This is a genomic window from Anaerolentibacter hominis, assembly GCF_032380675.1.
GTDB classification, from domain to species: domain Bacteria; phylum Bacillota; class Clostridia; order Lachnospirales; family Lachnospiraceae; genus Anaerolentibacter; species Anaerolentibacter hominis.
Genome location: NZ_JAWDIX010000001.1, coordinates 1,903,160 through 1,960,830 on the forward strand (window position 1 = coordinate 1,903,160; position 57,671 = coordinate 1,960,830).

A 57,671-nucleotide genomic window follows, 5' to 3' on the forward strand; every position below is an offset into this window, starting at 1 on the left:
CACCAGCAGAAAACTAACCAGCACCTCCATCACAGTAATTCCTGTGTGATAAAAAATACTCCCGTCGCCGGCCATCTGAATAAAGCATTTCACCAGCCTGGACGGAGAACTAAAAATAAAGGGGTCTACCAACCCGATATAGGTTGTAAGCTCCCATAAAGCCAGAAATCCAATAAATATGGCCACCTGCCAGATTCTCACCCTTTTTTCTTTCAGCAGCCAGTTTTTCACATAGTTCCTCTGCCCCTGAGACAGGCTCATATCCAGGGTGGCCGCCTTTAACTCACTCTTTTTGTGACCCACCGTGATTCAGCTCCTCCCAAATTAGATTAAAGTAATGACTAAATTCAGGGGCGCTTCTCATGTGAAATGGTGTTCTCTCCCCTTCAACCGTCATATGAATCGGAACTTCCCGTATTACTGTGCCGGGCCTTGCGGACATAACAATTACCCTGTCGCTCATGCTGATTGCTTCTGCAATATCATGGGTAATCAGAATTGCCGTTTTCTGTTCCTTTTTGATAATCTGCCAGATATCGTCCGACACTTCCAGTCTTGTCTGATAATCCAGGGCGGAAAAAGGTTCATCCAAAAGCAGAATATCCGGTTCCAGGAGCAAAGTCCTGATCAGTGCCGCTCTCTGACGCATACCGCCGGAGAGTCCTGAGGGCTTGGTATCCCGAAAACCGAACAGGCCATACGTCTGCAGTTTTTCATCAATCATCAGGTAGCTGTCATCGGTCAGCTTATTCTGAACCTCCAGCCCCAGCGTGATATTTTTCAGTGTCGTCCTCCACTCCAGCAGATGATCTTTCTGCAGCATATAACCAATACTATTCTGATTTATTTCAATACTTCCGCTCTCCGGTTGCAGCAAACCCGCAATTAAAGAAAGCAAAGTAGACTTTCCGCAGCCGCTGGGTCCAACAATCCCCACGAATTCACCTTCATCTACCGTAAAATCCACATCTTCCAGAGCAATCGTCTCTCCGGACAGCTCGTGGTAAGAATAATTTACGTGATTCACATGAAGCAGCTTTGCCATATGATACCTCCTTAAAACATTTATACATCCAATATATGCACAAACCGAAAAAGTGCACCGCCTCCGGAGTACCGGCTTACAGGTTCAAACGGTGTTCAAGAACTAAGTCCCTGCCGTTCCGTGAGGTATCCCGGGCATAACAAAACCAGGCTGCAACAGAGGTTACCCGTCTATTGCAGCCTGGTATAATGTTTTCTCAGTTATATCTAATAGCAGACAATAATGCCGCCGTCGTTGGCATACAGGGAACTGATCCCCGCCGTATCCACAATTATAACATCTTTAAACTTTACTTCCGAGAGCAGCAGTTCTTTCATATATAAGGCCCTCTCGTAGTTATTGCAATGGGCGATGCCAACCGTCCGATTCTCCGGATCTACAGCATCTTCCTTCACCGCTTTGGCCATCAGCGCCAAGGCTTTCTTCATTCCCCGTCCCTGGGTTTTCTTATCAATCTCCCCCTCCGGCGTGGCCGTCATAACCGGCTTGATATTCAGTGCGCTGGCAATAATCGCAGTAATGTTGGAGAGACGTCCATTTTTCCGCAGGCTTTCTAATGTCTCCAGGACAAACTTTGTTCCCATCTCATCCCGGAACTTAATCGCCTCCACACAGACCTTCTCAAAGCCCTTCCCGGCCTCTTCCAGTTCCTGTATCTTAAGTGCGATCAACCCCTGTCCTACAGAAGCGGAGCGGGAATCAATCACATAAATATTCTTCTGGGGATTTTCCTCCAGATACAAATTCTTGGCAAGCTCCGCACTGTTATAAGAACCACTGAGTTTCGCGGAAAGCGTCACCACATAAATATTCTCTTCCCCTCCAAAATGCTTCATATAATCTTCCGGTGAGGGGCAGGAAGACTTGGGGCAATTGGGACTGGCTGCCATACGGCGCAGAAAATCCTTCTGGTCAAATGTATCATCATCCACAATTGTATAGTCATCAACATGAATGGATAAGGGCACAAATTCAAAGTGCTCATTTTTCTTATATTCTTTCGGTAAATCAGTACAGCTGTCACAAATAATCCGGTAGCCCATATGTTATCCTCCAAACAATACATACCACACAACGTAGTATTCATTACTATGTAATATACCATGTGGACTATTATAATGTCAATTCCATAACGGTACTATAACACACCAAAACTAACGATTTAATAGAAATTTTATAAAATGTCACCACGCAGAAATGGAATCCAAAGCAAATGGAAAATTCTTTTTCCAATTTGCTTTGGGTTTTATTTCTATGGGGCGATAGCCCTAAGCCCGGGGAACCGCAGGTTTCACGGGCTTACGTGGTGACAAATACTTAATCACCCGTATCGTTTATTTCTATGGGGCGATAGCCCTAAGCCCGGGGAACCGCAGGTTTCACGGGCTTACGTGGTGACAAATACTTAATCACCCGTATCGTTTATTTCTATGGGGCGGCAGCCCTAAGCCCAGGGAACCGCAGGTTTCATGGGCTTACGTGGTGACAGCCCAATTATTCAAATTGATTTTCAGAAACATTTACCTCAATTGTAGCATCCTTAATATCATTTCCATAATTTAGCCGATTAACCATTTTATTGTTCCTGCCCTTCCTCTTTTCTATGTATCACTCTGTCAATACAGCCGTCCCGCTGACAGCAATCACAGCCACGGTTCCAATTGTCGAATACTCAAAGCTTACTCCAATAAGCGCGTTAGCGTTAAAGTCCTTTACTTTTTCAATCAGCCGCTTCACCGCCTCATCCCGGCCTTCTTCCAGCTTCTCGCCGATTCCGCCTGCTTCAACACCGAATACATCGGAAAAACCCGCTGAGAACTGTTTCATAAAGCCAGTTCCCATTACCACTTCCGAGGCTACGACTCCTTTGTATTCTTTTATTGTATATCCCTCAAAATTATATCCGGTAGTCATCAGAAAAAAGTCCTTTTTTCTCTGTTCCTCAGCCTGCAGTTTACTTCTCTCTTCTGTCAATTTTCTTCTTTCTTCCTGTATTCTTCTCCTCTCATCATCATCCAGCCATTGTTCCTCAGCAGTATCAATCAACCCCTGAAGACAATCCAATACCTGCGGATCCATTTCCTTATCATTCATGCAAGAGATAAAATAGCCCTTTTCTTCTTCAAATTTATCCTTTTCCTTGCCGGCATACGATAATAGCTTTTTCTTATGATCACTGCATGTACCACAAATACGATAATCCGGCATTTCCGGTCTCAGCGCCTCATCCTGTATCCATCCGCTTTGTTTTTTACCACAAACACAACATACAATTGCCATCCTCTTATATCTCCTTCCCATCTATTTTGTCCGAAACAGCACCTTCTCCGCCAGTGACAAAATGCCGTTTGTCACGACGGCCAGCCCCGCCGACAGGATACTCCCCCAGATAATCTTGTTCACATGAAACGTGCGCAGCCCATCCAGCAAAATGCTTCCCAGTCCCCCCGCATTGATCGCGGCCGCAATGGTAGCAATGCCAATGGTAGAAACCACGGCAAGCCTTACTCCGGCAAACAGCGGCTTCAGCGAAAGCGGAAGCCTTACCTTCCACAGAATCTGCATCCTGCTCATACCCATTCCCGCAGCCGCCTCCACCACAGCCGGGTCCACCTGGTTTAAGCCGTCAATAAAGTTGCGCAGCAGCAGGTACTGGTTGTACAGGGTCAGCACCAGGATTGCTGTCTTTCTGCCCAGGCCTGTAAGCGGAATCAACAGTGCAAAAAGCGCCAGGCTGGGTATGGAATAGACTGCGGAAAACACCGAGATCAAGATTCCCGCAGCTGCGTCCTTCAGCATGGCGACTGCAGTAAGAAGCCCTGCCAGGACAAGGGAGATTCCCAGAGTGATCAGCACGATCTCCACATGTTCCCAGAGAGCCGCAAGCAGCTTGTTATGATACTTTACAAAATATTCCATCAACCCGGTCACAGCAAATCCTCCCAGAAAGCTTCCTGACGCCTGGATGAGGCGATCAGGGATGCCACAAAATCATCAGCAGGGTTCTTCACAATCTGTTCCGGGGTGCCGAACTGACAGATTGCCCCCCGGTTCATGATCATGACCCTGCTGCCCAGGTAAAATGCCTCATTGATATCGTGGGTCACAAACAAAAATGTTTTCTTCGATGCCTGATGAATCTTTAACAGTTCTTCCTGCAAGTTCACCCTGGTAATGGCGTCAATCGCCCCGAAGGGCTCATCCAGCAGCATGACATCCGGGTCCGCGCTCAGTGCTCTCGCAAGCCCCACTCTCTGCTGCTGCCCTCCTGAAAGCTGGGCAGGATAACGCTTCCTGAATTCCCCCGCATCCAAGCCCACCAACGTCAAAAGCTCCGTCACCCGCTCCGCGGTCTTCTCCCCCGGCCATTTCAAAAGCTTAGGCACAACCGCGATGTTTTCCTCTATTGTCATGTGCGGAAACAGCCCCACCTGCTGTATGACATAACCTATTTTCCTCCTGAGGGCAACCGGATCGGCCCCGGCGATATCCTCCCCAAACAGGCGGATGACCCCCTCATCCGGCTCATACAGCCGGTTAACCATTTTCAGAAGCGTGGTTTTCCCGCAGCCCGAAGACCCAAGTATCGTAACCAGCTCCCCATGCTCAATCCGGCAGCTAACATGGTCTACCGCCAAATAGGTGCTTCCCCCGAACTTCTTGCTAACCTGTTCAAATTCAATCGCTGTGCTCATCTTCCGGTCACCCTTATCCTTCTCCGCTATTCAGCAAAAATCTGGTCCTTGATCGTCCCGTAAAACTCTTCTGCCACTTCATCCGCTTCCTGCTTCTCCACATCAACCTTGGCATTCAGGGCGGTCACATTTTCCGTTGTGAGAAGGGCGCTGACTTTATTCAGCAGATCCTCGATTTCCGGATATTCGTCCAACACATTCTGGCGGACCACCGGTGCCAGATTATAGGGCGGCCACAGCTGCTTATCATCTACCAGCAGCGTAAATTCCGGCTGCACCAGCTGCCCCTCCGTCGTATAGGCAGGCGCCACATCCGCCTCATCATTTAACAGCAGGGAATATTTTAAGCCATTGCTGTATACTTTAGAAGACTTCCATTCAAAAGGGCCGTACAGCTTTTCCAGCCCTTTCATGCCGTCCTCTCTCTCGTCAAATTCCCCCTGGGATGCAAACCGAAGGGCGGAGGCATTTTTCTGCACATCGGAAATGGTAGTGATTCCCAGCCGTTCGGCGGTCTCTGTCCGGATGACCAGGCCCTGGCCGTCATTGGCGGCGGAATAGTCAAGCCACACCAGGTCAAACTGCTTCTTATATTCATCCTTTACCGTGTCATACACTTTCTGTGCGTCTGTCATGACATCCATTTTCAGGATGGAAAGCAGACCAGTCCCCGTGTACTCTGGATACAAGTCGATCTCATCATTTACAAGGGAAGTGTGGATGATGGAGCCGGCAATGTTTTCAATGACTTCCACCTCATAGCCCGCATCCTCCAGCGCGCTGGCATAAACCCGGCCGATAATGACATTTTCGGTAAAATCTTTAGTACCCAGCCGAATTACATGTTTGTCTTCTTTCTTTCCGCAGCCTGAAAGCCCCAGCCCCAGCAGCATAACCAGCACAAGCGCAAGACAGGCCGCACGTTTTCTCTTCCACATTTTTTTCATTACAATTACTCTCTTTCCGACGGCGTATCCCGTCTCTCTATTTCTGAACCCGGTACCTGACAATTTTCTTCTGGACCGCTCCCAGCATCACGCCCGCCAAAATGGACAATACCGCCACAGAGCCGCCGCCGATCAGCAGCAGATCGGTCCTGTTTAAGCCAAGGCCCGTAAATATAATGGTGCCCAGTCCCCCGCCTCCGATGTAGGCAGCCAGAGTAGCGCTGGCGATAATCTCCACAAATGCCGACTTCGCGCCTGTAAAAATGGAAGGAAATGACATCGGCACCCGCACCTTCCAGAAGACCTGCCGCCTGGTCATCCCCAGGCTTTTTGCCGTCTCCAGCATAAAGTCCGGCACTTCCTCATAGCCCACAGCCGTATTCATGAGAACCGGCGGGACAGCCAGCAGGATCAGGGCTGTCATGGCAGGTATCTGTCCTGTCCCCATAATAGGAATCAGAAGGATCAGAACCGCCAGGCTCGGCACAATTTTAAGTACCTGGAAAAAACCGCTGACCCAGGTACCTGCCCGTTTTCTCGCCGCACAAAAAAATCCCAGAGGTATCCCGATGAGCAGAGCGGCTGCAAGGGTCAGCAGGCTGATCCGGATATGCGCGCCCAGAGCGGCGAGATAGGCCCCCATATTCGAAGTAAAATAGGCAACAATCTGATCCCACATAATAGAATCTCCTTTTCTTTAACCGGCAGCAGCTACTGCCTTAACAGGACAAACCTCAGCACACAGGCCGCAGTGCAGACAGTGACCCTGGAGTATCCGATACGGTTCTCCCTCTCTAATACATTTCTGAGGACAGACATTCAGGCATGTTCCGCAGCCGGTACAGGCTCCGGTGATCTGAAAGCCTTTCACCGTCAGGGTATGTCCACCGAAGGAAAATGGTTCCCTCTCGATCGGGCTTTTTCCCAGGTCAAACAACTCGCCTTCCCCTTCATAAAGGGAAAACACATCCAGTATATAACGGCTGTCCCCCGGATACACCTCATTCATCACAGGGTTTTCCGCAAAGACACGCTCCAACAGGCTCTGATCTTCCCTTCGGACTTTGCCCCACAGACGCACGGTACAGCAGGCTTCATTCATGCCAGTCACCGCCGCCTCTTTCGTCTCCGTCAGTTCTTTATAGAAATCTTTCCCTCTTGCGGTAACAAAATACAGCTTTTCTGGTTCAATAAACATAACATCTATCACTCTCACCCGGGGATGTCCCTCCTGGTCCACCGTGGCAAATGCAACACTTTTTACATCCCGCAGCAGCCCAAAACAGCTTTCTATCTTTGTTTTATCCATAGCGACGCCTCCCTTTTCTTTATACCCATTATACCTATAATATCTCTTTTGTTAAGTACGCACTTTGGGGAAACTAAGCTGCCCGCCGGAAAGAAAGAGGACATCTGCCGGAAAAAGACGTAACCGCTAGGTTGTAGAAATAACCATGAAAAGCCGGCTTTTCTTCGTGACAAAGCCGGCTTCTTCTATATTTTTTACTGGTACGCTCCGTCAGGAAAGTCTGAAAAAGCGTCCTCTGCTTCTAATTTCTGCTGTCTGCACACAGCGTCTAGCATCATTATGTAACGGCTTTCGGGCCGCGAAGGATACCACTCCGGCACTGTGCTGCCGCCCGGAGCTCCCGTGGCAATAAACTGAATGTACAAATCCTCCATAACAGCCTGCAGCGCCCTCGCTTCTTTTTCCTCCTCTCCAAAAAGGCCGGGATTGTCCCTAAAATACCGTCCCGTAAGAAATCTCAGATCCAGAGAATGTTTCGCCGGCGGATACTCAAAACTGTATTCCCACACCGTTTCTCCCCGTTCCGCCAGAATCCCTGCCAGCCGCTGCGCATGTGTCCGGTACATATAGTCAGAGAGAATCCGTATCCACAGCAGGCTCCGCTCTTCCCCGGACAGGTCTTTTCCCTCCGACTCCCTCTCATAAGTCCGACGGGCATACACTGCGTTTTCTCCGAAGAGTGCCTCCGCAATTGAATCCGCCTTCTGAAGAAATGCCGGGTTCTGCTTCATCTTAATGCACTCCCACCGGTTGGCGCCGATTACCGCGCGTCCCTTCCATCCCTGCTCCGACCGGATCTGCTTCTGCCAGTCCAGAGGGATATTGTGCCCGTCCGCGACCGGTCCGAAAAAACAGGTGGAGCCGGCTCTGGCGCAAAAACTGTTCTGTGCCAGCAGCAGAGTCCTTGCAGGCAGTTTCAGCAGTTCACCGGCTTCTTTAATGCCCAGCACCCTGAGATACTCTTTTGCCACTTTAGATGCGGTCTTTGCAGAACGCACTGTCTGGATGCCCCCGCTGGATAAAACCGCCTGATGAAACAGCTCTCTGGAATGTGGGGAGAGCATCATGGACGCAACCGACTTCGCGCCGGCCGAATTGCCAATGAGCGTCAAACGCTCCGGGTCCCCGCCAAAAGCCGCAATATTCTTCTTCACCCATTTTAAGGCCGCAATCTGGTCCAGAAGCCCCAGATTTCCAGTATCCCCGTATTCCTCGCCCAGCCTGCCGCCCAGATATAAATAGCCCAGTATTCCTGTCCGGTAGCCGATGGAGACATAGACAATATTCTTCTGTTTCTCCGCCAGGATGCGGCTCATATCCTCATAATTATTCCCATTCTGGAAGGAGCCGCCGTGTACCTCCACCGCCACCGGCAGCTTCCCGTCCAAATCCGGGGTAATGATATTCAGGTTCTGGCAGTCCTCCGAACCGATGACCTCGTCTCCCTTTCCCTGCATGGCGCAGGGGCCGAAGTGTTCTGCCCGGCAGATGCCCTGCCAGGAGCTCTCCGCCGGCCGTTTAAACCGCTCCGCCTTCCCATAGGGTATTCCTCTGAATTCCCACAGTCCCTGCCGCCTGAGGCCGGTCAGACTGCCGGAGCTGGTCTCTATCACCCTCTCCATGATATGTTCTCCTTCCGCCGTTCTTTTTATCTGGCAATATGATATCCGCGCGGGGCGATGTGCACTCCGCGCAGTTGTACAAGCCCTTCGGACTTGCACGCTTCTGATGACATTATATCATATTAGCGCCGGACAAAGGAATACATACCTCGAGTCATGCAACGTCAAGTTTAACCGGCTCTGCTCCTATGGGGCAGCCCCTCCGGTCTTGTATTATTCCCTCAGCCGGTCCACTATGCTCTCCCGGTTCATGCGGGAATAGAGGAACACTGGAACCAGCACCGCGATAACCGCGAACACGGGCAGGCAAACCAGAATCGGCAGCAGGGTAAAACGATAGACAAACCAGCGCATGATCTCCTGGAAGGACCGGAATATAACAAGGCTCAGCAGCGTTCCCAGGCTCAGGCTTAACAGCGCGGTAAAGCCGATATAGTAAAATCCTTCCAGACAGAGCATTTTCTTTTGCTGCCGGTCTGTCATGCCGATACTCTTTAACATGGCAAGCTCCCGCTTTCTGGATAGTATGCCGGTAAATACTGCGTTAACGTAGTTTAATATTCCCACCAGTCCGACCACGGCACACAGAGCGCCTCCCACGATCCAGAACATTCCCACTATCCCGGCGAATTCCTTTCTCAGGCTGTCCCTGGACCTGAATTCCATACCAGGATTTACGGAAGTTGTATAGTTTTCCAGTGCCGCGGCAACAGAAGCTTCCCTGGAATCTTCTACCTCAAAACACCCCAGATAGGTCTGATACCCGCTCACCTTGCTCATCTGCACCAGGTCCTCCTTCGGAACGACGACGGTGATTCCCGGGGTTCCTCCCATGTAGGAGACCAGACCCTCTTCCAATTCCACCACTGCCATAACCTCATATTCTTTGGCGGGCAGCTCCGACGGGGCAGGTTCCTTCTTATTGATACCCAGATCTATCTCCTTTCCTGTACTCCCGTCATAAACTGCCTCCTTCTCGTACTGATCTTCCTTATCATAATAATTTAACGTAATTTTATCTCCCGGCCGGTGATAGGCACTTTTCCCTTCCTTTGTTTTCAGTTTTGCCGCTTCCAGCACATAGCCGCCTTCTTTGAATTTTTCCAGATCCAGCTCTCCCTCCAGGACAGTAATCTGTTCCAGAAGATAATCATCGAAGGCCAGCCGTGTTTCATAGAGTTTGTGGTCATCGCCCAGCACTGCTTCATATGCCTGCTTCAGCCCCTGGGGAGAGCTGGATAAAAATCCGTTTTCTAATGCGTTTTTCAGGCTGCTTTGTCCCCTCTCATCCAGATAATGGGTGAAGAATCCTACATATCCTTTTCCTTCTCTCTCCACTCCCTCCAAGCCAGCCGCATACTGATAGTAGTCCTCCGGCACCTCGATCTCTCCCATCCCATAATTATGGAAGAAATCCGTCGTTCCTATATTGATATCCCCTTTCATCATCTCATCCAGATAACGCTCCATGGAGAAACCGGTTGCCAGCGTATAGACCACCAGCAGCAGGATCATAGACAGCGTCATGGAGGCAATCACCGCGGCCGTTTTTTTCTTGTTTCTGGAAAGGTTCTCCAGAGCCAGCCTTCCGATTTTCGCTCCATGTACTCTTTTTCCGGCCCGGCCCGGTTTGCCTCCGGCGGCTTCCACATATTTTACCGCCTCCACCGGTGAAACCGACGCCGCAATCCGGCCTGGCCTGCGGCAGCTGATCCAGACCGTCAGCATGGAAAATACTGTGGCTCCCAGAAAAATCCAGGGATTTGCGCTGAATCCATTTCCGTACGTACCGGAAACGGCGCGCATCAGCACAGGGGTCAGTTTTAAACCCAGCAGCCAGCCGGCCAACAGTCCGATGGGGATTCCCACCATAGAAAGAAAAAATGCCTGTCTGCGGATCAGGGAGCGGATCTGCCGTCCCGTTGTCCCAATGGTTTTTAAGAGTCCGTAAAAGCGGATGTCATTCACAATGGAGATGCGGAAAATATTATAGATCACCAGATACCCGGTAAATCCGATCAGCAGAAAGACAATGCCCACCCCCAGAAAGAAGATAGGGTCCGCCCCTTCTGTCTTGGTGGAAAGATACGCCCAGTTCACACCGATCTGAATTTCATTATCCTGGAATCCACATTCTCTTAAGACTTCCTTCGCATTTTCTTCGATCCCGCTGCTTTCTGAGAAAAAGACATTGGCCTGGATCAGCCCTTCCCCGTTGCTTTTGCCGTTATCCGCCAGCTGTTTTCTCTCCTGTTCCGGAACCCTTGAACAGATTTCTTCCACATATTCCTTCGAGAGATACACCTGAGAAGCCCCCAGAATCGGGTCTCCCTCATAGATCCCGCATACGGTAAATTCATCACTGATCTGATTTCCCAGAAATGTATAGGCAAGTGTAAGCTTTGTCCCTATTTCATGGGGAAGTCCCAGCATATCCAGGACAATAGTATCCACCAGAATATCCATCTTCCCCTCAGGCAGGGTTCCTGTTTCCGGTGTGCGAAAGCCCCACTGGATATCATCCGGTTCGCCGTAGCGTATCTCCGTACTGCGCTTTGCCAGCTCCGGATTGTCCGCCTCACCCAGAAGGACCTCATAACTGATCTTTTTAATACGGCCATTTTCCCGGATACGGTCATACTGCTCGCCTGTCAGATCCTTAAATCCCGCGTGGGCACTGGTCCCTATCTGACGCATAGTTTCCTGCTCCATGGAAGACATCATGCCAAATCCCATGGTAAGCACAGAGGTGAAAAGAACCGTCGTCAGCACAATCGCCAGGATAATAAAGAGATTGCGGGCTTTATTCTCTCTCCTGCTCCTGGCCGACAGCCGGCGGACGGCCTTTTTATTATTATTCTTCATGGCCGTCACCGCCTCTTCCCGCCGTCTCTTCCCGGCCCGCAGCCAGACGCCCGTCCTCCATATGCAGAATCCGGTCACAGAGCTGGGCCAGGGATTCATTGTGGGTAATCATTACAATCGTCTGGTTAAATGTTCTGCCGGTGGTTTTTAACAGTCCCATCACCTCGGCCGAGGTCCTGGAATCCAGATTTCCCGTTGGCTCGTCTGCCAGGATAATAGCAGGTTTAGCCGCCAGAGCCCGTGCAATCGCCACCCGCTGCTGCTGGCCGCCGGACAGCTGGCCCGGAAGGGCGTATTTTTTCTCTTTCAGTCCCAGAACAGACAGAATATCATCTATAAAATCCATATCAATCCTGCCGCCGTCCAGTTCAACAGGCAGAAGAATATTTTCTATCACATTCAGAATCGGCACCAGATTATACTGCTGGAACACAAAGCCGATATTTCTTCTCCGAAAGATCGTCAGTTCCTCGTCCTTCAATCCGGAGAGCCTGATTCCCCGGACCGTTACTTCTCCCTCCGTGGGACAGTCCAGACCTCCCAGCATATTCAGCAGAGTGGATTTCCCGCTGCCGGAAGTTCCCACAATCGCGGCAAATTCCCCCTCTTCAATCTGGAGGTCAACGCCGTCCAGCGCCTTTACCTGGTTTTCTCCCGTGCCGTAATATTTTTTCAGGTTTTGTACCGTTACAATTGTCATGTCAGCCACCTCGTTTTTCCCCGGGCTCCAGTGCCGGGATGTTTATTCCTGACCGTCAGCCCATCTGGACCGGGCCGGCTGTTTCAGGTTAATTTAGATCCTAACATCCATTTCTGACACCCGCCTGACCGTACATCCCGGATTTCTTACAGCTCTGTCAGAATCTTGTGTAAAAGAACTGCGCGGATAAGTCAGGAAACTCAGAAAAATTCCTGGGTAATAAAAGATAAGCATCCCGGCTTACCGGGATGCTTACCGCGGACGAACACAGGGCACGCAGCACGTACCTTCTTACTCTTTCTCTGACCGCACGCTATTTTCCCGCTCTGGGCAGCATAACAAAGAAAGTGCTTCCGGCCCCTCCGGATTCTACCGCCGCATATCCGCCCTCCCTGGACAGGATCAGCTGGGTTAAATACAGTCCCAGCCCGGACCCGGGCACAGTTTTGCCATTTTCTCCCCGGTAAAACCGTTTGAAAATCTTCGTGTAGTCCTCTTTTTCAATTCCCGGCCCCCAATCCCTGATTTCAATCCGCACAAACAGTTCCAGCGGCTGTACCCGAATGTTTACCGGCTTTCCCGCCGGCGAATATTTCAGGGCATTTTCCAGGATATTCATAATCGCTTCTGCCGTCCACCGCCGATTGTGAACTACGGTAATATCCTGAAATTCTTCCGTCTGTATCTCTATTTCTCTGCGCTGTCCTATGTCATAGACTCCCGCCACCGCGTCGGCCAGTGTCTGCTTCAGCCCCAGGGGCTCCGCCTGAAACGTAATCGCTCCGGTTTCCAGCCTGGATATTTTCACCAGCTGGGATAACAGCCACTGCATTTTCTCCGCCTGGTCGTGAATCCGGTCCGCGAATTCCAGCTGCTCTTCCCTTGTGAGCGTTTCCTCCCTCAAAAGCTCCGTCTCCAGACAGATACCGGCCAGCGGCGTTTTCAGCTGATGGGATATATCCCCGATCAGCCCCTTGACTGCTTCCCGCTCCGCTTCCCCGGCCCGGTTTGCACTCTGCAGGCTGTTAAAAGCCCTCTCTGTCATCGAGCTCAGCTTATCCTCTCTGGTATCCTCAAGCATTTTGTCCCGGTCCGGCACACCGCCGCTTAATATTACATTCAGCCGTTCTTCCAGCCTGTCGTAGGAATTCTCTATCTTTCTTCTGTAACGGACACAGACGGCAGCACTGCACAGAGCTGCCAAAAGCCCCGCGCCACCAATCAGATATTCTATCATCTCAGTCTCACACCTCAGTTTTTCTCGTAAAACAGATAGCCCATCCCGTGTATAGTTTTAATATAGTCCGGGTTGGAAGGGTCGTTCTCCAGCTTTCTGCGCAGCCTGGAAATCGTGACCATCAGGGTGTTTTCTTCCACAAAGTTTCCCTTTTCATCCCAAAGCCGGGAGAGCAGCTGTTCCTTCAAAAGGACCTGTCCCTTATTTTCCATCAGGTATTTTAAAAGCCGGTACTCCGTTGTGCTTAGGGTAATCTCACAGCCATCTTTCTCAGCCCGCATCTGCTCCGGATACAGAGTAATCCCTCCCGCCCGGAGAGTAAACTCCCTCTTCTCCTCCTTTTCCCGGAAGATCCTCTCTATCCTGGCTTTTAACACCGCCAGAGAAAACGGTTTTTTCACATAGTCGTTCGCCCCGGATTCCAGTCCCAGGATCTCATCGGTCTCCATATCTCTTGCCGTAAGCATAAGAATCGGCAGGGTGGATTCTTCTCTCACCCTCCTGCAGAAATCCAGGCCATCCCCATCGGGAAAGTTCAAATCCAGCAGGATCATGTCCGGGGCTTCTTCCCGGTACAGCCGCCAGCCCCTCGCAACGGTATCACAGGATATGACATGGCAGCCGTCCCGTTCCAGAAAAAAACAGATACCCCGGTTTAACCCGGCGTCATCTTCCATAACAAGAATCTTTCTTTCCTTCATCGCGGCCGTCCTCCTTACGCATCTTTCTGCTTTTTTCAGTGTACCAGCTTTTTCTGGATTTCACAACGCTTTGCCGCGCGGGCTTTCTGTCAGATTCTGTCATCCTGCCGCGGTTTTTCAAAGCGTCGCAGGCTTAGGAATACCCCTTGATTCTTTTTAACACACCGGTAAAGATAAAATTTTACTATTGACAAATTCTTTCCTTTCTGGTTATACTCTTTTCAACATCAAAATCGAAATGCGGTGACAAGGAGGAGTACATACTTGCCGATATCCCAGAGAGAAGATGGCCGGTGCGAATCTTTATGGAGGAAGTATGGAAGTAGCCTTTGAGCAGTGAACTGAACGAGAGTAATCTTTAGTAGACTTCAACGTGATTTTCCGACGTTACACGGAAAGCAGTATCGGTCTGTCTGTAAGCAGATAGGCTCTGTATTGACGGAGAGCAGAGAATACATTCTCTGAATTTAGGTGGTAACACGGATTCTATTCGCCCTAAGCGTTTTGGCTTAGGGCGTTTTTTTCGGAGAAACGCGCCGCAGTAAAACAGGAGGGAAAGCAAATGAAACAAATTACAGGTGCAGAATTATTTGTCAAAGCATTGAAAGAAGAAAATGTCGATATCCTCTTCGGCTATCCGGGAGGCCAGGCCATCGACTTGTTCGACGCCCTTTACGGACAGGATGATATCCAGGTAGTCCTTCCCAGACACGAGCAGGCTTTGGTGCACGCTGCGGACGGCTATGCCCGTTCCACGGGAAAAGTGGGCGTCTGTCTCGTGACCAGCGGTCCCGGCGCTACAAACATCGTAACCGGTATTGCCACGGCCAACTATGACAGCGTTCCCCTCGTCTGCTTTACCGGCCAGGTTCCCACCAGTCTGATCGGCAACGACGCCTTTCAGGAGGTGGATATCGTGGGTATCACCCGGAGTATCTGCAAGCACTCCATCACCGTGCGGGACAGAAAAGATCTGGGACGTATTATAAAGGAAGCGTTTTTTATTGCCAGGACCGGCAAGCCGGGCCCTGTTGTAGTAGACCTTCCCAAGGATATTCAGCAGGCCATGGGCAGCGACGAATATCCCGCTGAAGTTAATATCCGCAGCTATAAGCCCAGCACCAGCGTTCACGAAGGGCAGCTGAAAAAAGCCCTTAAGATGCTGGAGCGGGCCAAACGTCCGGTCTTCCTCATTGGCGGCGGCGTTAATATCTCCCATGCCAATGCCGCGATGACCCGGCTGGCGGAGCTGACCCATATCCCGGTTGTCACAACTATCATGGGAAAGGGAGCGATCCCTTCCGATCATCCGCTCTATGTGGGTAATCTGGGTATTCACGGCAATTATGCCTCCAACACGGCCATCAGCGAATGTGATGTCCTGTTCTCCATCGGCACCCGCTTCAACGACCGGATTACCGGTAAAATCAGCGAGTTCGCCAGAGGGGCCAAGATCATACACATCGACATTGATACTGCTTCCATTTCCCGCAATATCGTGGTAGACATCCCCATCGTTGCGGACGCCAAGGTAGCCATCGACAAGATGCTGGAACTTGGCACTGCGCTGGATACGGACAGCTGGCTGGAAAAAATAAATGGCTGGAAGAAGGAGCATCCCCTCACCATGGAACGGTATGAGGGCCTTACCCCGGAGAAAATCATCCGGAAAATCAATGAGCTGTTTCCCCAGTGCATCGTCGCTACCGACGTGGGACAGAACCAGCTCTGGACTACCCAGTATCTGGAATTGACCAAGGGGAAACGTCTTCTCACCTCCGGCGGTCTGGGCACCATGGGGTACGGTTTCCCCGCGGCCATCGGCGCCAAATTCGGCAATCCGGACACACCGGTAATCTGTATTTCCGGTGACGGCGGAATGCAGATGAACGTTCAGGAAATGGCCACCGCGGTTGTGAACGAGCTGCCGGTTATCATCTGTGTGCTGAACAATTCCTACCTGGGAAATGTGCGCCAGTGGCAGGAAATGTTTTTCGGCGGGCGCTATTCCAGCACCTGTTTAAAATACCGCAAAAACTGTTCCCATGACTGCAGCAATCCGGATAAATGCTGTCCAAAATATGTGCCTGACTTTATCAAGCTTACAGAGAGCTATGAGGCTCTCGGCATCCGTGTGGAGTCGGAAGAAGAATTGGAGCCGGCATTCCGGCGGGCAATGGAAAATAAGTGCGGCCCCACTCTGATCGAATTTATCATCGACCCGGCTGAAAACGTATCCCCGATGGTACCAGGCGGCCATGCACTGAATGATATGATAATGGATTGCTAAGGAGGACAGATATGAAAAAGAGATGGATTTCACTATATGTTGAAAATGAGATAGGTGTACTTGCTAAAATTGCCGGGCTGTTTTCCAGCAAATCCTATAACCTGGACAGTCTGACCGTGGGTGAGACGGAAGATCCCACCGTTTCCCGGATAACCATCGGCCTCACCAGCGATGATATTACCTTTGAGCAGATCAAAAAACAGTTAAACCGCAGTGTTTCCATTATTAAAGTAATCGATATCACTGATCTTCCGGTTCACCGGAAAGAAATTATGTTCATCAAGGTAAAGGGCTGTACCTCCCATGAAAAAACCGAATTATTCCGGATTGCCCAGGTATTCAGCGTCCGGATCGCCGATTATGGCAAAACCAACGTTTTATTGGAGTGTGTACAGACCGAGTGGAAAAACAATGATTTAATTGCCCTGTTAAAGCAGAGTTTCTCCGGCCGTATGGAAGTCGTCCGAGGCGGCAGCGTAGCCGTGGAGGCTATCAGTACCCAGGACGATTAATGGAAGGATATACGTAAAGAAATGCCTTAGGCCGCGGCCTAAGGCATTTCCTCTTTATCCTGTTCCATTATTTCTTTGCTCTGTAAGTGATACTGTTCTCTCACTCTGCTCTCCACTTCCGCCATCACAGCCGGATGTTCGTTCAGATACACTTTCGCGCCCTCCCTTCCCTGCGCCATCCTTTCGTTTCCGTAGGCATACCAGGAGCCGCTCTTATTTATAATGCCGGTTTCCGCAGCCAGATCCAGGATATCTCCCTCTCTGGAGATCCCTTCCCCGTACAGTATATCGAACTCAGCCAATTTAAAGGGCGGCGCTATCTTATTCTTCACCACCTTCACCCGTGTCCGGCTTCCGATACGTTCCCCGGCATTTTTAATCACGTCGATTCTTCTCACATCCAGCCGCACGGATGCATAGAACTTTAAGGCATTTCCCCCTGTCGTCACCTCCGGATTGCCAAACATGATACCAATCTTCTCCCTCAGCTGATTGATAAATATGACAATACAGCCGGACTTGCTCACCACCGGCGTCAGCTTGCGCATAGCCTGTGACATTAATCTGGCCTGGAGGCCGATATGGCTGTCCCCCATATCCCCGTCGATCTCCGCTCTTGGAACCAGAGCCGCCACGGAATCAATTACCACGATATCCACCGCCCCGGACCGTACCAGCAATTCTGCGATGTCCAGTGCCTGCTCCCCGGAATCCGGCTGGGAAATATATAATTCGTCTGTATTCACACCAATCTGTTTGGCATAAGCAGGGTCCAGAGCATGTTCCGCGTCAATAAATGCGGCAATACCGCCTGCTTTCTGGGTCTGTGCAATCATGTGCAGGGACACTGTGGTTTTTCCACTGGACTCCGGTCCATAGATTTCCACTACCCTGCCTCTGGGTATGCCGCCCAGCCCCAAGGCAATATCCAGGCTCAGAGAACCGGTAGGAACAACCTCCATCTCTTTCCAGACGGCAGCAGTATCCCCCATCCGCATCAACGCCCCTCTGCCAAACTCTTTCTCAATTTTCTGCACTGCCGCGTCAAGTGCTGCTTTCTTCTTCTTATCCATTCCGTTCTATCTCCATTCCCGCCAAGCCGTCCGCGGCACTTCGTCCGGATCACCCCGCGAAAATTTCGTTCCCATCCGTTTCTTGTGCCAGCTGCTCAATACGTTTCCTGATTTCCTTCTGCTTCTCTTTCTCCCGCCGTTCCCTCTCCGCCTTTTCTCTGGCCGTCTTTCGCCGCCGCTTTAACTGTTCCAGATGCTCATTCTTCCGCTCCTGGTCCAGGCGTTCGTACTCCAGCCGCCTCTGCTGATCCTCTCTTCTTTTATTCTCCCGCACCGCTTCTAAATCAGCATTGACTTTGCTCTGAAGCTTGTCATCCTCAAATGTAATGTATTGTTCAAAGGCCCCTGGATATTGAAAAACTTTCTCGCATGGCTCCGTCCCGAACCGGACCTTGATATAACAGCCGCGGGATTCTACTATTGTACCGGTTCCATATTTTCTGTGTATTACCATCTGGCCAACCATCATTACACTCCCCTTTCATCAAATTCTATTTTAATCGTAGAAATACAGCCGGTAATGCTGGCCTTTTTCTCCTCCAGGAATTCCGGTACCTCAATACAGGAAGCCGGAGTTATGGCCACCTCAAATACCTCGCTTTTTTTCCCGGCGGCCGCTTTTAACGGTGCCTTTTCGTCCGACAGATATAAAACGCTCCGGTTTGCCCATGCTCCGTATATCTTCTTGTTCTTTCTGCGCAGATTATATTCTCTCGGAAGCTGCAGTCTGAGAAAACGTACTTCCGATTGAGTTTCTCCAATTACAAACATCATTTTCTCCTTCTCTGCCTCATTTTGTTCCAAACTTTAGTTTTATTTTAACATTTCTATCTCTTTGATGTAAGTCGTTTTTGTATCTTTGTCACAATTCACAATCTATAGCGCAAATAAATTTGTGCATAATGCATAATTTTCCCTGCATTCTTATTCCAACAGAAAGTGTGCTTGACATTACATCCGACCTGCTGTAAAATCATAGATGTAAAGTAAGCTTGACATCAAAGGGGTGATACGATTTGAAAAACAGACTGGAATACATTCGGAAAGAGCACGGAATCAGACAGGAAGAACTGGCAGCGGCCCTGGAAGTTTCCCGCCAGACGATCAGTTCTCTGGAAAACGGGAGATATAACCCTTCCATTCTGCTGGCTTTCAAGATTGCCCGCTATTTTCATATGACGGTAGAAGATATCTTTATCTATGAGGAGGACGCGAAATGAAAAAATCAATGTTATATACCGGAATCGGCTACACGCTGGCCGGCCTGTTATTTATCATCCTGGCCGTGGCCACAGAAACCAGGCTGGATGCTCTGCTGTGGGGATTCGGCGGAGCGGGAATCGGTCCGGGTCTGATGATGATCTGGAAGTATCTGTACTGGACCAGGCCTGGAAAGCGGGAAGAGTACGAGAGCCGCTTGAAGACAGAACGGATCGACCTGAGAGACGAAAGAAAGATCATGCTCCGGGACAAAAGCGGACGCATTACCTACGTCATTATGACAGGGGTCTACTGCCTTCTCATTTTGGCCGCTTCCATTGTAAATGTTCTGGGCTATCTCAGACCCTTCTCTACCTATCTGGTCTACATTCTGACCTTTCTTCTGCTGTTTCAGTTTCTCTGCGGTCTGTTCGTCTTCCATAAACTGGACAGCAAACTGTAAGCTATCCCAGCTGCCGCCGTCTCTTTATCCCCTTGATCAGAAAGACGGCGGCAAGCGCCGAAAGGATTCCAAGCGCTGCTCCCGCCAGCACATCCGTGGGGAAATGAACAAATAAATACATTCGGGAAAAGCCAATCAGGGAGGCCAGCACCAGAGCCGGAATACCCAGCTTTTTGTCGTAGAGAAAGAGCGCCATAGCCGCTGCAAAAGAGGCCGATGTGTGCCCCGAGGGGAAAGAATAGTCCCCAGGGTTAGCGATCAGCAGCTGGATACCCGTATCAATCCAGCATGGACGGCTCCTGGCCACCAGATTTTTTAAGATTATATTGCCCGCAAGAAAGGAAAAAAACAGGGAGGTCCCCATAGCCGCACCGTATTCTCTGTATTTCTTTGTATATAAAAACACCAGTGCCAGGCAGATCCACAGGATTCCGCTGTCGGCCAGACGGGACAGATTTACCATAATCACGTCCAGCACCGGATGATGCAGGTTCTGAATTACGTAAAGCAGATCCATTTCCATTTTTTTCTCTTCTCTCCCCTAAATCATATTTCATATTCTTACAGCGCCGCCGATTTTAAAGACGCAGTCCCTTAATATCTTTAATACGTGATAATATCATGTTACAGCTGCTGTTTAAGACCCCAGGAAGAGGGTCAATCACATCCTCGATCAGACGTTCCATTTCCTCCCCGGAGGCGGCGACCGCGTGGACATGCAGCTTGCTCCTGCCGGTAACACGGTAAATCTGGGTAATAATCTCATTCTTCAGCAGTATTTCCGTCACCTGGGCAAATGCGGCGGGTGTTGTTTCGATCTCGAAATAGCAGGATACGGCTCCGCTTATCTTCTGCGGATTTACAATAGCCGTATACTCTTCTATAATGCCTCTCTTTTCCAGCGACTGAATCCGCATCTTAACCGCCACCCGTGATATACCTACCTGCTGTCCAATTTCCGAGTATGACATGCGCGCGTTCTCAATTAAAAGCTGTACAATCTTCTGATCCAGTTCATCCAGTCCTTCCAGAAACATCTCAGCACCTCTTTCATCCATTCTGTCCGGTTTCCCATTTTTCTTATATCCATTATAAAGCTCTTTTCATAAAATGCAATCCAATACTTGACATATGAATGCAGCGCCGATATAATTGTTTCGAATCGTAATATCAAACTTACATATAGAAAGTGAGAGCCGTAATGAGGGGAGATTTGACTCGGGGTCCGGTCATGAAGACCATGCTGCTGTTTGCAGCGCCCATGATATTGGGAAATCTATTACAACAGTGCTACAACGTAGCCGATACTTTAATTGTAGGTCGTTTTCTGGGGGCGGACGCTCTGGCTGCCGTCGGTTCGGCATTTGCTCTGATGACCTTTCTCACCTCGATACTGCTGGGCCTGTGCATGGGAAGCGGCGCAGTATTTTCCATCCGGTTCGGGAAGCGGGATTGGGACGGGCTAAAGGAAAGTATTTATACTTCTTTTCTGCTGATCGCAGTGTTCAATATTCTTCTGAACGTCTTGGCTTTCTCCGGTATAAACTGGATTTTAAATCTGCTTCGGATACCCGAAGAGATTCATGGGATGATGAAGGACTATCTTGTGGTTATTTTCTGCGGGATTACCGCCGTTTTTCTCTATAACTTTTTTGCCAGCCTGCTGCGGGCCATCGGTAATTCCCTGGTTCCTCTTCTTTTTCTGGCAATCTCCGCCGTCCTTAATATTATTCTGGACCTCTGGTTTGTGGTGGGTCTTGACCGGGGTGTCACCGGCGCAGCCGAGGCGACTGTCATTGCCCAGTTTGTTTCCGGCATCGGAATCGCGTTTTATACATGGATGAAATTCCCAGAGCTGCGGATTCAGAAGCGCCATTGTCATATCAGTTCCGCCTGCCTGAAGGAAATCTCCGGTTTTTCCGTCCTGACCTGCGTCCAGCAGTCGACTATGAATCTGGGTATTCTCATGGTTCAGGGCCTGGTCAACAGCTTTGGCACAACCGTGATGGCTGCTTTTGCCGTGGCTGTCAAGATTGATTCCTTTGCCTACATGCCGGTGCAGGACTTCGGCAACGCCTTCTCCTCCTTTATCGCCCAGAATTACGGGGCAGGCAGGGAAGACCGTATCCGCGAGGGCTTAAAGGGGGCGATCCGTACCTCTCTCCTCTTCTGTCTGGCTGTCTCCGCGGCTATATGGATCTTTGCCCGTCCTCTGATGCTCCTGTTTGTCAAGGAAGGAGAAACACAAATCATCGCGGAGGGAATCCGTTATCTGCATATTGAAGGCGCCTTCTACTGCGGGATCGGCTGTCTCTTCCTGCTGTACGGCCTATACCGTGCACTGGGCAAACCTGGAATGTCCGTTGTACTGACGATTCTGTCTCTGGGAACGAGAGTACTTCTGGCCTATCTTCTCTCCTCCATCCCGTCCGTGGGTGTTGCGGGGATCTGGTGGTCCGTCCCCATTGGTTGGTTCCTGGCGGACGCCGTCGGCCTGTCCTATTTAAAGCTTCATTTCCGGCGTACGTTCGGGAAGAAAACGGCTGTTCCGGAAGAAACCCCTGCAGCCTCAGGCTGACCCCGCCGCTTATACCGGCAGAATTTTGTACCGCTTTATAAAAAGCTTGTCTTTGGCAGTTGATCCGGCAGCAGCCGGCATCTGTCGAAGGCAGGCTTTATTTTTTTAAAAGCCTTGACAATCCAAACTGCAACTAATATAATAACAGTATAAACTGTTACTAATTTTATAACAGAATGTATTTTTCAAACCAGAGCAGGACTCAATTCATATCGAATTCTGCTTCATTCCAATTTATATATCACAGGAGGTAATGATTATGGCAGTACAGACGATAAACAATAATTTTAACGAGCTTATTTCCCAGTCATCCACACCGGTCCTCGTCGACTTCTGGGCTCCCTGGTGCGGCTATTGCCGCCGCCTGTCCCCCGCCGTTGACCGTCTGGAACAGGAATATGAGGGTAAACTTACCGTAGCCAAACTAAATATAGATGAAGCGCCGGATATCGCAGAGCAATATGGTGTGGATACCATTCCTACCCTGATCCTCTTTAAACAGGGGACGGCAGTAAGCTTTACCATCAATCCGGAATCCCAGGACGCCATCGAGAGCTGGCTGACCGATAATAACATTTAACCGCAATATACACAGACGGCGGTCAGGCAAGGAGGTACTCTTTATGAAACAGAATTCTTATGATGTGGCAATTATCGGAGGCGGTCCCGGCGGTTACACCGCCGCTCTTTACTGTGCCAGAAGCGGACTCTCCGTCATCGTACTGGAGAAGCTGTCTCCCGGCGGGCAGATGGCAACCACCGGGCAGGTGGATAATTACCCTGGATTTGACCAGGGGATTGATGGTTTTGAGCTGGGTGAACGGATGCAGAAAAGTGCGGAACGTTTCGGCGCAGAAACCGCGTTTGTCAACGTCACGGCGGTAAATCTTACCGGAGAAATGAAAGAAATCACAACATCCAGGGGAATCGTATCAGCCCGGGCGGTAGTGCTGGCTACCGGAGCTTCTCCCAGGGAACTTGGTCTGCCGGAAGAAAAAAGCCTGCGCGGACGGGGAGTTGCCTACTGCGCTACCTGTGACGGCATGATGTATAGAGGAAAGACGGTGGTTATTGTGGGAGGCGGCAACAGCGCGGCTGCCGATGCACTCACCCTGTCCAAAATCTGTAAGAAGGTTTATCTGGTCCACCGCCGTGATACCCTGAGAGCCTCCAACGTTTATCTGGATCCCTTGCTAAAAAGCGGTGTGGAGCTTATCCTGGACAGCCAGGTGTCAGAAATTCTCCATGATAAGAAAGTAACCGGCGTGGTAATAAAGCATAAAGATGGATCTTCCTCCGAGCTAGCCTGCGATGGTGTCTTCGTGGCCGTTGGCCGTATTCCGGACACCGGTTTGTTTCAGGGCCAGGTCGGGATGGATGAACAGGGCTATCTGATCGCCGACGAGACTACCAGAACCAATCTTCCCGGCGTCTTTGCCGTGGGGGATGTACGCACAAAGCCGCTGCGCCAGATAGTAACTGCCGCCGCAGACGGAGCGGTATCTTCCAGATACGCGGAAGAATATTTGGCCGGAACATGAAAACGGACATAGAAAAAGTGCCGCAGGGCGCTTTTTCTATGTCCGTTTCTTTAATCCTCATTCAGCCGTTTATACTCTGTAATATCAAAGCACGTCAGCAGGTAGGCATCACTTCCGTCCCACTTGATCGGTGCCCCCTTTGTCCTGGTCCAAACATCATACCGGCTGTTGTATAATTCTCCTGCGCCCCCGTTAAGAGGACAATTCTCACATGGACATTCTCTGTCAAAAAAAGCTTTATAACAGGTCATCCCTGGTTTCGCGCCGGGGTCCAGCATCCGTGTTTTATAATTCAGATAAAGTAATTCATAGCTGCCTTTTTCCACAGCATAAATATAGGCATCCTGGGTGTCTAAAATCGTGTTGAGCCGGACTGCCAGTTCCTGATCATGTCTGCCCGCCCGCCTCTTGAGCAGAAAAGTGGACAGCAGCTGAGATATGAGGGTCAAAACACCGATTTCCTCCTTAGTCCACATTCTCGTCCCCGTACACTCGTCAAACCCCACAAAACCATGAAAGATACCGTCCTCCTGAATGGCACACTGAAGGGTAGAGCGGATGCCCTGCTTTTCAAACAGTTTTGCCTGCACCGGTGTCAGCGAGCGGATATCCCGGCAATAAAACACTGCATTATGCTTGAATAAATCCCGGTAACCGTCTACTTCTTCATAGGGAAAATGCTGCAGAAAATCTTTCTGGGGTTCGATTCCCTCATTACACCACTCATAGGTGTTGTCGCAATATTTGTTATCCTCCGTATTTTCAAATACATATGCCCGGCTTACGTCAAACCGCTTCCCCACAATTTCCATGATCAAAGCAATGACACGTTCGATATCACTGGTATCATAGAGGACCTGAAACACATAGCTGATCAGATCTCCCGCCGTTCCCATATTCCGCTGGTCGGAATCAATGGCGGCGCCCAGGGCAGAATAACCGATCTGATCTACGGATACCGCTTGCTCTCTGTCAAAGACAACAAATCTGTTTTTGCCCAGACTCTTTGCCTTATACAAAGCCAGATCAGCACAGTGGTATAAACTTTGAAAGTCTGCCCCATCCTCCGGATAGACCGCCACCCCCGCGCTGCAGGTTACTTCCACAGGCCTCTTTCCCTGCTTAAACAGACTTTCAAACAGCTCCAGCAGCTGGGCCGCCTTTTTCACCGCCGTCTCTCTGGAAGGGATATTCCTCAGAAGAATGGCAAATTCGTCCCCGCCGATCCGCCCGACCACATCGCTCTGGCGTGTACACCTTTTCATTCCTGCGGCAAGCTCCGATAACACGGCATCTCCAAACAAATGTCCCTGCTTGTCGTTTACTCCCTTAAAATTATCCGTATCAATCATGAGCAGGGCGCACATCTGCTCCGGCCGCTCTTCCAGCTGCCTGCAGATCAGACGCTCCGTCTCATCCCGGTTATACAGGCCTGTCAGCGCGTCTCTCTCCGCCCTCTTTTGCAGTTCCTCTCTGGCATTCTGGGAATCGGTTATATCCAGTATAACCCCCATAAACCAGGTTCCTCTGTCTTCGTCCCGGAATATCTGCCCATTTTCCATCACCCATTTGCAGGTTCCATCCTTGCATATAACCCGGTATTGAAGTTCTGTCTTATCCCCTCTGCTCAACTGGCTGGCTATCGTTTCCCGTACCGCATCCCGGTCGTCAGGGTGGATCATTTCCATATAATGATTATGAAACCGCTCCCTGATCTCCTCTTCCTGAAAACCAAACAGTTCTGCAAATCCCTGATTTACTTCCAGTATGGTAAATTCTTCATCATAGAAGGACTGCCGCACCCCGCCTGGTATGCTGTTAAGCAGTGTCAGATATTCACGGCTGTGTTCATTTTGCATGTTCATCCTTCTTCCTTTCCCCTATCATTACCTTTTGGCACTGTCACCCCGCAATGTCTTCCTTGTTCATATTCATATTATTTAACAGTATAGCAGAGCAGCTCCAATATCGCAACCAAACAGGAAGAATCTGGCCTCCGAACATAGCAATAACGATACAAAAATGTTATAATAAATTGTATTTATCCCTATTTATTGCTCTGCAGGAGGTGTGGAATTGGAAAATCAAATAGAAGTTCAGCAGGTTATATATACCGTCCTGAAAACACAGATACAATTCGGAACCTATCGTTTTGGTGAACGGCTGCCGACCATTGAGCACGCCTCCTCCTTATTTTATGTCTCCTGTGATACTATCCGGCATGCCTACTGGCGCTTGAGGAAGGAAGGCTATGTTACCATATCCAAAAAAGCCGGTGTAAAAATAAAAGTTCATTACTCCGAACAGGACAGAGAACAGCACATACAGGCATTTTTTGCCCCGCGAAGAGAAGCTCTCCTTGATTTAAGCCGCTCGATGAAGCCTTTGTTTGGTCAGGCGCAGTGGCTGGCATTTCGCAGTGCTTCTCCGGAATTGTTGGATAAGATTGAGTGTCTGGCACAGGAAAAGGCTCTCCCTCCATCGGGTGCCATGATCAGGCAGCTTCAGCTTATCTACGGCAACCTGGGCAATGATCTGCTCATGCGTCTTGTCTGGCAGATATTTATGTACTATCAGGCACCGTTTTTAAGTCTCCCGGATTCTGTTTGCTATTTTGCCGGCAGCGAAGGCAATCCGCTTCTCTCCATGATCGCACAGTGCCGCCTGGGCGACTGGACAGGGCTCCGGTGTGCCATAGACGAATTCCAGGGGCAGTTTGCCTCTGCGGTCAGCCTTCTTTTTGACAGGAGGATCACCACCGTATCTTCTGACAAGCAGGAAGTATTTGCATGGAGCGCATACAAAAAGGCCTCCCAGATGTGTTATTCCCTTGCGATGAATATAATGATCGGCATCAGCCGGGGGACTTATCCGGCTGAAACTTACCTTCCCCCTTTGGCAAAACTGGCACAGGAGAACCAGGTTTCCGTCAGCACGATCCGACGGACACTCTCCATATTAAATCAAATCGGAGCAGTGGAGTCCATCAATGGGGTAGGCACAAAGGTTCTTTCCCTTCAGGAGATTGCCGGCCGCTGCGACTATTCCAGTCCCGCTGTGAAAAGGCGGATATCCAACCAGATACAAAGTCATCACATCCTGACGTTATCCTGCAAAGAAGCGGCAGAGCTAACATTAGTATCTATGTCCACGGCTGAGTTCGACCGGCTGAAAGAACGATTGCTGCTCCACCAGGAGCACCACAGATATGAACTGGCCGTTTACGGTGTCCTGGAGGTCATCACTCATTATGCGCCCTGTCGGACGCTTCGAATCGTGTACAAGGAGCTGTTTCAGCAGTTGTTGTGGGGATACCCTCTGAGAGCCAGCCAGTCTCCCGAAAGCCTGGAATCATATTATAAGTCCAGACTTTCCAGTCTTCTTGACTGTCTGAACCGCCGTGATATTACAGGCTTTGCTTCTGAGCTGGAAGAGGTCTTGCTTTATGACTATAAATTTGTGACGGAGCAGTCCCTGAAACAGGGGCTTGCACAGATTCCCAAAATCTTACCGGTCCGCAGTGCCGCAGAAAACGTATAAAGACAAGCACCGTCTCCGCACATGCGGAGACGGTGCTTATTTACTGTCCAACCGGCTGACAGTTACTTCATCCATTTAAGTAATGTTTCCATCAAAAGCTTTACATCAATCGGCTTTGCAATATGATCATTCATACCCGCGCTTCGGGCCTTCCCCACATCGCTGGTAAAGGCATTGGCTGTCAGAGCGAGAATGGGAACTGACCGGGAATCATCCCTTTTTAGTGACCGGATGGCAGCCGTGGCGTCGTAACCGTTCATAACCGGCATCTGAATATCCATCAACACAGCATCATACTCCCCCGGTGCAGATGCCGCAAATTGTTCCACCGCTTCTTTGCCGTTTACCGCTGTATCCACATGAATTCCCTGCATGCTGAGCAATTCCGCCGCAATCTCCCGGTTCAGGTCATTATCCTCCACCAGAAGCACGTGCCGGCCCTGCAGCCTGGAATGCTGATTCATTTCCGGGATCGGGGCATATTTCATACTGCTGCCGGTTGTAAATGTCTGCAGAATATGCAGTAATTTGGATTTAAACAAAGGCTTTGTTATAAATGCATCTGCTCCGGCGCGGAGAAAATCAGCTTTGATCGCAGAATAATCATACGCCGATATAATAATTATCGGAACATGGATGTCAGCCTGTCTGCGAATGGCTTTTACCGTTTCAAGGCCGTCTTTGTCCGGCATTTTCCAGTCCAGTATGACAGCATAAAAGTCATTTTCTTCCTCATGTGCTTTCGCTATCCGTTCAACCGCCTCTGTGCCCGACAGCACCCAGAAGCTCTGAATACCCATTTCGTTTAACGCTATGGCAGCGCTTTCGCATACGATCTGGTCGTCATCCACAATCAGCACTGGTTTCCCCGTCAGGAGCCGGTTATCCAGGCTCTCCTCCTCCTGCAGCGCAAGAGGAACCGAAACGGTAAAACGGCTTCCCTGGCCCTCATAGCTTTTTACCTCAATCGTACCGTTCATCATACGGACCACATTTTCCGTGATCGCCATACCCAGACCGGTACCCTGAATTTTACTGATGCGGGTATCTTCCGCCCTGGAAAACGGCTCAAATATATGGGGCAGAAATTCGGCAGCCATTCCCACTCCATTATCTTCCATAATAAATTCATACTGCCCTTTTTGAGGGTTCGCAGAAAGAAGCTCGTTAATCTGCAGACTTATCCTGCCCTTTTCCGGCGTATATTTAATGGCATTGGACATAAGATTCATCAAAACTTGGCGCAGCCTGTCTCCATCCGCGACCACCTTTTCATGCCGTACCGTCCCTGCACTGATATCAAATTGCTGCTGTTTCTCTTCTATCAGGGGCCTGCACATGTCTACCACACTCTGAATAAGCTGGGAAAGATCGATATTTTCCGGGACAAGATCTATCTTACCGCTCTCTATTTTCGACATATCCAGTACTTCATTGATCAGGCTGAGCAGATGCCGGCTGGATACATTAATCTTATTCAGGCAGTCTTCCACCTTCTCCTCCGAATGAAGATTCGCCTGAGCGATAGCTGTCATCCCCATTATCGCGTTCATCGGCGTACGGATATCATGGGACATGGAGGAGAGAAAATTCGTCTTCGCAGAGCTTGCAACCCTGGCCGCCCGGTATGCTTCCTCCAGCGCCTGCCGCTGCCGCTCCTGCTCCTTACGGTCCTGCGTCACATCAATCCCCACACTGTAGAACGAAGAGAGGCCGTCCCAGCTGTCCTCCCCTCTTACATAGCTGAAGGTCATCGTCAGTATCTTGATATCGCCTCTTCTGGTTACAATCCTGGCCTCCGCAATCGTGTCTCTGCCGGCTTCTTTTGAACCTTCCATAACGCTGATCACACGGTCGACATCATCCGGATGTATATAGCCGCACTTGCAGTCCAGCTCCTTCTCAAACTCCTCCTTCGTATAGCCGATCAGGTCCAGAAATCCGCCTCCATACCAGAGAATCGTCCGCATATCGCGGGCATCAACCCGGGCAAATCCACCTGGAATGGTACGGATAATCGCCTCTCTCTCCCGGTCCTTCTTCGCCAGTTTATATTCCGCGCTGTACATATCATGGGACAGTTCTATCCTGGCTCTGTGTCCGTACCAGTTAATAACACGGTTTTTTATCATAAAGGTCCGTTCCAGATTAGGATTGTAAAATTCCCATTCATAAAACTCTTCTTCTGTTATCCTGTCATTGGTGCAAAAAGGACATGGAGTCGTCCGGCCCTGTATTACTTCATAACACTTACGCCCCAGAATATCTGAACGCCTGAGTCGTGTAATTTCATAAAGAGCATCCGCCGCCGTGTGATTTAAATAGAGAAGTTCATAGCTGTTCATATCACAAATATAAATGTTACCTGCGTACTCTTCCATCATCCATTCAAAATACCTGGACTTTTCGCTCTGTAAATTGTGCTGTTCTTCTCTCAGCTTTATCTCATTGCTGATATCGGTATGTACCGCATAGCATACGGGCAAACCGTTTATTCTTTCTTCTGTAACATTGCCGGAGACACGCATCCACAAATCGTGTCCTTCTTCCACAGGGAAAGGGACCGTCACGGCAAATCCCTCCTGTCCCGGCTTCATTGAATCCATCACGCCTGTTTTGATCACAGCAAACGCATCCGGCCTGTCCGCATAATAATCCTTCCAGGCAGGAAAGCGCTCCGCAAATTCTTCCCTGGTATAGCCCGTTTTCCGGTAAAAAGATTCATTGGCCCACAGGAGAGTAAGCTCCTTATCCGGCAGATAGCAAAGTATTCCCATATTCGACTTCCCAAACATCCGGTTATACTCATGTGCAATCCGGGAATTCAAACAATGATTTAAATGCCCTGCATCGTACTGCTGTTCCATATATTTTCTCTCCTTTGCCAACAGGATCTTTATATCGCAACCTTGTTCACATACAATTTATTATAGACTGGATACGGTATAAAAGCAAGCGAAAGCCCTGTGAATTTTTTGTTAACGAAAGAAATATCATTTTCTGCAAATTCATACCGCAGCGACATATTTTATCAAAAAACCGCCGGCCGGAAACCGGCTGACGGTTAAGAACCAGACATATGTATACTTTTTATCTATGCACCCCGTTCTTCCCCCGTTTCAGGATGCATTTACTCAGTACAGCAAGCATTTGTTCCACCTGAATCGGCTTGGACAGATGTCCGTCCATTCCGCTGGCAATCGATTTCTTCGTATCTTCATCGAAAGCATTTGCAGTCAGCGCTATAATGGGAATAAAGCGCGCGTCCGGCCTTCCGGATGTACGAATCCGGCGGGCGGCCTCAAGCCCGTCCATCACCGGCATCCGGATATCCATCAGAACCGTATCAAAATAATCCGGATCATGCGTACAGAACAAATCCACAGCCTCTCTCCCGTCTGCGGCACAGGTTACAGCAAATCCATTCATCTTCAAAATGGTTTCCGCAATTTCACGGTTAATCTCATTGTCCTCTGCCAACAGTACATGATAGCCATGAAAATCCGGGAGCAAGATCTTCTGCTCCGGTTCACCGGCAGAAGGCTGCTGCTCGTCCATATATTCAAAGGAAAGCGTAAAGCAGAATTCCGAGCCCTGTCCCATCTCACTGCGAACCTCCAGGATACCGCCCATCATCTGTACCAGACGGCTGGAGATAGACAGTCCCAGTCCGGTGCCCCCTCGGCGGGCCGCCGTACTTGCCTCCGCCTGTTCAAACGGATTAAAAATACGGGACATCGCAGCCTGATCAATACCAATACCGGTATCTGTCACAGAAAAACGAAGCACCTGTCTGGGTTCTGATTCCAGTTCTTCCACCCTGACCGTAATACCGCCGTGATCAGTAAACTTTATGGCATTGCCGATGATATTGACCAATACCTGATTGAGCCGCAGCCCATCCGCACAGACCCGGCGCTTGATGTGCCGTTGATCCTCCAGCTGTAAAGCCAGCATTTTCTCCAGCGCCTGCGCGTGAAACAGGGATTGGAGACTTGCCAGCAGCTGAGTAAGGTCCAGCCGTCCATAATTCAACTCCAGCTTTCCGCTCTCGATCCGCGACATGTCAAGGATATCATTGACAAGACCCAGCAGATAGGTATTAGCCGACTCGATTTTGTTCAGGCAGTCCAGCGCTTTGTCCCGATCGTCCAGAACAGTTTTTGCAATCGTTGTCATACCGCTGATGGCATTCATCGGTGTTCTGATCTCATGGGACATACGGGAAAGAAAATCGGTCTTTGCCTGGCTCACCGCATCCGCCTTTGATTTCATAATAAAGGAGGGCACAATCTTAACCAGCTCTTTCAGCAGCCTGCGCTCTTCTTTGCTCCACTCATAATTCTCCTGGTAAGTCTCAAAGCTCATGGAACCGGCGTACTCTCCATATTCCCAGATACCCGCATGGAGACAGGATGGAATATGTGAAATACCATCCCTCACATTGTGATCCGCAAGACCATCGTCATCATACATATTGGCGCAGATGTCGAAATCTTCCTCCGAGGCATAAAAATCCTGCCCCAGCTGCAGATCTGACCGGCTGCGCGCCCACTGGTACGTAAACCGGTAACTGAGATAGGACCGGTCCGCCTCAATGATAGAGACCCGGTCAAAATGATAGGTTTTTCCAATGCGCGAGAGCAGCAGAAAAACTGCATCATCCAGGTTTTTCGCCTTACCCAGCAGGTCCAGCGCAAAAGACACCAGATCTCCCCTGTTCTGGGGCACCTCCGTCTTTATCCGGTTAACCGGATGTTCCTCGGTATAGAGCTGGGTCAAGAATACGCCTGCCTCATGAGAAGTATCCAGATAACAGGCCGCCTGACCTTTTCCATGCTCTTTCACATACTTCAGTGTACTTTCCGCACACCGGTACAGCGCGTTGTATTCATCTGCCACCTCTGTACTGCACATCCCAATACTCACAGAAACATGTATATTCTTCTCCGTATTTGTCATAATGCCCTGCACCAAATCAGCAATATGAGGGCCGATATCAGTTGCCCGCCTCTTATCACAGTGCTTGACAAAGAGCAAAAATTCATCGCCGCCCAGACGGATCTGTATATTATCCGGACCAGTCTCAGCCAGCAGTATATCCGCCACTTCCTGAAGAATGGCATCGGCAAACATATTGCCTTCCTTTTGATTGATATCATCAAAATCATCCATATCAAGCAGCATTAAAACGCCATGATCAGCCAAATCCCGCTGTTTAAGGAATTCCCTGATCAGTCTGACCCCGCTTTCCTTATTATGCAGCCCCGTCAGGCTGTCCCTGGACCGTGCCTCTATAAGAGCCTGCTCTATCTCTTTCTGATGAGTAATATCCTCCACAATACCGATGGCAAACTGAGGTGTCCCATCCTCCTCACAGCGTATCACAGACAGGGTCTCCCGGCACCAGAAGGAACCGTCCCCGCCCCGAAATACACAGGTAGCCGTCCGTTCTTCCCCCAGAATACGCTCATACATTTTATAAAATTCCGGGCGGTATTCCTCGTCCACCATCTCCAAGGCAAAACTCTCCGGCATATTTTCATAGCGGGATTTGCAATGGAATATGCTGCTGGTCCGCTCCGGGACGATACAAACTCCGTTCTTCGGGTAGTAGAAAAATTCACAGGTTGTGGTATGTTCCAGCGCCAGATGCAATATTTCATTGCTGGCCTCCACCTGCTCTTCCAGCCGCCTGCTGCGCTGCTCTGCCATTTTGCGCTCATTGATATCCAGAAATACACTCTGGATCACCTGCTCTCCATCCGTGTCCAATATAACCTCGGCACTCCCGATAATCCAGCAGGAACCTCCATCTCTCTGAACCATCCGGTACTCAAACGGACTCCGGTCGCCAGGCTTTTTCAGATTCTCACTGATCTCCGCCAGAACCCGTTCCCTGTCTTCCTCCACGATCAGACCAGGCAGATCCCAGTCCCTCTTCGCCCAAAACTCTTGGGGCGTATACCCGAAGAGCCGCATGGCCTCCTGGTTGGCATTTTTAAAGATGACTTCATGTCCATCCGTCTGGTATTGAACAATTCCGCACAACACAGAATCAAACAGATTATTATAGCGCACCGCCTGGCGCTTCTGCTCTTCCGCCTGCTGCTCCAGTCGTTCTCTGGCTTCAATTTCAGTAGAAATATCCCGGATTACACTGATACATACTTCTCGTCCGTCCTCAGATATTCCCTTTTTTCCCACATCGTTAACCCAGATGTAACTGCCATCCTTCTTAAGAATCCGGTACTGCACCTCATAGGAAGCACCAGCTGCAAATGCCTCTTCTACGAGGCGGTCTACCCTCATCCGATCATCCGGATGCATACAATTTATAACTTTACCGTCAATTGCCTCCACAAATTCATCATAGGTAAAGCCCAGATAGGCAAGCATGTAGTCATTCACATAATAAAGAGGAAAATCTGGTTCCAAATAGCCGCCCATCATCCCGCCTGGAATATTTCTGCCCAGAATATCCAGGGCTTTCGTCCCCAGCTGCCGCTCCAATTCATTGCGTTCAAGACCAGACGATGGAAAAAACTCCCCCTCTTCCTGTTGTCTGTCCGGTGTAGAGGCATGAATAGCGGCAATTTGTAATCTTCCATCCTCCTCAACACAGGCAGCCGATACTCTCATCCATATTTCATCCCGGTGGTCTGCAATCGGGCAGACAGTTGCCGTAAGCAAAACCACAGCATAGTGGTCTGTTATGACAACTTCTTCTTCACTCTCATAATCGATCCGATATGGTTCCGGCGACTGTGCTATTTCTGTGTGCAAGGCTAACTCCACCTGAGCTCTTGTACAAAACAGTTCAGACTTACCGGTCCCAATCCACTGTATATTTTCCGTCAGGCAGGAAAGGGCTCCTTCGGCATCTCGTTTAACCAGATACGCATCATAAAAAGTATGAACCGCTTTGACGGCATCATTTGGACGTAACATGCTGCACCTCTTTCTGCAGGAAACTCCTGCCGGACGCATAAAAAAACGTTCTTATTTATAATTTATTCTATCAAAGCAGGGGACTTATTGCAAGACCGCGGAATTTGCCCCTGAACAATCCTATTCTTTCTATCAGATAAACTAAAAAAAGCCAGCGTCATATGACGCTGGCTTATTACAGGCAAACCGCCTGCGGATCATTATCATTTCACAGTAGAAATTCTATTGATCTTATAACTGAGGTCCTGCGGAAACTAAAGCTTTTCCTGCTTCATTGCCCTCATATTTTGCAAAGTTCTTGATGAAACGCTGTGCCAGATCTTTCGCTTTCTCTTCCCACTCAGCAGCGTTCGCATAGGTATCGCGAGGATCAAGAATTGCAGGATCTACGCCCGGAAGCTCGGTCGGAATTTCAAAGTTGAAGTATGGCAGCTGTTTGGTCGGAGCATTTGCAATCGCACCATCCAGAATAGCATCAATGATACCACGGGTATCACGGATGGAGATACGTTTTCCAGAACCATTCCAGCCGGTGTTAACAAGATATGCTTTTGCACCGCTCTGCTGCATTCTCTTAACAAGCTCCTCTGCATATTTGGTCGGATGCAGCTCCAGGAATGCCTGTCCGAAACAAGCGGAGAAGGTAGGAGTCGGCTCTGTGATGCCGCGCTCTGTACCTGCAAGCTTAGCTGTAAAGCCGGACAGGAAGTAATACTGTGTCTGTTCCGGAGTCAGAATAGATACCGGAGGAAGAACGCCGAATGCATCTGCTGACAGGAAAATAACATCCTTTGCTGCCGGAGCTGCGGATACGGGACGTACAATCTTCTCAATATGGTCAATCGGATAAGATACACGGGTATTCTCCGTTACGCTCTTATCGTCGAAATCAATCTTGCCTTCTGCGTCCAGAGTAACATTTTCCAGAAGCGCATTGCGTTTGATCGCATTGTAGATGTCCGGCTCAGATTCTTTGTCAAGGTTGATAACTTTCGCATAGCATCCGCCTTCAAAGTTAAATACGCCGTTGTCATCCCAGCCGTGCTCGTCATCACCAATGAGAAGACGTTTCGGATCTGTGGACAATGTGGTCTTGCCGGTTCCGGAAAGGCCGAAGAAAATAGCGGTATTCTCGCCGTTCATATCCGTGTTGGCAGAACAGTGCATGGAAGCAATGCCCTTTAACGGCAGATAGTAGTTCATCATGGAGAACATACCCTTCTTCATCTCGCCGCCGTACCATGTGTTAACAATAACCTGCTCGCGGCTGGTAATATTGAACATAGAAGTAGTCTCAGAATTCAGACCCAGCTCTTTGTAGTTCTCAACTTTTGCCTTGGAAGCATTGTATACAACGAAATCCGGTTTGAAGTTTTCCAGCTCTTCGTCGGTAGGCTGGATGAACATATTCTTAACGAAATGAGCCTGCCAAGCAACCTCAACGATAAAACGGATTGCCATACGGGTGTCTTTATTTGCTCCGCAGAATGCGTCTACAACAAAAAGTCTCTTGTTGGAAAGCTCTTTCACAGCGATATCTCTTACTGTGTCCCACGCCTTCTGGCTGGCCGGATGGTTATCATTCTTATATTCATCAGAAGTCCACCATACAGTATCTTTAGAGTTCTCATCCATGACAATAAATTTGTCTTTCGGGGAACGTCCTGTATAAATACCGGTCATAACATTGACAGCGCCAAGTTCGCTGACCTGTCCTCTTTCAAAACCTTCCAGTTCCGGTTTGGTTTCTTCTGCAAACAACACCTCAAATGAAGGATTGTGAACGATTTCTTTTACTCCGATAATGCCGTACTGACTTAAATCAACATTTGCCATCTTCTATATACCTCACTTTCATTTTTTTAAAACTACGATCTATTATCTCATTTCACGAAACAAAAGTCAATATGAACAAGGTCGAAAAAGATGCAAAACAGGCCCCTTTTGCTGCACCATCTATGAAAAAAACAGAATCGTTTCCTTTCAGCCGGCTTTCCGGGAAAGTGCCGCGGCCTTTCCCGGAGAAAAACCCAAAAAACCCCTGCAAACGGCGTATTCACACCATCTGCAGGGGTCTGTCCTTTACAGGATACGGTTCAATTACTGGCCCATCTGTTTTGCAACTTCTTCTGCAAAGTTTTCTTCTTTTTTCTCCAGGCCTTCACCGGTCTCATAGCGCACGAAACCTTTGATCTTGATGTCTGCATTATTCGCCTTTGCAACATCTTTCACATAAGCGCCTACGCTCTGCTTGCCGTCTTCAGCTTTTACATAAATCTGATCCAACAGACAGATTTCTTTTAATTCTTTATTGATACGGCCCATTACCATGCCGCTGATGATCTTATCATTGGCATCCGGCTTCTCATTCTTTGCCTGAGCGGTAAGGATTTCTTTCTCTTTCTCAATGTAGTCGGCTTCCACTTCATCTCTGCTTGTATAAACAGGCTTGATCGCTGCAACCTGCATTGCAACATTCTTAGCCATCTCTTTTACTTCGTCATTGACAACGTTGGTTTCAACGTCAACCAAAACACCGATCTTGCCGCCCATATGTGTATAGGAAGCAACAAAACCATTCAGTTCCTCCACCTGGGTGAATCTTCTGATGTGCATGTTCTCGCCGATTACCGCGATCTGTCCGGCCAGCGCTTCATTTACACTCTTTGCTGTATCAAACTTCCAGGGCTCAGCCAGAAATGCATCAATATCAGCCGCACCGGTCTCGAGAGCCTGCTCTGCAACCTGTGCTACATAATCCTGAAATTTCTCATTCTTGGCAACAAAGTCTGTCTCAGCGTTAACTTCCACAACAACAGCCTTCTTGCCGTCCTCTGTGCACAGGATCTTGCACAGACCTTCTGCTGCAATACGGCCTGCTTTCTTCTGTGCGGTAGCCAGTCCTTTTTCTCTCAGGAACTCAACTGCCTTGTCCATATCTCCCTCGGTTTCGGTTAGTGCTTTCTTACAATCCATCATACCGGCACCGGTTAATTCTCTTAATTCTTTTACCATGGATGCTGTAATTGCCATTGTATCTTCCTCCAATAATCCAAACTCTATATTATTCTGCTGCTTCCTCAGCTGCTGCGATTTCCTCTTCTCCGGTTACTTCCTCAGCGTCAGCGTACTGCTCACCCTGATTCGCCTCGATCACGGCATCAGCCATCTTCGCAACAATCAATTTTACGGCTCTGATTGCATCATCATTGCCCGGGATCACATAATCCAGCTCTTCCGGATCACAGTTCGTATCAGCGATTCCGATCAGCGGAATGCCCAGTACGTGTGCTTCCTGAACACAGATTCTCTCTTTTTTCGGGTCAACAACAAAAATTGCATCCGGGATGCGTTTCATTTCCTTGATACCGCCAAGGTTCTTCTCCAGTTTTGCCCACTCTTTTTTCAGAGCGATAACTTCTTTCTTGGGAAGAACTTCAAATGTTCCGTCTTCGGACATTTTCTCGATTTTTTTCAGTCTGTTGATTCTGCTCTGGATTGTCTTAAAGTTGGTCAGCATACCGCCCAGCCATCTCTCATTTACATAGAACATCCCGCAGCGCTCTGACTCGGATTTGATAGAATCCTGAGCCTGTTTCTTCGTACCAACGAAAAGAATCGTGCCGCCGTCTGCCACAATATCCTTGATCGCATTGTAAGCTTCGTCAACTTTACCTACAGATTTCTGAAGATCGATGATATAGATACCATTTCTCTCTGTGTAGATGTACGGAGCCATTTTAGGGTTCCATCTTCTTGTCTGGTGTCCGAAATGTACACCTGCTTCCAATAACTGTTTCATTGAAATAACGCTCATTTTCATATACCTCCAAATGGTTTTTTCTTCCGCATGCGTCGTCTCGCCGTCAGGCTTGTACAAAGACTCATTCGTTCGCCAAATGCTCCCGCTTTATCCAAGCACCCTGCCGGAAATCAACATACGTGCAGTCTTACCGATATATAATAGCACAATAGAAATATGAAAGCAAGCAGATTTTTTATAACCGGCAGTTCAAGAGTATGCCCTTTTTCTAACAAACGTCGGCAGGCTTCGCGAGCCGTCTTATTGTAATCAAATAATCCGGGCAGATGCTTTCCATCGCCCGGATTTGTCTTATTTTCATTTATCGTCTTGCAAATAAAGAACGCTTCCAGTCTTTTACCTTCCGATAGGAAGTTTCCGGCAATGCCCCGATCAGTTCAAAGCAGAGCGCCAGGCCAAGCAGGAGACCCATAACCGCCTCCGGCATCTGAAAAAACTGTTTTAATACGAGCGTGAGTCCAAATAACAAAAGCCCGATTCTTAATTCCATCCGCAATTCTCTTTTCATGAGCTCTTCCTTCTATTATAATATAGCAGACTATTTTTCTTTCATCTTTTTCAGTTCTTCGAATACTACATCATTTAAAACCTTGATGTAAGTTCCCTTCATACCGGATGATTTGGATTCAATAACTCCGGCGCTTTCAAATTTACGCAGAGCATTGACAATAACCGAACGGGTGATTCCCACACGGTCTGCAATCTTGCTGGCAACCAGAATCCCTTCATTGCCGTCCAGCTCCTCAAAAATATGTGTGATCGCTTCCAGTTCGGAGAAGGATAACGTACCGATCGCAGATTTCACAATCTGAACCTTACGAACTTCCTCCGCGTTTTCTTCGTTGACAGAACGAAGCATCTCCAGACCGACTACAGTCGTACCGTATTCACTCAGAATAATATCGTCGATCAGATACTGGGCATCCATCTTATACAAAAACAGCGTTCCCAGACGTTCCCCCGCAATATCAATCGGGGTAATAATCGCCTGATATCTCTCCACATTTTCAAACTCAAATCCCAGAGTAAGAAGGTTAACATTCTCCTTTGTGGATAATACATTCAGGAAACGCTCATTGAGCATAGTGTCAATATGCCCTCCTACATTGTCCTTGATCAGTTCCTTGATATCCGCAATATCTTCCCGATTCTTAATTCCCAGTACCTTGCCTTTTTTACTGATAACCAGAATATTGGACTCCAATATTTCACTCAGCACCTCGCAGATGTCATTAAACACAACCTTGTGAGAACTGTTGTTATGCAGCAGTTTGTTAATCTTTCTGGTTTTATCCAATAACTGTACACTCATTCGCTTTCACCCTCCATGCCAGCCGGAATCATTCTAATGTATTCCGACAATTCAAATGTTTCTCTCTGTAAAGCCAAAGGTCTGTCCGTGTGATAATCCGCACAGAACCTTGGTTTATCAATATATTGCAGCATATTGACACAATTGCAAAACTGCTCATTGCGTTTATCATAGCATGAATAATTAGAAAATACAATAGCTCATGGCGAATTAACAAACTTTTCAGACATATTGCATATATTTACCAAATGCCGGTCGGTTTTCCCTCTGCTTTTTGAGCTTTCTGCCAGTATTCCGGCATATTTTATGCTGCTTTATACACAAAAGAGACAAGTCATTGCAAAGCCGTCTTATTGCAGCAAACGGCGGCATGATTTCGCACGGCCGTCTTATTGCAAAAGAAAAAGACAGGCCTCAGCCTATCTTCCTCTTATCTTGTCTATAACCGCAGTTTTCATTATTGCACACCAGATTGGAGCCTTTTTCCACTAAAATGTCACCGCACTCCGGACATCTTTCGGTGGACGGCTTCTGCCATGACATAAAGCTGCATTCCGGATTATCCTCACATCCATAATACTTTCTGCCTTTTTTCGTCTTGCGGATGACTACCTCTTTTCCGCATACCGGACAGGGAACTCCGATCTTTTCCAGGTAAGGTTTCGTATTCCTGCAGTCCGGAAATCCGGGACAGGCCAGAAACTTTCCGTGGGGGCCGTATTTGATTACCATATTGCGGCCGCATTCTTCGCAGATTACATCCGTAACCTCATCCTCTATCTTAATGGATTCCAGTTCCTTCTCCGCATTCTGAACCGCTTCCTCCAGATCCGGATAAAAATTGGAGACAATCGTCTTCCAGTTAACGGTACCTTCCTCCACACAGTCCAGAAGGCCCTCCATATTGGCGGTAAAGTTCACGTCCACGATGCTCGGAAAAGCTGTCATCATAACCGTATTCACCGCTTCACCCAGCTCCGTCACATAGAGATTTTTGTTTTCCTTGGCCACGTACCGTCTTGCCTGAATCGTTGTGATTGTGGGCGCATACGTGCTGGGGCGGCCGATTCCCAGCTCCTCCAGTGTTTTTACAAGTGATGCCTCTGTAAAATGAGCCGGCGGCTGTGTAAAATGCTGTTTGGGTTCCATCTCCTGCACGGTGAGCACGGCGCCTTTTGTGACAGATGCGGATAATGTATTTGTTTTTTCCTTATCCTCTTCTCTGGCATATACGCTCATGAAACCTTCAAATTTTAATTTGGAGGCCGCCGCCGTGAAACGGTAACCGCCGCCGTCAATCTTGACGGATGTAGTCTCATAGACAGCCGGCTTCATCCGGCTTGCCACAAACCGTTTCCAGATCAGCTGATAAAGACGGAACTGATCTCTGCTGAGGGAATCCTTCATCGCAGCGGGCGTATGATCCACATAGGTAGGACGGATCGCCTCGTGGGCATCCTGTATCCTGCCCCTGCTCTTGACTTCCTTCTGTCCTCCCTGCACGAATTCGCTGCCGTAGTTTTGCAGAATGAACTCTTTTGCGGCCCCGTCTGCTTCCTCGGAGACACGGGTTGAATCCGTACGCAGATACGTAATCAAACCAACCGTCCCGTTGCCCTTGATATCAATACCTTCATAGAGCTGCTGGGCCAGGCGCATCGTCTTCTGAGTAGTAAAGTTCAGAGTCTTGCCCGCCTCCTGCTGCAGCGTACTGGTAGTAAAAGGTATCGGGGGCTGCTTTATCCTCTCCCCGATCTTTGTATCCGTTATCTGATACTCCGCTCCATCCAGGTCTTTTAAGACAGTATCCATCTCTTCTTTGGAACGGATATCCAGCTTCTTATCGCCTTTGCCGTAAAAATGGGCGCTCAGCGGTTTCTTATCCCCGTCCACATGAAAATCAGCATCCAGTATTCCTCCGGTAAAAATGCGTTGATCTCTTCTTCCCGGTCACAGATAATTCTAAGCGCCACCGACTGAACACGCCCGGCACTTAAGCCTCTCTTAATTTTTTCCCACAGAAGCGGGCTGATGGTGTATCCCACCATTCGATCCAGCACACGTCGGGCCTGCTGGGCATCCACCAGCTTCATATCTATTTTTCTGGCCTGTTTGATCGAAGACTTAACCGCCGTCTTGGTGATCTCATTGAACGTAATACGGCTGGCCTTTTTATCATCCAGGTTCAGCGTGTTGTACAAATGCCAGGAGATAGCCTCTCCTTCCCGGTCAGGGTCAGTTGCGAGATAGACTTTATCTACTTTCTTCACTTCTTTCCTCAGCTTGGCCAGCAGATCTCCCTTTCCTCTTATCGTGATATATTTTGGTTCAAAATTATTGGCAAAATCAACACCCATCTGGCTTTTCGGCAAATCCCTCACATGACCGTTCGATGCCACCACTTCATAATTAGAACCCAAAAACTTTTTGATTGTCTTCGCCTTGGCAGGCGACTCCACAATGACTAAGTATTTTGGCATATATTCTCTCCTTATTTAACTGCTGCGTTAACCCTCTTATTAGTTCTATATACGCAATACCGGAAACATAATTAATATTTCCTCAAAATTTTATATTTATTTATCCACGTTCTTTTACGTATTTACTTCCGGCAGTCTGCCGGATATAATTCTTTAATTCCAGGCTTAGAAGGCTTTGCATCACATCATATACCTCCATACCCGTCTCATCCACAACATCTTGTACACTTTTGGGCAACAAGTCTAAACAAGCATACACCATTTCTTCTTTCGAATCAAGTATCAATTCATTTTTCATTATTTTCTTCTCTACACCCTTTGTACTAAGAAACATCTGTCCTGTGCTTTCCTCCCCCAGTCTGCAATCCTTTTCAAATCCATATTTTTCCATCGTCAGACTGTTTAGGATATCCACCGGGCTGCCCACAGGTTCAGCCCCCATTTTGATCAGATTATTGCAGCCCTCGCTCAGCAGATCTGTTATTCTTCCCGGTATTGCAAACACATCCCGTCCCTGTTCCAGCGCCATATCCGCTGTGATGAGAGAGCCGCTTTTCCTTCGGGCCTCCACAATTAAAATCCCATCGCACAGACCGCTGATAATCCGGTTCCGCATTGGGAAATGACAGGCAAGGGGCGGCGTTCCCGGAGGAAACTCAGAGATAATTCCTCCCCTCGTTTCCATTTCCTGATATAAGTCCTGATTTTGTGCAGGATAGCAGATATCCGCGCCGCACCCCAATACGCCGCATGTGTAGCCATTCCCATTTAAAGCGCCCCGATGAGCCGCCGCATCAATGCCTCTGGCTAGGCCGCTGATAATCTGAACCTGACAGGAGGCCAGTTCTTCCGCAAATTCTTCTGCAATCGTTCGCCCGTAATTGGTGCAGTTTCTGGCCCCCACAACAGCCAAAGACGGCTTGTCATCCTCCGGCAGATTCCCTTTATAATAGAAGCAAACCGGACAATCACAGATTTCCTTCAAACCGGCCGGATATCTCCCGTCCTCCAGCGTCAGCAGAGAAATTTCTTTTTTCTCCATTTCTTCCAGTATTCTGGCCGTTTCTCCATTTCTTCCGGAGCGAAGCAGCACCGCCCGGTCCCGTTCCGTCAATCCCGGAACGGGCAGCAGTTCCTTTTCCTGTGCCATATAAATTCTCTCCGGCGTATGAAACCATTCCAGAAGTCTGTGTCTCTTCCGGTTTCCGATACCCTCTAAACTCCCAAGCCATAACCAGTATTCTTCCCGTTCCATCCTTCGCCTTTCTGCTTTTTAATATGTATCATCATCCTTCGTCTTTCTTTCTGTAAAAATAAGCCTCCGTCAGGTGGCCGCAGTGAATCTGTTTTTCCCCTGCCAGATCTGCAATTGTCCTGGCTGTTCTTCTGAGTGTATCGTATCCTCTGATGGATAAAAGCCCCTTGCCAAACAGCTGCTTCATCAACCGGTTTTCTTCCCTCCCCAGCGGACAGAATTCATCCAGCAGCTTAGACGGCAGAGCGCTGTTCCAGGAAAAGGGCAGCCCGCGGTAACGTGCTTTTTGTATCTCCCAGGCATGCTCCACCCGCTCCCTGATCTGTAAAGAGCTCTCCTCCTTGGCAGTACCAATCTGTTTAAAATCCATCTGCTTTGTCTCCGATACAATGTCAATCCTGTCCCAGAATGCCCGGGTAATCCGGCTCCTGTATCGATTAAGCCTGTATGGATTGCACCGGCATCTCGACATATCGGGATAATAGCCGCAGTCACAGGGGTTCATTGCCCCAACCAGCATAAAGAAAGCAGGATAACTTAAGGCTCCCCGCGGACCGGTAAGCCTGATATTCCGTTCCTCCAACGGCTGTAAAAGCAGTTCCAGAACCGCCCTGCCAAATTCCGGAAGTTCATCCATAAAGAGGATTCCGTGGCTGGCAAGCACAGCCTCCCCTGGTTTCAGCTTCTTTCCTCCGCCCAGCAGCGCACCGGGCGAAATGGGAAATGTCACTTCCCGAAAGGGCCGCTCAGACACAACCGGACGCTTCTCATCCAGCAGTCCCGCCGCACTGTATAACCTGGAAAGGTATAGCTGTTCCGGTTCACTTAAGGGAGGAAGAATCCCTCTCATCCGGCGTGCAATCATCGTCTTTCCGGAGCCCGGAGGTCCGGTGAGGAGTAAATGATGAAATCCGGCAGCGGCAACCTCCGCCGCCCTCTTTGCGCTCTGCTGACCTGCTATCTCACAGAAATCTGCACTGATGCCGGCGGCCGCAGAAAAATGAGCTTTTTCCAGATCATCGGCCTTCGTCCTCCCCTGCAGGATCAGGACCGCCTGTTTCAGGGATGAGACCGCTATGATCCTTACATCCTTAACTAAAGATGCCTCCGGTCCGTTCTCTGACGGCAGAAAAAACACAGAGACTCCCTGCTTTTTCCCGTCCTCCAGGGCCGGCAGAATACCGCGTATTCTCTTAACCGAGCCGTCCAGGCCAAGTTCACCCAGAAACATGATATTTTTTGTCTGTGATTTGGATAACTGACCGAAACTGGTCAAAATAGAAATGGCAATCGCCAGATCGAAGGCAGTTCCTTCTTTTCTGACATCTGCCGGAGAAAGATTGACGGTAATCCGCTTCGCCGGGAAACGATAACCGGAGTTTTTCATGGCTACCCGGACCCGTTCTCTGGCTTCCCTCACCTCAGAACCCGGAAGCCCCACCATGTCAAAGACAGGAAGTCCGTCGCTTACATCCGTTTCCACACGGATCAGTGCCGCGTCAATTCCGATAACTGCCGCGCTTAGCGCTTCACTGAACATAAATTCCTTTCCGTGTTTTCCCGCCCCATGTCCTATATTTTAGCATCCTGCCTGAAAAAAAGGAAGAGGCAAACAGTAATCCTGTGCGGATTTCCATTACCTCTTCCTGTCTTTATTCAGCAATCTCCCTTTATTTTATGTCAGAAACTGCTTTAACTCCTCCATAAAGGTATTGACATCTTTAAACTCCCGGTACACAGACGCAAATCTCACATAGGCGACCGGGTCCAGCCCTTTTAACTTCTCCATCAGAATCTCGCCGATCACACTGCTGGAAATTTCCTTAGCTTCTGTTTTGAAAATCTCATTCTCCACTTCATCCGCCAGCGCCTTAATCTGATCCACGGAGATCGGCCGTTTATGGCAGGAACGGAAGATACCGGCCTCGATCTTGGAACGGTCATAGGGTTCCCGGCTCATATCCTTCTTTACCACGACCAGCGGAATCGACTCCACTTTTTCATAGGTAGTAAAACGCCGGTTACATTTATCGCACTGACGCCTTCTGCGGATTGAGCTGTTTTCTTCTGACGGTCTGGAATCAATCACTCTGGTATTTTCTTCCCCACAAAATGGACATTTCATTGTTCTCGTTCCTCCTTAAAGATAACCCCTTCTCTTAAGCACCCTTATGTAAGGCCTTCTCCTCGTTTATATTGACCAGAATAATATCGGCGCCGACCTTGCAGATACAGCGGTAGTCGATAATATATTCCTCTTCCCTTCCCAGAATCCCCCATATTTTACAGGGTCCCGGTACAATAATATGAGTAATTTGCCCGGTCTGGACATCAAATTCAATATCGCTGACATAGCCCAGCCGGTTACAGGTTGGTTCGTTAATAACTTCTTTCTGTTTAAATTCACACAGACGCATAGGCAGCTCCCAAAGGTACTTATCCCATACTATGCAGACGCCTACCACGCTGTGAACAATTTCTCCATTCCCGGATAGATCAGTTTGTATTTTTCATACCATTCATCATAGCGCTTCTGCATCTTAAGTCTGGGATAATAGGTTTTATCCACCTGGATAAATACCTTCTCCGCTTCCTCCACATTCTTATAAAGGCCTCTGGCAATCGCGGCCAGCATGCCGCAGGCCAGATTTCCTCCCTGAGAAACCTTCAGCGTAGACACCGGCATTCCATAGATATCCGCTTTGATCTGCAGCCACACCGATGAAAAGGCTCCGCCGCCGGTCGCCCGCAGTTCCTTAATGTCGATCCCTCTTTCTCTCCAGAACTCCAGGCCGGTCCTCAGCTCATACGTAACGCCCTCCATCAGCGCCTTATAAATAGCAATGGATTTTGTCTCGGGCGTGAGCCCCACGATAGCGCCTCTGGCATCCGGATTCATTCCAGGCGACCCCTTGCCAAGAAAATAAGGAAGCACCAAAAGTCCGGACGGACCATCCTCCGTCATCTCATCCAGACGTTCAAATACATTGCCGCCTTCCCTGCGGATCAGCTCTGCCTCATACTTAGCCAGGTTATCCCGGTACCATTTCAGCATACCGCCGCCGGTGAAACAAAAGATAGATGTCATATAGGTATCCGGCCAGAGAAACGGCACGACCGCAAGCTCCCTCTGCTCCATATAGTCCGGATGTTTCCGTCCCTCAAAAAACGTGCTGATACATTCATTTGTCCCCGTGCTGTCCGCACCCATACCGGGCCGGAGCACACCGGTCCCGATCATAGCTGCCGGCTGGTCATGGGCTCCGCTTACAATCAGTACATCCTCGGGCAGATTGAGTTCTTGTGCAATCTCTCTGCGTATCATGCCTGCCGCCGTACCGGTGGGAACCGTCTTTCCCATCATGCCGCGGCTTAAGCCTGCCGCCTGCAGAATCTCGTCATTCCAGTCCAGGGTATTCATATCAAAAGCATAGGTTCTGGACGCCAGCGTGTAGTCTATCTGGGCAATGCCGCTTAACATGTAGACGATATAGTCCTGCATCAGAAGCAGCCGTTTTGCCCGGCCGGAAAGGGACGGGTCCTGGTCCATCAGCCACATGATCTTGGGCAGTGTATAGATCTTGGAAGGATTCATCCTGGTGATATCCTTGAGCTTCTGCTCCCCGATTTTAGCAATCAGCCGGTCGATCTGCTCCTGACCCCGCGGATCAAAGTAGAGAATCGGCCGGTTCAGCGGGCGGTCCGCCTCGTCTAAGAGCACCGCCGCCTCGCCCATAGAGGCAATACCAACCGCCTTCAGATCTTCCGTCCCTCTGGCCGCCTCTTTCATTACCTGCTTAACACCCTGCCAGATCACCAGGGCATCCAGCTCCCGGTCTCCCGCCTCTGGGGGAAAATCATATTCTACATAAGCTTCATTGATAAAATCGCCCCGATCGGAATACACGGTGCATTTACATCCTGTCGTCCCCACATCTATTCCTGCAACAGCCATAGTTGTCCTCCAAGTCAGTCCATAATAAGAAATGTCCTTACATTATTTCTCCATTGTCATACTTGCCACTAAAATATTGTAGACATCATCAGCAGTCATCGGAACATAGGCAGCCGCAAGATTGTTATATTTTGCCGTGTCATCTGCCATCAGGCGCAGCTTGGAATCGTCAATGCCGATCTCCGGCAGGGTCATCGGAATATTGCAGTCCAGGAAGAACTGCTCTGTAGCGTCAATCGCCGCATTCGCAAGCGCGTATTTATCCTCTGACGGCTCCATCTGCCATACATTAACTGCATACTGTACAAATTTATCCACGGTCTTATCACTGAGAATATAGCGCATCCAGCGTGGTGTAACAATCGCCAGACCAACACCGTGGGTAACGTCATAATAGGCGCTCAGCTCATGCTCGATGGGATGGCAGGACCATGCGCCTGACTTGCCGCAGTTGGTCAGTCCGTTTAACGCCATACTGGAAGCCCACATCAGATTGGCTCTCGCCTCATAATCGGAAGGATCTTTCAGTGCGATCGGACAATATTTCAGGCAGGCTCTCATCAGCCCTTCGGCAAACTCATCCGGAATATAAGCTTCCTGGTTTTTAAAATAGTTCTCAAACAGATGTGACAGAATATCTGCTGTGCCGGCAGCGGTCTGAATAGCCGGAAGGGTATACAGATACTGCGGATCACAGAAGGATACCTGCGGGATCAGATTAATATTGATCAGCGCGCGTTTTTCATTCGTCTCCATGTTGGAGATAACCGCGTTCCGGTTCATCTCAGATCCGGTAGCCGCCATGGTAAGCACGGTTACAATAGGAAGGGCCTTCTCAACCAAACTGTTGTCACAAACCAGATCCCACGGATTGCCATCGTAATAAGCTGCTGCCGCTACCGCTTTACAGCAGTCGATCGTGCTGCCGCCGCCGGCAGCCAGAATCACATCAATACCATGCTCTTTACAGAGCTTTGCACCTCTGTCCACTGACGTAATACGCGGATTGGGTTCAATACCGTCCAGCTCGTACACCTCAAAGCCGTTCTCATCCAGCAGTTTCTTAATTGTATCGTAGATACCGGTCCGTTTGATACTGCCGCCGCCATAACCTAAGAGCACCTTTTTCCCAAAGCGGTCCAACACCTCCGGAAGCCCCTTAACGGCATCCTTGCCAAAAATCATTTCCGTACCGGCATAAAAATTAAAATTTTCCATTTCTTCTCTTTCCTTTCTCTGCACTGTTTTTCTTCTTTCGCAGTCCTTCATACTGCACCCTGCGGCTTTTACGATTTTCTTTTTATTCTTTCCCATTTTACCACATCTTGTATTTGATTGCCATAAAAACCTGAGGATTTGTGATAAGGACAGCTCCCTGTGAATAGAGTTTACTATTCAGAGCCCAGCCGGTTTTCCCCTTTAAAATCCCATTTGGCCGAGCGATACATTCTCAGGAGGTACCTATGCTTCAGACAATATTCACAGGGGCCAAAAACGGCCTCCTTTTGTGGTTTAATACACTGCTTCCCTCCCTGCTCCCCTTCATGATTCTCACACAGGTAATCATAAGCCGCCAATGGGCCGCCCGGATCTCAGGTATCTTTTACCCGGTTCTCCACCGTCTCTTCGGCCTTTCCCGGAATGGCTGCTTTCCTTTTGTTATCGGACTTCTCTCCGGTTACCCCGTAGGAGCCAAGACCTGTGCCGATTTAAAGCGCCAGGGGCTGATCAGCCGTGAGGAAGGACAATTTCTCCTCTCCCTCTGCAACAATGCCAGTCCCCCCTTTATTCTGACCTTTGTGGCCGGGCAGTGTCTGAACCTTCCCGCCCATGCCTTCGCCCTGCTCCTGCTTATGCATCTTTCCGTGATTCTGGCAAGTGTGATTCTGCGCGTCTGCTCACATAAAAGAGGGTGGTATTTTCCGGAGTCCGTCCGGTCGGACCGCGGTCCCTGTGTCCCCTTTATGACCGCTCTGGACAACGCAATCATGAGTTCCTTCGAAGTGATCACAAAGGTCGGCGGATACGTCATCCTATTTTCCATCGCCGTTCTCCTTCTCAAGCCATTTATTCCCGCAGCCTTCCTGGGCATCCTGGAGATCACCACAGGAACAGCCGCCCTCTCCGGCGTCTCGCTTTCCGCGGGCCTTGCCTTCACGGCTGCGGCTGCAGTGATTACCTTCGGAGGTCTCTCTGCCCTGGCGCAGACCAAAAGCGTCCTCTCCGGCTCCGGGCTCTCCATCCGGCCCTATTTTCTGACAAAGGCTCTGGCCGCTCTGCTGGCCTGCGGGCTAAGCTACGGCTATGCGCTGGCCTTTCTCTGAACATTCTTCCCTCTGGCCCAAAAAGAGAGCCGGATCACTTATGATCCGGCTCTTCTATGTACTCATCTGTCAATCAATATGTTTCATGAAATCATCTTCTTTAAAATCATAATTGTCCGCTTGTTCTTCCTCGCGGCCTTCATTCATAATAGCTTCCACCGGGTCCTGTGCAGGCATGGAACCAGCCAGCTCCTGCTTGTTGCCCGTCACTGTATTCAGATTGCTCTGGAGTGCATCGATGAGGGCGGAATAATAAGTCTTGGAGTCGGAAAGCGCGCTGGTCAGAATACTCTCCAGACTGGACAGCATATCTGTCGTATAAGCCATCGCCCCGTCCCGGATCTCTGCAGCGTCATCATTGGCTGACTGTAGGATTCCCTGTGCTTCCTCCGTCGCCTGATTGATAATCTCATCTGCGCGGGCATAGGCCTCCTGCATAATCTCATGCTCGCTCACCATCTGGTCCATCTTGTCCTGAGCCTCTCTGAGCATGGCGTTCGCTTTGTTCTCCGCATCCGTTAAGATAGCGTCCCGGTTTGCAATAATCTTCTGAAATTTCTTCACTTCATCCGGTGTGCGCAGTCTCAACTCATCCAGCAAGTCGTACAGATCGTCTTTCGGTACAATTACCTTCGTGGAAGATAACGGCTGCATCTTACAGCTCTCAATAAATTCATAAATTTCTTCAATCAGCTCTTCAATCTTACTGCTTCCCATTTCGGTTCACTCCATTCCTTTATTCCATATTCTGAAATTTTGCATAGATAATCGGCGCAATCTCCTTCGCCACGAATCCTGAAATATCTCCCCCGTACATGGCGACTTCCTTTACAATACTGGAACTCACATAGGCGTACTCCACACTCGTAGTCAAAAACATCGTATCAACATTCGGATTCAGCTTATGATTGGTCTGCGCCAGCTGCAACTCATATTCAAAATCCGTAACCGCACGAAGACCTCTCACGATAGCCTGTGCCTTCTTGATTCTGGCGTACTCAATCAGCAGTCCGTCAAATGACTCTACCTCCAGATTCGGGATATCTTTCGTCACCTGCTTAATCATATCCACCCGTTCATCTGCCGTAAACAAAGGCGTCTTTTTTCCATTGTTCAGGACTCCGATAATCAGCTTGTCCACCAGTTTGGCCGACCGTCTGATCACATCCAGATGTCCCAATGTCACCGGATCAAAGCTGCCCGGATAAACTGCTATCTTCATTCTATCATTTCCTATTCCCGTCTCTATTTTAACCGCCCGATAAACATGTGCTTATTGGTCTTGTATCTTTTTTCTTTATCCAGAGTAAATCCCAGATCCTTAAGATAGGAAAAATCCTCCTTCAGATCTGCTTCCACAATAATCCAGGTCTGATCATCCATCATACCGGAGCCCTTAAGCCAGGCAAGCGCTTCCCGCTCCAGGCCCTTCTCATAGGGAGGGTCCATATAGATAATATCGTAGACCTGATGTCTGCTTTCTAACTTGCGCAATCCGGTCATCACGCTGTCGGACATCACTTCCGCTCTGTCAGCCAAGCGGGTTTTCTCCAGATTTTCCTTTATACAGGTTACAGCGGAAGGATTACTCTCAACGAAAACAGCGTGGGCCGCACCTCTGCTCAGTGCCTCAATGCCTATGCCGCCGCTCCCCGCAAATAAATCCAGGAAATGGCAGTCCGCCAGATAGGGCTGCAGCATGTTAAACAGGGTTTCCTTAATCCGGTCCGTTGTCGGCCTGGTCTCCTGCCCTGCAACCGTCTTTAGTTCAATCCGTCTGGCACTTCCCGCGATCACTCTCATGAAATTCAAACCTTCCTATACATATTAACACGTATTAGTGTATCTTATTTCCCGCTATATTTCAACTGTTTTTCGCTGTACCGCTCCGCAAAAGGGAACGGCTTCCATAAATTGGCACCGGGCCGCAGACAGAATGATTCCTCTGCCTCGGCCCGACCGGGTACTGTTTACTTTTTTATTACGTTCGTTCCTCACTCCATAAAAAAGAAGGGGTCCCTTCTCAAACGCTTCGCTTTTGAGAAGTAGCAATCGGCATATCTCAACCTTTGATTTTAGTGGATTATGTGTTTACATTCTTGTGAAACTTCCGTCACCGCCCATAAGAGCGGTCATTTCCTCAATACGATCTAGTGGAAAAGGTGGTTGTGTCAACGGTTTCATCGCAATAGACATTAGTTTCATTGGGTTGTCGTCCGCAGCAATGCGATTTGAACTAAATTGACCACATTGACGGCAGCGATGAATAATGGCCCATTCTCCGCTTTTACGAACCCATACACCTACTGGTTCCATGACACCACCACAATCTGCTTGGCGGTCACCGGGTTCATCATCCACATGAAGGCTGGATAGGCAATTGGGACAATGATTGCGATGGTCGCTGCCTGCGCCATCTGCTACCACCAATCGCCCACATACTTTGCAAGTAAAACTATCCTTACAAACATGTGTTTTGTAGTAGCCCTTTTCATACTGCTTTCGCTTATTTTCTCTATTCATAGTGTCTACGCTCCTTATTGCGCAAGGCGAACAGTCCTGGCTATTTTTACAGAGCACGGCTTTACGGTTCCAAATCTGTGAGATGTTTTTTTAGCAAATCCCTATACTTCTGCGTTAGACGTAAATACTCGTCCTGCTCTTCTAATGACCATTCGTCAAAAATCTTATTTTCAATTTCAAATAAAGGGCAAATTTTTTCACTCGCAAATGTTTCACCCTTTTCAGTCAGACAGACAATTTTATTTCGCCCTGGGCCTTGTTTCAGGTATACAATATCATCATCCTCTAACTTACGAATTGCTGAATTTATGGTTTGTCTGCTAATTCCTGATAACTTGTAAATATCACTTTGTAAACACTGCCCGCCATTTCCATACATTACATACAAAATGTTTTGAACACTATCAGAAACTCCCATCATAACAGCCATTTCATGGTACAGTGCATTTATCTCACCGGAAAGATAATTGTACCTGTTTAGTTTAATTTCCATCTGTGCATACAGCGCCCCTCTCTATGTCCGATTTCGTACAAACATATTATATCCGATTTCGGACATAAGTCAAGTTTTTTTTAGCACAAGATAAACAACATGGTAGATTTATATTCCGTGAATTATTCCAAAAGCAAAAGGCAGGCCAAAGCCCGCCTTTCTCATTTTTAGTTGTGCATATTATATAAACGACCCATCAAACATCCGATTTATTTTGTGCGCCTTAAAACTGTCAAGTTGCTACATCTATTATATTGTGCCCCAAGTCTTTATGAAATCAGGGCGGGAATCGGGCGGGATTTTGGTCAAATCATGACCTGTAAACATTTTACAGTGTAAGCTGGAAAGAGCCGTTAAACTTCCGATTCATCAGCCTTTCCAGCCTTGTTGTCTTTACATGAGTACCTATAGTACAAACTAGAACTGACACTATTTTTATTTCTTCTTATAGCCCGTCTTCATATCCACCGGCGTATGATAGGGGGTTCCTTCATAAAGAGCGCGGATATTGGCAGCCGCGATCAGCACAATCCGTTCCCAGGTCTCCTGCATATGATAGCCGCCGGAAATATGGGGCGTGATCAGCACATTCTTTGCATTCCAGAGAGGATGATCCTCCGGCAGCGGTTCCGGATCTGTCACATCCACCGCCGCACCGCCCAGATGCCCGCTGTTAAGCGCCTCCACAAGAGCATCCGTATCCACAGATGTGCCTCTTCCCACATTCAGGAAAAGGCAGCCTTTCTTCATGGTTTCAAACCGGTTCTTATCGAATATCCGGTAAGTGGCGTCGGTCCCCGGCAGGCTGGTGGCTACAATATCTGCCCGTCCCAGCACTTCATCCAGATCCTCGTTCGTATAGAGTTCGTCCACATACTCAGGCGCCTGACGCTCCGTGCGGACCACGCCGATCACATAACTGCCCAGAGCCTTCATTCGTCTGGCAAACTCTCCGCCGATGTCGCCCAGCCCCACAATCACCGTCGTGGAACCATAGATTCCCGCTACCGGCCCCTCATCCTTCCACAGATGGTTTTTCTGATTTTCCTGGTAACGATTCAGTTTTTTCTGCAGCACCAGCACTTCCCCCAGCATATGTTCTGCGATCGCCAGCCCATACGCTCCGGTGGCATTGTTAAGAACCGCATCCGCCGGAAGCACGCCCGGTTCCGTATAGCCGTTTGTGCCGGCGCTGTTTAACTGTACCAGTTCCAGGTTCGCCGCATTTTTCAGCAGAGAAGGGGCAACATTTCCCACAAGGATATTCACGTCCTCAAGCAGCTGCGGGGTAACATCCTTTGGGTCACAGTAAATAAATTCCGCTCCCGGTGCCTGTTTCTCCAGCAATTCCTTATGCCTTTCCTGAACCGGCATGACAACCAGTACTTTTCTCATAATGAAACGCCTCTTTTCCTTTTAATTTCCAGTGCTGCCAAACAACTGCTCCCGCAAATGCGTCAGCATCTCCATCTGCACCGGTATATCAATTTTCTGCGGGCAATGCTCCACGCACTGGCCGCAGGCAACACAGTTATGGGCACAGATTTCTTCCTCCACCTCTGCGTAGGCATTCTGGTAGCGTCCCGGCTTTTTGTGCAGCTTATATTCATTGTACATCGCGAACATTTTGGGGATATCCACGCCGGCAGGACAATCCATACAATAGCGGCAGCCGGTGCACGGTATCGTCACATTGGACGTGTAGATCTTCACCGCTTCCTCAATCAGGGCATACTCTGCCTCCGTATAAGGTTCAAAGTGGTTCATCGTCTTTAAATTATCCTGCAGCTGCTCCAGGCTTGAGGAACCGCTGAGCACCGTAAGTACATTCGGCTTAGAGGCTGCAAACCGCATCGCCCAGGACGCAATGCTTAAGTCCGGACGGGCTGTCTTTAGCAGTTTTTCCGACTCCTCATCCAGCCCTGCCAGCGCACCGCCTCTCACCGGCTCCATCACCATGCAGGGAATCCCCTTTTTCCTTATCAGCTCATACTGCCCTTTCGCATCCTGCTTCGTCCAGTCCAGATAATTCAGCTGAATCTGCACAAAATCCCAATCCTTCTCGTTGATAATCTGCTCCAGAATCTCCGGCGTATCATGGAAGGAAAAGCCCAGATTACGAATTTTCCCCTGTTTTTTCATCTCCATGCAGAACTCATACAGATGGTTTTTCTCATAGTGGGGCCAGCGGTCCCGGTTCACATCGTGCAGCAGATAGAAATCAAAATAATCCGTCTTAAGCCTCTCCAGCTGCTTCTCAAAATAGTACGCTGCATCCTCCGGCTTTTCCACCAGCCATCCCGGCATCTTTGTCACCAGGCAGTAGCTCTCCCGGGGATACTTTTTCAGGACCTTCCCCATAAAGGTTTCTGATTCGCCGCCGTGATAGGGCCAGGCCGTATCAAAATAGGTCACACCGTTTTCATAGGCGCAATCCACAATTTTCTCTGCCTTTTCTTCGTCAATCTTTGTCTTGGAACCAGCCTCCAGCGGAAACCGCATACAGCCCAGGCCCATCAGTGAGACCTTTTTCTCCGTCCCTTTATATTCTCTGTAAATCATATTCTTCTCCCGCTCACATTCTTGTCACTTTACTGTAATCCAGCTCATGGGGATCTTTCTCCACCGCCTTATGACCGATTACCACGCCCACTGCAAATTTATACCCATCCGGGAAACGGAACAGCTCCTCGCACTGTTTTCCCAGTTTGGGATCGTCAAACAGCACATCACAGCCCCCGATAATTACGCTTCCCAGGCCTATGGACTGAGCCGCCAGCACAATATTTTCTACGGCAATACCCGCATCCACAATATGTTCCCCGTTTTTTGTAGAGATCAGGATAAAAAGCGGAGCATTGTACAGTGTTCTGAAGTTTCTCCCCTTCAAAACCTCCCTGCGGTTATCATCCGCGTGTTCCATCAGATAGTCCACGTGCAGCTTCTCGAAATCATCAATAACCTTCTTGTCCTCCACCACAGTGAACTGCCATGGTTGACGGTTCATGCCGCTGGGGGAAGCCAGCGCCGCCTCAATCAGAACATCAAGCATTTCCCGGCTTACTTTCTCATCGGTAAACCCTCTCGTGGAGCTTCGCTCCCGTATTGCCTTCATTACTTCATTCATATACCATCTGTCTCCTTCCCTAATGCTGATACACCGCATGAAACCCATACGGTAAAAACCACATTTTCATGTCAAATGCATTACCATAATCATACGTCTTAAAGTTCACTTCAAGTCAAGGTATTTTTCTGCGGTTATCCAGTCATCCCCGCAGTTTTCCGACTATAGAGAAATGCGGTTCAGATAACTCCCGGTCCTGTTGCTCAGCCGGGGATCGTTTTCCCTGACCTTGGCAAACTGCTCCGGATCTACCTTGCCGGCCAGCTCATTCGCCAGCTTTAAAACCGGTGCATCATTGAAGATATCTCCCAGCCTGAATTCCAGTACCCCGCTCTGGCGGATACCGAACAGATCCCCAGGGCCCCTCATCCGCAGGTCCTCCTCCGCTATATAAAAACCGTCATTGGAATGATTCAGCGTTTCCAGACGCTTTTTTGTCTCCTTATTGCCGGAACCGCTGACAATAATACAGTAGGACTGGGCATTTCCTCTTCCCACCCGTCCCCGCAGCTGATGGAGCTGGGCAAGGCCGAACCGCTCCCCGTTCTCAATCATCATCACCGTAGCATTGGGTACATTGACTCCTACTTCCACAACCGTAGTGGAAACCAGGACCTGGATCTCCCCGGCGGAAAAAGCCTCCATGATCTGATTCTTTTCAGAAGCTTTCATTTTACCGTGCAGATAACTCACCCGTACCGTGTCTCTGTAGATTGATCTCAGTTTTTCACAGTAGGCGATCACATTTTCTGCCTCGACCGTCTCACTGTCCTCCACCATGGGGCAGATAATATATGCCTGATGTCCCGCTTCCACCTGTTTCTTGATAAACTCATAGGCAGTGGGGCGGTAACGGGTATCTACCACACAGTTTTTCACCGGCAGCCGGTTTGCCGGCAGCTCATCCAGCACGGACAGGTCCAGATCCCCATAAATAATAATGGCCAGAGTCCTTGGAATCGGAGTAGCGCTCATAACCAGCACATGCGGCGCTTCTCCCTTTCCGGATAGCCGCTCCCGCTGCTTCACTCCAAACCGGTGCTGTTCATCTGTGATAACCAGGGCCAGACGGTCGTATTCCACCGGGTCCTGAATCAGCGCATGCGTCCCGATGATCACATCCGCCTGATGTTCCCGTATTTTCTCATACGCCTCTCTTTTTTCCTTCTGGGTCATAGAACCCACCAAAAGGCAGCAGCGCACCCCAAAAGGAGAAAGCAGACTCTCACACTCCGAAAAATGCTGTTTTGCCAAAACCTCTGTGGGAACCATAAGGCAGCCCTGGCAGCCGTTCGACGCACAGGAAAGCAGGGCCAGTACCGCCAGCACTGTTTTGCCGGAGCCCACATCGCCCTGGATCAGCCGGTTCATCTGGAAGCCGCCCGCCAGATCGCCCCGAATCTCCTCCCATACTTTCTTCTGGGCTCCGGTCAGCTCATAGGGAAGAGAATCCTGGAGCCTGTCCGTTTCTCCAAACCGTTCAAATAGGTAGGCAGATCTCTGTCTCTCCTGCTTTCCCTTTAACTGTCTTAAGTAGAGGGTAAACAAGAAGAACTCGTCAAAGACCAGTCTTTTTCTGGCCTTCATCATACTTTCCCTGTTCTTTGGAAAATGGATTTCCCGGATTGCGGTTTTATAATCCAGCAGGTCATATTCCTTCCGGATCTGAGCACTTAAATAATCCCCGTTTAAATTCACCCCATCCAGCGCCTGGCGCATCGCCTTTCCCAGCACCGTGTTTGTGAGTCCGAACGTCAGGCCGTAGACCGGCTGCATGACTTCTTTCCGGTTATAATACTCGGTCTTCGACAGCAGCTTGGGCTGTTCCATGGCGGTCATGCCATTTTTCCATCCTATTTTTCCCCGCAGCAGCAGCCTGGTTCCCGGATGGAGATATTGCTTCATAAACGGCATATTAAACCAGGTCAGACGTATGGTCCCTGTTTCATCCCGCCCAATGCAGCTTAAGATCGTAAGCTTTCTTGCCCGTCTCATTTCGGGCATTGCGGTAATAGAAACTTCAACCACCTGAACGGTACCCTCCGATACTTCCTCCACGGGTATAATCTCGCCGTACTGGTCATAATCCCTGGGATAGTATTCCAGCAAG

Annotated in this window: 51 protein-coding genes, 1 pseudogene and 1 other annotated feature (2 of these 53 running past the window's edge); of the genes and pseudogenes, 9 read left to right on the top strand and 43 right to left on the bottom strand. The window is 49.1% G+C overall.

Annotated elements, in window-relative coordinates:
* From ABCW47_RS08870 to ABCW47_RS08935, 14 genes are all read right to left on the bottom strand, one after another.
* A protein-coding gene (locus tag ABCW47_RS08870) for an ABC transporter permease (protein WP_343209622.1) crosses the window boundary here: on the bottom strand, nt 1-261 show its beginning. The gene continues 522 nt to the left of window position 1, outside the view; 261 of the gene's 783 nt are visible here — the first part of the coding sequence; the start codon lies at nt 259-261; its stop codon lies beyond the left edge, outside the window.
* Between the two features lie 22 nt (nt 262-283).
* Nucleotides 284-1,045, bottom strand: a complete 762-nt coding sequence (locus tag ABCW47_RS08875) for an ABC transporter ATP-binding protein (protein ID WP_343209496.1) — start codon at nt 1,043-1,045, stop codon at nt 284-286.
* A gap of 206 nt (nt 1,046-1,251) precedes the next feature.
* Nucleotides 1,252-2,088, bottom strand: a complete 837-nt coding sequence (locus tag ABCW47_RS08880) for a DegV family protein (protein ID WP_343209497.1) — start codon at nt 2,086-2,088, stop codon at nt 1,252-1,254.
* A gap of 565 nt (nt 2,089-2,653) precedes the next feature.
* Nucleotides 2,654-3,325, bottom strand: coding sequence for a YbjQ family protein (locus ABCW47_RS08885; protein WP_343209498.1), 672 nt, complete (start codon nt 3,323-3,325; stop codon nt 2,654-2,656).
* 21 nt (nt 3,326-3,346) lie between these two features.
* Nucleotides 3,347-3,976: an ABC transporter permease gene (locus ABCW47_RS08890; RefSeq protein ID WP_343209499.1), complete on the bottom strand. Its 630-nt coding sequence runs from the start codon at nt 3,974-3,976 to the stop codon at nt 3,347-3,349.
* Entirely contained in the window at nt 3,973-4,740 is a 768-nt protein-coding gene (locus ABCW47_RS08895; RefSeq protein WP_343209500.1) for an ABC transporter ATP-binding protein, read from the bottom strand. Before ABCW47_RS08895 ends, ABCW47_RS08890 begins: the two co-directional genes overlap by 4 nt.
* A gap of 26 nt (nt 4,741-4,766) precedes the next feature.
* Complete coding sequence (locus ABCW47_RS08900; RefSeq protein ID WP_343209501.1) at nt 4,767-5,687, bottom strand: glycine betaine ABC transporter substrate-binding protein; 921 nt, start codon at nt 5,685-5,687, stop codon at nt 4,767-4,769.
* Nucleotides 5,688-5,724: 37 nt separating this feature from the next.
* Nucleotides 5,725-6,366 (bottom strand): ABC transporter permease, encoded by a 642-nt coding sequence (locus ABCW47_RS08905; protein WP_343209502.1) that lies wholly within the window; start codon nt 6,364-6,366, stop codon nt 5,725-5,727.
* 18 nt (nt 6,367-6,384) lie between these two features.
* Nucleotides 6,385-6,996, bottom strand: a complete 612-nt coding sequence (locus ABCW47_RS08910) for a pyridoxamine 5'-phosphate oxidase family protein (protein WP_343209503.1) — start codon at nt 6,994-6,996, stop codon at nt 6,385-6,387.
* 194 nt (nt 6,997-7,190) lie between these two features.
* Nucleotides 7,191-8,618 (bottom strand): carboxylesterase/lipase family protein, encoded by a 1,428-nt coding sequence (locus ABCW47_RS08915; RefSeq protein WP_343209504.1) that lies wholly within the window; start codon nt 8,616-8,618, stop codon nt 7,191-7,193.
* A 213-nt stretch (nt 8,619-8,831) separates the two neighbouring features.
* Nucleotides 8,832-11,483, bottom strand: coding sequence for an ABC transporter permease (locus ABCW47_RS08920; RefSeq protein ID WP_343209505.1), 2,652 nt, complete (start codon nt 11,481-11,483; stop codon nt 8,832-8,834).
* Nucleotides 11,473-12,183 (bottom strand): ABC transporter ATP-binding protein, encoded by a 711-nt coding sequence (locus ABCW47_RS08925; protein ID WP_343209506.1) that lies wholly within the window; start codon nt 12,181-12,183, stop codon nt 11,473-11,475. The genes ABCW47_RS08920 and ABCW47_RS08925 overlap by 11 nt, the downstream gene beginning before the upstream one ends.
* Nucleotides 12,184-12,496: 313 nt before the next feature.
* Nucleotides 12,497-13,420: a sensor histidine kinase gene (locus ABCW47_RS08930; RefSeq protein ID WP_343209507.1), complete on the bottom strand. Its 924-nt coding sequence runs from the start codon at nt 13,418-13,420 to the stop codon at nt 12,497-12,499.
* Nucleotides 13,421-13,434: 14 nt separating this feature from the next.
* A complete protein-coding gene (locus ABCW47_RS08935) occupies nt 13,435-14,121 on the bottom strand; it encodes a response regulator transcription factor (protein WP_343209509.1) in 687 nt (228 codons plus the stop codon).
* Between the two features lie 234 nt (nt 14,122-14,355).
* Nucleotides 14,356-14,622: a binding site (T-box leader), on the top strand.
* 61 nt (nt 14,623-14,683) lie between these two features.
* Here ABCW47_RS08935 and ilvB point away from each other — a divergent pair.
* Together ilvB and ilvN are read left to right on the top strand one after the other, a co-directional pair.
* Nucleotides 14,684-16,411: a biosynthetic-type acetolactate synthase large subunit gene (gene ilvB, locus ABCW47_RS08940; RefSeq protein WP_343209510.1), complete on the top strand. Its 1,728-nt coding sequence runs from the start codon at nt 14,684-14,686 to the stop codon at nt 16,409-16,411.
* 11 nt (nt 16,412-16,422) lie between these two features.
* On the top strand, nt 16,423-16,923 hold the full coding sequence (gene ilvN, locus ABCW47_RS08945) for an acetolactate synthase small subunit (protein ID WP_343209511.1): 501 nt from the start codon (nt 16,423-16,425) through the stop codon (nt 16,921-16,923).
* Nucleotides 16,924-16,961: 38 nt separating this feature from the next.
* Here ilvN and recA read toward each other — a convergent pair whose 3' ends face one another.
* From recA to ABCW47_RS08960, 3 genes are read right to left on the bottom strand one after another with little or no spacing between them, the layout of a single operon-like run.
* Nucleotides 16,962-17,996 carry a recombinase RecA gene (gene recA / locus ABCW47_RS08950; protein ID WP_343209512.1) on the bottom strand — a complete coding sequence of 345 codons (1,035 nt, stop codon included), beginning with the start codon at nt 17,994-17,996 and terminating at the stop codon, nt 16,962-16,964.
* Nucleotides 17,997-18,045: 49 nt separating this feature from the next.
* Nucleotides 18,046-18,465 (bottom strand): hypothetical protein, encoded by a 420-nt coding sequence (locus tag ABCW47_RS08955; RefSeq protein ID WP_343209513.1) that lies wholly within the window; start codon nt 18,463-18,465, stop codon nt 18,046-18,048.
* Nucleotides 18,465-18,770: a hypothetical protein gene (locus tag ABCW47_RS08960; protein ID WP_343209514.1), complete on the bottom strand. Its 306-nt coding sequence runs from the start codon at nt 18,768-18,770 to the stop codon at nt 18,465-18,467. The genes ABCW47_RS08955 and ABCW47_RS08960 overlap by 1 nt, the downstream gene beginning before the upstream one ends.
* A 242-nt stretch (nt 18,771-19,012) precedes the next feature.
* On the opposite strand from ABCW47_RS08960, the gene ABCW47_RS08965 reads away from it, so the two are divergent.
* Both ABCW47_RS08965 and ABCW47_RS08970 read left to right on the top strand, forming a co-directional pair.
* A complete protein-coding gene (locus ABCW47_RS08965; protein ID WP_343209515.1) occupies nt 19,013-19,216 on the top strand; it encodes a helix-turn-helix transcriptional regulator in 204 nt (67 codons plus the stop codon).
* Nucleotides 19,213-19,659, top strand: coding sequence for a hypothetical protein (locus ABCW47_RS08970; protein WP_343209516.1), 447 nt, complete (start codon nt 19,213-19,215; stop codon nt 19,657-19,659). The genes ABCW47_RS08965 and ABCW47_RS08970 overlap by 4 nt, the downstream gene beginning before the upstream one ends.
* A gap of 1 nt (nt 19,660) precedes the next feature.
* Here ABCW47_RS08970 and ABCW47_RS08975 read toward each other — a convergent pair whose 3' ends face one another.
* Entirely contained in the window at nt 19,661-20,182 is a 522-nt protein-coding gene (locus ABCW47_RS08975; protein WP_343209517.1) for a phosphatase PAP2 family protein, read from the bottom strand.
* Between the two features lie 55 nt (nt 20,183-20,237).
* Complete coding sequence (locus tag ABCW47_RS08980) at nt 20,238-20,696, bottom strand: Lrp/AsnC family transcriptional regulator (protein WP_343209623.1); 459 nt, start codon at nt 20,694-20,696, stop codon at nt 20,238-20,240.
* 164 nt (nt 20,697-20,860) lie between these two features.
* Between ABCW47_RS08980 and ABCW47_RS08985 the strand changes: the two genes are divergently transcribed.
* From ABCW47_RS08985 to trxB, 3 genes are all read left to right on the top strand, one after another.
* Entirely contained in the window at nt 20,861-22,237 is a 1,377-nt protein-coding gene (locus ABCW47_RS08985; RefSeq protein WP_343209518.1) for an MATE family efflux transporter, read from the top strand.
* A 259-nt stretch (nt 22,238-22,496) separates the two neighbouring features.
* Complete coding sequence (trxA, locus tag ABCW47_RS08990; protein ID WP_343209519.1) at nt 22,497-22,817, top strand: thioredoxin; 321 nt, start codon at nt 22,497-22,499, stop codon at nt 22,815-22,817.
* 43 nt (nt 22,818-22,860) lie between these two features.
* Nucleotides 22,861-23,778 (top strand): thioredoxin-disulfide reductase, encoded by a 918-nt coding sequence (gene trxB / locus ABCW47_RS08995; RefSeq protein WP_343209520.1) that lies wholly within the window; start codon nt 22,861-22,863, stop codon nt 23,776-23,778.
* A gap of 50 nt (nt 23,779-23,828) precedes the next feature.
* Here the strand turns inward: trxB and ABCW47_RS09000 are convergent, their stop codons facing one another.
* A complete protein-coding gene (locus ABCW47_RS09000) occupies nt 23,829-25,637 on the bottom strand; it encodes a diguanylate cyclase domain-containing protein (RefSeq protein WP_343209521.1) in 1,809 nt (602 codons plus the stop codon).
* 217 nt (nt 25,638-25,854) lie between these two features.
* Here ABCW47_RS09000 and ABCW47_RS09005 point away from each other — a divergent pair, with 217 nt between their 5' ends.
* Nucleotides 25,855-27,318, top strand: a complete 1,464-nt coding sequence (locus ABCW47_RS09005) for a GntR family transcriptional regulator (protein WP_343209522.1) — start codon at nt 25,855-25,857, stop codon at nt 27,316-27,318.
* A 62-nt stretch (nt 27,319-27,380) separates the two neighbouring features.
* Here ABCW47_RS09005 and ABCW47_RS09010 read toward each other — a convergent pair whose 3' ends face one another.
* From ABCW47_RS09010 to ABCW47_RS09075, 14 genes and pseudogenes are all read right to left on the bottom strand, one after another.
* Complete coding sequence (locus ABCW47_RS09010) at nt 27,381-30,185, bottom strand: PAS domain-containing hybrid sensor histidine kinase/response regulator (protein ID WP_343209523.1); 2,805 nt, start codon at nt 30,183-30,185, stop codon at nt 27,381-27,383.
* 223 nt (nt 30,186-30,408) lie between these two features.
* Nucleotides 30,409-34,269 carry a PAS domain-containing protein gene (locus tag ABCW47_RS09015; RefSeq protein ID WP_343209524.1) on the bottom strand — a complete coding sequence of 1,287 codons (3,861 nt, stop codon included), beginning with the start codon at nt 34,267-34,269 and terminating at the stop codon, nt 30,409-30,411.
* A 231-nt stretch (nt 34,270-34,500) separates the two neighbouring features.
* Nucleotides 34,501-36,105 carry a phosphoenolpyruvate carboxykinase (ATP) gene (gene pckA / locus ABCW47_RS09020; protein ID WP_343209525.1) on the bottom strand — a complete coding sequence of 535 codons (1,605 nt, stop codon included), beginning with the start codon at nt 36,103-36,105 and terminating at the stop codon, nt 34,501-34,503.
* 264 nt (nt 36,106-36,369) lie between these two features.
* The gene (gene tsf / locus ABCW47_RS09025; protein ID WP_343209526.1) at nt 36,370-37,302 is read right to left on the bottom strand and encodes a translation elongation factor Ts; all 933 of its coding nucleotides are present in this window, start codon (nt 37,300-37,302) and stop codon (nt 36,370-36,372) included.
* A gap of 31 nt (nt 37,303-37,333) precedes the next feature.
* The gene (rpsB, locus tag ABCW47_RS09030; RefSeq protein ID WP_343209527.1) at nt 37,334-38,086 is read right to left on the bottom strand and encodes a 30S ribosomal protein S2; all 753 of its coding nucleotides are present in this window, start codon (nt 38,084-38,086) and stop codon (nt 37,334-37,336) included.
* A gap of 307 nt (nt 38,087-38,393) precedes the next feature.
* Nucleotides 38,394-38,600, bottom strand: coding sequence for a hypothetical protein (locus tag ABCW47_RS09035; protein WP_343209528.1), 207 nt, complete (start codon nt 38,598-38,600; stop codon nt 38,394-38,396).
* 30 nt (nt 38,601-38,630) lie between these two features.
* Entirely contained in the window at nt 38,631-39,404 is a 774-nt protein-coding gene (gene codY / locus ABCW47_RS09040; protein ID WP_343209529.1) for a GTP-sensing pleiotropic transcriptional regulator CodY, read from the bottom strand.
* Nucleotides 39,405-39,818: 414 nt separating this feature from the next.
* Nucleotides 39,819-41,884: pseudogene (topA, locus tag ABCW47_RS09045) on the bottom strand (type I DNA topoisomerase).
* Between the two features lie 100 nt (nt 41,885-41,984).
* Nucleotides 41,985-43,139 carry a DNA-processing protein DprA gene (gene dprA, locus ABCW47_RS09050; protein ID WP_343209530.1) on the bottom strand — a complete coding sequence of 385 codons (1,155 nt, stop codon included), beginning with the start codon at nt 43,137-43,139 and terminating at the stop codon, nt 41,985-41,987.
* Nucleotides 43,140-43,170: 31 nt separating this feature from the next.
* The gene (locus tag ABCW47_RS09055) at nt 43,171-44,679 is read right to left on the bottom strand and encodes a YifB family Mg chelatase-like AAA ATPase (RefSeq protein ID WP_343209531.1); all 1,509 of its coding nucleotides are present in this window, start codon (nt 44,677-44,679) and stop codon (nt 43,171-43,173) included.
* A gap of 135 nt (nt 44,680-44,814) precedes the next feature.
* On the bottom strand, nt 44,815-45,264 hold the full coding sequence (gene nrdR / locus ABCW47_RS09060; protein ID WP_343209532.1) for a transcriptional regulator NrdR: 450 nt from the start codon (nt 45,262-45,264) through the stop codon (nt 44,815-44,817).
* Nucleotides 45,265-45,298: 34 nt separating this feature from the next.
* Complete coding sequence (locus ABCW47_RS09065; protein ID WP_343209533.1) at nt 45,299-45,556, bottom strand: PRC-barrel domain-containing protein; 258 nt, start codon at nt 45,554-45,556, stop codon at nt 45,299-45,301.
* A 41-nt stretch (nt 45,557-45,597) separates the two neighbouring features.
* The gene (locus ABCW47_RS09070) at nt 45,598-47,094 is read right to left on the bottom strand and encodes an FGGY-family carbohydrate kinase (protein WP_343209534.1); all 1,497 of its coding nucleotides are present in this window, start codon (nt 47,092-47,094) and stop codon (nt 45,598-45,600) included.
* A gap of 42 nt (nt 47,095-47,136) precedes the next feature.
* The gene (locus ABCW47_RS09075; protein WP_343209535.1) at nt 47,137-48,408 is read right to left on the bottom strand and encodes an iron-containing alcohol dehydrogenase; all 1,272 of its coding nucleotides are present in this window, start codon (nt 48,406-48,408) and stop codon (nt 47,137-47,139) included.
* Between the two features lie 149 nt (nt 48,409-48,557).
* Between ABCW47_RS09075 and ABCW47_RS09080 the strand changes: the two genes are divergently transcribed.
* Complete coding sequence (locus ABCW47_RS09080; protein ID WP_343209536.1) at nt 48,558-49,418, top strand: transporter; 861 nt, start codon at nt 48,558-48,560, stop codon at nt 49,416-49,418.
* A 69-nt stretch (nt 49,419-49,487) separates the two neighbouring features.
* Here the strand turns inward: ABCW47_RS09080 and ABCW47_RS09085 are convergent, their stop codons facing one another.
* The 9 genes from ABCW47_RS09085 to recG all read right to left on the bottom strand — a co-directional run.
* A complete protein-coding gene (locus ABCW47_RS09085; RefSeq protein ID WP_343209537.1) occupies nt 49,488-50,135 on the bottom strand; it encodes an ATP synthase subunit B family protein in 648 nt (215 codons plus the stop codon).
* 19 nt (nt 50,136-50,154) lie between these two features.
* Nucleotides 50,155-50,640, bottom strand: coding sequence for a pantetheine-phosphate adenylyltransferase (coaD, locus tag ABCW47_RS09090; RefSeq protein ID WP_343209538.1), 486 nt, complete (start codon nt 50,638-50,640; stop codon nt 50,155-50,157).
* A gap of 23 nt (nt 50,641-50,663) precedes the next feature.
* Complete coding sequence (gene rsmD, locus ABCW47_RS09095; protein WP_343209539.1) at nt 50,664-51,221, bottom strand: 16S rRNA (guanine(966)-N(2))-methyltransferase RsmD; 558 nt, start codon at nt 51,219-51,221, stop codon at nt 50,664-50,666.
* A 288-nt stretch (nt 51,222-51,509) separates the two neighbouring features.
* Nucleotides 51,510-51,941 (bottom strand): RNHCP domain-containing protein, encoded by a 432-nt coding sequence (locus ABCW47_RS09100; protein WP_343209540.1) that lies wholly within the window; start codon nt 51,939-51,941, stop codon nt 51,510-51,512.
* 61 nt (nt 51,942-52,002) lie between these two features.
* Nucleotides 52,003-52,434 (bottom strand): MarR family winged helix-turn-helix transcriptional regulator, encoded by a 432-nt coding sequence (locus ABCW47_RS09105; RefSeq protein WP_343209541.1) that lies wholly within the window; start codon nt 52,432-52,434, stop codon nt 52,003-52,005.
* Nucleotides 52,435-52,869: 435 nt separating this feature from the next.
* Complete coding sequence (locus tag ABCW47_RS09110; protein WP_343209542.1) at nt 52,870-53,829, bottom strand: D-2-hydroxyacid dehydrogenase; 960 nt, start codon at nt 53,827-53,829, stop codon at nt 52,870-52,872.
* Between the two features lie 21 nt (nt 53,830-53,850).
* Nucleotides 53,851-54,996, bottom strand: a complete 1,146-nt coding sequence (locus tag ABCW47_RS09115; protein ID WP_343209543.1) for an aldo/keto reductase — start codon at nt 54,994-54,996, stop codon at nt 53,851-53,853.
* Between the two features lie 13 nt (nt 54,997-55,009).
* Complete coding sequence (locus tag ABCW47_RS09120) at nt 55,010-55,561, bottom strand: nitroreductase family protein (protein ID WP_343209544.1); 552 nt, start codon at nt 55,559-55,561, stop codon at nt 55,010-55,012.
* Nucleotides 55,562-55,723: 162 nt separating this feature from the next.
* Nucleotides 55,724-57,671, bottom strand: partial view of an ATP-dependent DNA helicase RecG gene (gene recG / locus ABCW47_RS09125; RefSeq protein ID WP_343209545.1) — the 3' portion only. Its footprint extends 92 nt past the window's final position; 1,948 of the gene's 2,040 nt are visible here — the last part of the coding sequence; its start codon lies off the right edge, out of view — the gene reads right to left on this strand; its stop codon occupies nt 55,724-55,726.

Excerpts from the sequence above, each read along its gene's own strand:
- ABCW47_RS09015 (WP_343209524.1), bottom strand. The coding sequence starts at position 34,269 with ATGTTACGTCCAAATGATGCCGTCAAAGCGGTTCATACTTTTTATGAT.
- ABCW47_RS09070 (WP_343209534.1), bottom strand. The coding sequence starts at position 47,094 with ATGGCTGTTGCAGGAATAGATGTGGGGACGACAGGATGTAAATGCACC.
- nrdR (WP_343209532.1), bottom strand. The coding sequence starts at position 45,264 with ATGAAATGTCCATTTTGTGGGGAAGAAAATACCAGAGTGATTGATTCC.
- trxB (WP_343209520.1), top strand. The coding sequence starts at position 22,861 with ATGAAACAGAATTCTTATGATGTGGCAATTATCGGAGGCGGTCCCGGC.
- ABCW47_RS08900 (WP_343209501.1), bottom strand. The coding sequence starts at position 5,687 with ATGAAAAAAATGTGGAAGAGAAAACGTGCGGCCTGTCTTGCGCTTGTG.
- ABCW47_RS09080 (WP_343209536.1), top strand. The coding sequence starts at position 48,558 with ATGCTTCAGACAATATTCACAGGGGCCAAAAACGGCCTCCTTTTGTGG.
- ABCW47_RS09075 (WP_343209535.1), bottom strand. The coding sequence starts at position 48,408 with ATGGGAAAGAATAAAAAGAAAATCGTAAAAGCCGCAGGGTGCAGTATG.
- ABCW47_RS09065 (WP_343209533.1), bottom strand. The coding sequence starts at position 45,556 with ATGCGTCTGTGTGAATTTAAACAGAAAGAAGTTATTAACGAACCAACC.
- ilvN (WP_343209511.1), top strand. The coding sequence starts at position 16,423 with ATGAAAAAGAGATGGATTTCACTATATGTTGAAAATGAGATAGGTGTA.
- ilvB (WP_343209510.1), top strand. The coding sequence starts at position 14,684 with ATGAAACAAATTACAGGTGCAGAATTATTTGTCAAAGCATTGAAAGAA.
- ABCW47_RS08880 (WP_343209497.1), bottom strand. The coding sequence starts at position 2,088 with ATGGGCTACCGGATTATTTGTGACAGCTGTACTGATTTACCGAAAGAA.
- ABCW47_RS09105 (WP_343209541.1), bottom strand. The coding sequence starts at position 52,434 with ATGGAAATTAAACTAAACAGGTACAATTATCTTTCCGGTGAGATAAAT.
- ABCW47_RS08910 (WP_343209503.1), bottom strand. The coding sequence starts at position 6,996 with ATGGATAAAACAAAGATAGAAAGCTGTTTTGGGCTGCTGCGGGATGTA.
- tsf (WP_343209526.1), bottom strand. The coding sequence starts at position 37,302 with ATGGCAATTACAGCATCCATGGTAAAAGAATTAAGAGAATTAACCGGT.
- ABCW47_RS08955 (WP_343209513.1), bottom strand. The coding sequence starts at position 18,465 with ATGATGGTTGGCCAGATGGTAATACACAGAAAATATGGAACCGGTACA.
- ABCW47_RS08985 (WP_343209518.1), top strand. The coding sequence starts at position 20,861 with ATGAGGGGAGATTTGACTCGGGGTCCGGTCATGAAGACCATGCTGCTG.
- ABCW47_RS08920 (WP_343209505.1), bottom strand. The coding sequence starts at position 11,483 with ATGAAGAATAATAATAAAAAGGCCGTCCGCCGGCTGTCGGCCAGGAGC.
- ABCW47_RS09035 (WP_343209528.1), bottom strand. The coding sequence starts at position 38,600 with ATGAAAAGAGAATTGCGGATGGAATTAAGAATCGGGCTTTTGTTATTT.
- ABCW47_RS09055 (WP_343209531.1), bottom strand. The coding sequence starts at position 44,679 with ATGTTCAGTGAAGCGCTAAGCGCGGCAGTTATCGGAATTGACGCGGCA.
- ABCW47_RS09120 (WP_343209544.1), bottom strand. The coding sequence starts at position 55,561 with ATGAATGAAGTAATGAAGGCAATACGGGAGCGAAGCTCCACGAGAGGG.
- ABCW47_RS09110 (WP_343209542.1), bottom strand. The coding sequence starts at position 53,829 with ATGAGAAAAGTACTGGTTGTCATGCCGGTTCAGGAAAGGCATAAGGAA.
- ABCW47_RS08980 (WP_343209623.1), bottom strand. The coding sequence starts at position 20,696 with ATGTTTCTGGAAGGACTGGATGAACTGGATCAGAAGATTGTACAGCTT.
- trxA (WP_343209519.1), top strand. The coding sequence starts at position 22,497 with ATGGCAGTACAGACGATAAACAATAATTTTAACGAGCTTATTTCCCAG.
- coaD (WP_343209538.1), bottom strand. The coding sequence starts at position 50,640 with ATGAAGATAGCAGTTTATCCGGGCAGCTTTGATCCGGTGACATTGGGA.
- ABCW47_RS08905 (WP_343209502.1), bottom strand. The coding sequence starts at position 6,366 with ATGTGGGATCAGATTGTTGCCTATTTTACTTCGAATATGGGGGCCTAT.
- ABCW47_RS09010 (WP_343209523.1), bottom strand. The coding sequence starts at position 30,185 with ATGGAACAGCAGTACGATGCAGGGCATTTAAATCATTGTTTGAATTCC.
- ABCW47_RS08885 (WP_343209498.1), bottom strand. The coding sequence starts at position 3,325 with ATGGCAATTGTATGTTGTGTTTGTGGTAAAAAACAAAGCGGATGGATA.
- ABCW47_RS08925 (WP_343209506.1), bottom strand. The coding sequence starts at position 12,183 with ATGACAATTGTAACGGTACAAAACCTGAAAAAATATTACGGCACGGGA.
- ABCW47_RS08915 (WP_343209504.1), bottom strand. The coding sequence starts at position 8,618 with ATGGAGAGGGTGATAGAGACCAGCTCCGGCAGTCTGACCGGCCTCAGG.
- ABCW47_RS08970 (WP_343209516.1), top strand. The coding sequence starts at position 19,213 with ATGAAAAAATCAATGTTATATACCGGAATCGGCTACACGCTGGCCGGC.
- ABCW47_RS09085 (WP_343209537.1), bottom strand. The coding sequence starts at position 50,135 with ATGGGAAGCAGTAAGATTGAAGAGCTGATTGAAGAAATTTATGAATTT.
- pckA (WP_343209525.1), bottom strand. The coding sequence starts at position 36,105 with ATGGCAAATGTTGATTTAAGTCAGTACGGCATTATCGGAGTAAAAGAA.
- codY (WP_343209529.1), bottom strand. The coding sequence starts at position 39,404 with ATGAGTGTACAGTTATTGGATAAAACCAGAAAGATTAACAAACTGCTG.
- rpsB (WP_343209527.1), bottom strand. The coding sequence starts at position 38,086 with ATGAGCGTTATTTCAATGAAACAGTTATTGGAAGCAGGTGTACATTTC.
- ABCW47_RS09000 (WP_343209521.1), bottom strand. The coding sequence starts at position 25,637 with ATGCAAAATGAACACAGCCGTGAATATCTGACACTGCTTAACAGCATA.
- rsmD (WP_343209539.1), bottom strand. The coding sequence starts at position 51,221 with ATGAGAGTGATCGCGGGAAGTGCCAGACGGATTGAACTAAAGACGGTT.
- ABCW47_RS09100 (WP_343209540.1), bottom strand. The coding sequence starts at position 51,941 with ATGAATAGAGAAAATAAGCGAAAGCAGTATGAAAAGGGCTACTACAAA.
- dprA (WP_343209530.1), bottom strand. The coding sequence starts at position 43,139 with ATGGAACGGGAAGAATACTGGTTATGGCTTGGGAGTTTAGAGGGTATC.
- ABCW47_RS09115 (WP_343209543.1), bottom strand. The coding sequence starts at position 54,996 with ATGATTTACAGAGAATATAAAGGGACGGAGAAAAAGGTCTCACTGATG.
- ABCW47_RS08930 (WP_343209507.1), bottom strand. The coding sequence starts at position 13,420 with ATGATAGAATATCTGATTGGTGGCGCGGGGCTTTTGGCAGCTCTGTGC.
- recA (WP_343209512.1), bottom strand. The coding sequence starts at position 17,996 with ATGGATAAGAAGAAGAAAGCAGCACTTGACGCGGCAGTGCAGAAAATT.
- ABCW47_RS08935 (WP_343209509.1), bottom strand. The coding sequence starts at position 14,121 with ATGAAGGAAAGAAAGATTCTTGTTATGGAAGATGACGCCGGGTTAAAC.
- ABCW47_RS08875 (WP_343209496.1), bottom strand. The coding sequence starts at position 1,045 with ATGGCAAAGCTGCTTCATGTGAATCACGTAAATTATTCTTACCACGAG.
- ABCW47_RS08895 (WP_343209500.1), bottom strand. The coding sequence starts at position 4,740 with ATGAGCACAGCGATTGAATTTGAACAGGTTAGCAAGAAGTTCGGGGGA.
- ABCW47_RS08975 (WP_343209517.1), bottom strand. The coding sequence starts at position 20,182 with ATGGAAATGGATCTGCTTTACGTAATTCAGAACCTGCATCATCCGGTG.
- ABCW47_RS08960 (WP_343209514.1), bottom strand. The coding sequence starts at position 18,770 with ATGATGTTTGTAATTGGAGAAACTCAATCGGAAGTACGTTTTCTCAGA.